Genomic DNA, 56,835 nt, shown 5'->3' with positions numbered 1-56,835 from the left:
AAAGCTTTCGGCCAACCGTCTTAGGGCTAGGGCCTCACTATAGATAGGTTGGGATGATTTAAACGAATCAAAGCCAACGTTGTTGATGATTATGGCCATATCTCCCATCGACAGCTCTTCCAAACGTTTTAACAATCCGATCGGGCCTTCTTTATCATATTTATTCATTTCCAGTAACTTCCCGAAATGTTGCTTTTTTGGCCAGCCCAGTGCATTCCACAGCACCAGCCTGCCCATCAGTTCCGTTGCTTTGCAATAATTATGCCTCCCGGGAGCGGTCAGCTCTTCGGTTTCTGCCATGGCCTCTATGATCCTCTTATGGACTTTTTCTGCATCGAGCTCCAGCATCCGCTCTGCCCTGGTATTGATCTTTTCGATTTGGACAGCAACGCCTTCCTTGCTCTTTGGATCCAATGCCCTGACATCTTTTTTCGTGGACAGCATAATGGGCACGTATTGTCCCTTTTGGTATCCACTAACCCAAAATCCCATGATCTTGTTCTTGCGCTTATCCCTGCGACGGACGGTATCGAAATCATCGTACTCGGTCAAAGCCCTTATCTTCAATTTTTTCAGCTTGTCCGCAAGGCTATCTTCAATATCCTGATGTTTGGGCTTGATAAGGTATACGTTTTCTGCACCACTAATGATCCCATCTATTTCGTTTTGGATATACTTCTGGGTCTTTATATTGAAGCAGCTCTTGTCAAAGCACCTGTCATTTTCCTTTACGTCCGGGAACAAGGAACAGTTCGCTCCCGAACGTTTCGGGCAATTGGGGCATGCGCCTGCTTTCATTATCAGGTTTTCATCCTTGGGGTCAAACAGCGCTTTTGACAGTTGTGCCGTAATGTTGGAATCTATATAGGCCTGCAATTGCTTGGTGGACTTTATCCCGCCTTGCCAATCCTTGGCTACCTGTGCCACCTCCTTTTGGTACTTCTTTTCCAACCGGGCTATGATGAGTGCCTTGGATAGGTTCACCACTCCTTTTAGGAAGAGTTTCTTCCATTCGGCATTCAGGTTGTTCAAGCTCAGGCGTTGGAGGATGAAGGTTTCCGATCTGGCAATCTTTGTGGCGATATCCCCAATATTGTAATTGCCCTGCTCCAACATCAGTTTGAAAGTTTCGGCTTCGTCAATTGGGTGCACATCCTCCCTTTCAAGGTTCTCCACGATCTGGGCCTCTAGGGCTTCTTGGTCGTTCAGTTCCTTGACCTGTGCGGGGACGGATTCCAAATTGATGAGCCTACATGCCCTTAGTCGTCTTTCGCCACATACCAGTTCATAGCCCTTGGCCGTAGGCCGTACCAGTATTGGTTGCAGCAGCCCATTTTTCCTGATACTCTCCGATAGCTCCCCTATGGATGCATCATTGAACTCCCTCCTTGGATTGGTCTTGCCGATGGATATTTCGACCAATCCCACTTCTTTTAAATGTCCGGTAATTGTTTCCATAATTATTGATTTTGATTAAACAATATTTATGGGCAGTCCAAACAGAAGACAAAATTTTGGAGTGGAAAGGAAACGGAATAAATAGGCACGGCTAAGGCAATGGCTTTATGCCGTCCCTTTTCCGATAAATATTTTGCGACGTTTAACTTTCGAGAATATTGTGTGTATATTTATACTGAATATATAAATGAGAAGACATACATAATCTAGAAAACCAAAACCTTATATTTTACTTGAACGAAAACGAAATCATTTAAGGTTCGCTAAAATTAAGTCAGAAAATCAGTTAATCTCATTTGATTTAATTTTCAAATCACGGTCTTTTATCACACTCCTTAGTTTATTCATGTCTTCACTCACTTTTCGCTCAATAACCCGTGCATAAATCTGGGTAGTAGCAATTCTGGTATGCCCCAAAAGCTTAGACACGGTTTCAATAGGCACACCATTACTAAGTGTTACCGTTGTGGCGAAAGTATGTCTTGCCATATGAAAGGTGAGATTCTTCTTTAAACCGCAAGAATCAGCAATTTCTTTTAAATAACTATTTAACTTTTGATTTGATATCTTAGGCATCAATTTTCCAGAATTTTGGGTTCTAGCATGACTTTTATATTTCTTTATAAGGTCATTTGCTTTAGGCAGTAAAGGAATTTTTACAGGAATCTTTGTTTTAGTTCTTGCTGTCATGATCCATTGATTTCCATCAATTCCTATTACAATATTATCACTTGAAAGTTCTATAATGTCTATATAAGACAATCCTGTATAACAACTGAATATAAATAAATCTTTAACCACTATTAATCGTCCAATAGTAGAATTAAAACCCAAAACTCGTTGGAGTTCATCTTTAGAAAGAAACTCTCGTTCCTTTTTTTCAAACTTAAGTTTAAACTTAACAAATGGATTTCGATCAATCCATTCTAAATGATATGCAAGCGTTACCAATTTTTTTAATCTCTGAATATGCTTCATAGCTACATTATTGCTAATCTCACCTTGACTTGGCCTTGACCGATATGAACCAAGAAGGCTTTCAAATCCTATAATAAATTTGTAGTCCAAGTTTTTAAGATACATATCAGAAGTTTTATACTTTTCAGTAACGTAAACGAAAACATATTTTTGGGTAGTTTCAAATTTACCCATTGTACCTTTAGATAATTTATGGGCCATTGTTTGGTTATGGTACTCAAAAATATCCCTAAGGGTATATATTCTTTTATCCTCTCCTAAATACCTTGCCTTAACAAGTTCGGCTGAAGGAAGTCTTAATTCCTGCTTTAAGTCTTGATAGCATCGATGGATATCTGACTTAATCCTTGCTAACTCTAAGTTCAACTTTCTGGAAGCTGCACCTGAACCTTTCATTTTTTGGTTTTTGGCATCCCAAGCATTTACATCTACGATTTGCTTTAAACTAATGTTGCTTTTTTTGCCATTTACTGTAATTCGAACATAAATATTGGTCTGATTGCTTTTGGCTCGTTTAGCATATATCCAAAAAAGTACTGAAAATGTTGTTGAGGCACGCATAGCTGTCGTTGTTAGATTGTTAAACATTCTTTTAAACGAAAGTCAAATCAACTATGTGGGAAATCAATTATTGGGTTAAATAGAAAACTGTTGACGATTAAAAAATGACTGTTGACGATTTGTGAACTTTTAAAGTTAAAAAATATTCTTTTAACTATTTGTTCAAAAAAGACAAAACCCCACTAAATCATATATTTAGTGAGGTTTTGCTTCTTTTTGTGCTTTTACTAAGCGGTCTGGACGGGACTCGAACCCGCGACCTTCGCCGTGACAGGGCGACATTCTAACCAACTGAACTACCAGACCGTTGCATTATTGCGGTTGCAAATATACATGGCTTTTTGAATATCTCAAACGTTTTTTTGATTTTTTTTTGATTTTTTTCGTTTTACAATTTTTAAACAAACTTTCTACGCTCTATCATATAGGTCGTGAGGATGTTATCAAATTTTTGGTTTATATCTGCTTCAACATATTTTATTTTATATTGTGCGCATTTTAAACGCAAAGCTGTAAAATAATCGCTAACCGCTTCATTGTAGGCTCCCTTAATTGTATCGGCATACAAATTAATGTATGCGCTGGTCTCCACATCAACAAAACGTTTTGGCCGGTTGTCAAAATTAAAGTTCAACTCTTTAGACTTGTCAAAAACATGAAACAATATAACTTCATGCTTATTATATTTTAGATGCCTTAACGCTTCAAATAACTTACTGTCATCTATAGTAGTTTGAAACATATCCGTAAACAAAAAGACCATAGAGCGCCTATGCATTTTCTCTGCTATTTCGTGCAAATAAGTATATGTTTCCGTTTCTTTATTTACTGTCTTTTTGGTAACCATGTCACTTAGTTGTTGCAATAACATTTGATGGTGCCTTTCACTGCCTTTTTCTGGCGCATAAAAATCATATGCGTCACTATAAATACTTAAACCAACGGCATCGCGCTGCTTTTTAAGTATATACATTAAAGATGCAGCAGCCAATACTGAAAACCCTATCTTATTAAGACTATCGATAGAAAGTGAAGTTATTTCTGGATAATGCATCGAACTGCTATTATCGATAATGATATGACACCTCAGGTTTGTTTCATCATCATAACGTTTGGTATACAGCTTATCTGTTTTAGCAAATAATTTCCAGTCTATATGTCGTGTGCTTTCTCCTTTATTATATATTTTATGTTCAGCAAACTCGGCCGAAAAGCCATGAAACGGACTTTTATGCATACCTGCAATAAAACCTTCTACTACTTGTTTAGCAAGTAATTCTATGTTTTTAAACCCTCCAGCTTTATTAAGTTCGTATTGTATGTTCACAGTAAGTCAATTTACTAAAGAAAATTCATGTTGTTCACGACATCTAAAATAAAAAAAGGTTTGCCATTTACAGCAAACCTTTCAATTTTCTTATTTACATCTCTTCTATAAAAGCGAATCTATAGCATCGGTATAAGCATTCTTAGGAGCTACCCCTACTTGACGCCCTACAACTTCTCCATTTTGGAAAACTAAAACTGTAGGTATGTTACGTACACCATATTTAGCTGCAAACTCCTGATTTGCATCTACGTCTACCTTACCAACAACCGCTTTATCACCGTATTCCTCACTAATCTGTTCGATGATTGGCCCAACCATTCTACAAGGCCCACACCAAGCTGCCCAAAAATCAACTAATACGGGTTTGTCACTTTTTAATACGGTTTCTTCGAACGTTGCATCTGTTATCTCTAATGCCATAATATTTTATTTTAATATGTTGTACTTCTTTTTAATGCTACAAAATTAGTCAAAAAAAACTCTTGACCTTACAAGCTTACAATTTGTTTTGTTTATAGCCTTATTGTTAACAATTATTTATGTTTTCCACCTGCTTTCAAAGCTTTAAATATCAGTTAAGTTTGTAATTAACATCCTGTTCTTGCAAAGCATAAAGTAATTCTTGTGATATTTTTACTTTTTGCCTTCTACTAGACATGTTTAGTTTTATCTGTTCTTTGGTATCGTATATTACAAAACTAAGATGACGGTCCCCTTGATGCAAACCTATCAGGTCTTTTAATTGCATAATCTTTTCCTCTTTTAAATCCTCAATATTAAGCTGAACGGACAACTTTCTTGCATAGGCTTCCATAACATCGTGCAACAACTGAAAACTATTAAATTGTAATCTAGGATCACTTTTTTTACCAGTATCCTTGTTAACCCAACCTTCTCTAATTAACACCTTAATAAACACAAAATTGTTTTTCATTAAAAAATGTCGGAATTTTAAATACTCTTCACCAAAAATTCTAAATTCATAACTATCGGTATAATCCTCTACGGTGAACAAAGCCCAGCCTTTCCCCTGTTTACTCACACGGTGCTGTACATCGGTAACCACCCCGCCAAAGACTAGTTCTCTATTGACATAAGCTTCCATATGTTTGAAAAATGCCAAAGTCGCGTTACAAAAGGTCGTCATTTCAATCTTAAAGTCATCTAATGGATGCCCTGAAATATAAATCCCCACGACCTCTCGCTCTTGAGCTAACTTTTCCATGGTACCCCACTCTTCACAAGGTGGCACAGTGGGCTCTTCTATTTGCACATCACTCGCTTCACCAAACAAACTCACTTGAGCTGAATTTTCATTCTCTTTATGTTTATGAGCATACTTTATGGCTTTTTCCAAGAAGGTAATGCCATCACCTTCATCATGGAAATACTGAGCACGATGTGTATCACCAAAACAGTCAAACCCTCCTGCCAACGCCAAATTTTCGAAAGCTTTTTTATTAGCTGCCCGTAAATCGATTCGCTTTGCCAGATCAAAAATAGACTTATACGGCCCACCTTCTTTCCTGTTATCCACAATAGTCATAACGGCACCATGCCCCACGCCTTTAATAGCTCCCATACCAAACCGAACTGCATTATCCTGATTTACAGAAAACTTGTAATACGATTCATTAACATCTGGCCCAAGCACGTTTAATTTCATTCGTTTACATTCTTCCATAAAAAAGGTAACTTGCTTAATATCGTTCATATTGTTAGACAATACTGCTGCCATGTACTCCGCCGGATAATGCGCTTTTAAATAAGCTGTTTGATAAGCGATCCATGCATAACATGTAGAGTGCGATTTATTGAAGGCATAACTTGCGAAGGCTTCCCAATCTTTCCACACTTTTTCTAAAATCTTAGCATCATGACCATTGGCACTGGCCTGCTCAATAAACTTAGGCTTCATTTTATCGAGTACGGCTATTTGCTTTTTACCCATTGCTTTACGCAATACATCGGCTTCACCCTTAGTAAACCCTGCAAGTTTTTGTGACAACAACATCACCTGCTCTTGATAAACGGTAATTCCATAAGTCTCCTTAAGGTACTCTTCCATGGCAGGTAAATCGTATTCAATTTCCTGATCGCCGTGCTTTCTCCTAACGAAACTCGGGATGTATTCCATAGGCCCAGGACGGTACAAGGCATTCATGGCAATTAAATCTTCGAAAACCGTAGGTTTTAAATCGCGAAGGTGCTTTTGCATCCCAGGCGATTCGTACTGAAACACGCCAACTGTTTCTCCACGTTGGAACAAGGCATAGGTTTCTTCGTCGTCTAACGGAAAGTTTTCAGGATCCAGTACAACACCATGCTTCGCTTTTACAATTTTAACGGTATCCTTTATTAGGGTTAATGTCTTTAAACCCAAGAAATCCATTTTCAACAAACCAGCCTCTTCAACTACCGAGTTATCGAACTGGGTAACGTACAAATCGGAATCTTTGGCAACCGATACCGGAACAAACTTTGTAATATCATCGGGCGTAATAATCACACCACAAGCATGAATACCGGTATTTCTAACAGAACCCTCTAAGGTTCTTGCCATGTTAAGAGTTTCGGCTTCCAACCCAGAACCATCCGATATGTTAAGTAGCTCGTTTACTTTTTCCAGCTCTTCTGCCTTGAATTTTTTAGCAAGTTCCTTTTCATCTAAGCCAAAGATTTTATGCAACTTAGACATGGCTGGAATTAGCTTGGCAATCCTATCGGCATCAAATAAAGGCAAGTCTAAAACACGTGCTGTATCCCGAATGGACGACTTCGCTGCCATGGTACCATATGTAATAATTTGCGCCACCTGATTGGCTCCGTACTTTTCGATTACATAATCCATAACGCGGCTTCGTCCTTCATCATCAAAATCAATATCGATATCGGGCATACTAATACGATCCGGATTTAAAAAACGCTCAAAAAGCAGGTCGTACTTCATCGGGTCTATGTTGGTAATCCACAAACAATAGGCTACTACCGACCCAGCTGCCGATCCACGACCGGGCCCTACCGATACATCCATATTCCGGGCTTCCCTTATAAAATCTTCTACAATCAAGAAGTACCCTGGATACCCTGTGTTTTCTATAACACCCAATTCAAAGTCAAGACGTTCCTTAACCTCATCACTTAAAGGTTCTCCGTATCGTTTTTTCGCGCCTTCGTATGTTAAATGTCGTAAATAAGCATTTTCACCTCTTTTACCTCCATCTACCAGATCCTCCTCATGCCTAAATTGTTCTGGGATATCGAAAGCTGGCAACAACACATCACGTGCTAACTGATAAGCTTCAACTTTATCTACAATCTCCTGTGTATTGATTATAGCTTCAGGGATGTCCTTAAATAAGGCTTTCATCTCATCTGAAGACTTAAAATAGTACTGTTGGTTGGGCAATCCATAACGGTATCCACGACCACGACCAATGGGTGTCGCTTGCTTTTCACCATCCTTTACACACAACAAGACATCATGCGCATTTGCATCTTCTTTATCACAATAGTAAGTATTGTTGGTCGCCACCAACTTTATATTGTGCTTTTTGGAAAACTCAACAAGTACCGGGTTAACACGATTTTCATCCTCTTGGTTATGGCGCATCAATTCAATATACAAATCGTCACCAAATTGTTCTTTCCACCAAAGCAAAGCTTCCTCTGCTTGGTTCTCACCTATATTCAGCACTTTACTAGGCACCTCTCCATAAAGGTTTCCAGTTAGCACAATTAAATCTTCTTTATATTGTTCGATAAGTTTTTTATCGATTCGTGGTAAATAATAAAAACCGTCAACAAAGGCATGCGATGATAATTTTGCCAGATTATGATAACCGTTTTTATTTTTAGCGATTAAAACAATTTGATAACCATTATCCTTTCTCGACTTATCGGTATGATCCTCACACACAAAGAACTCACAACCTATAATAGGCTTTATTTCTTTAGCCTTAGGCTCTTCACCCTTTTGAATTGCTGCTTCGTTTTTTGCCTGAACTGATTTATTATGATTATTAACTGCTTTTACAAAATGAAAGGCCCCCATCATATTGGCATGATCGGTTAAAGCTACGGCAGGCATACCATGCGTTGCAGCCGCATTGACCAAATCGGGAATACTAATAGTAGATTGTAATACAGAAAACTGTGAATGATTATGCAAATGCACAAAATCGACATCTGCTAAATCCGCCACATTTTGTTTTATTTCTTCTGAAGAAATAGTACTGGTTTCCTCCTTTTGAATACGCTCACGAATCTTAGCACTTTCTTTTTGTAAATTAATGTGCTTTAAACCTATGAGCTGAATGGTTTGCGGATTGGCTTCTTTAAAGTTTTGAAAATACTCAGGGGCAACATCCAATTGCTCCTTGGTATATTCTCCCAAGCGCACCAATTCAAAGAAACAACGTGTAGTAGCTTCCACATCGGCTGTTGCATTATGAGCTTCGGCAAAAGGGGTATTAAATAAAAATTCGTGGAGTTCGGTAAGTGTTGGAAGTTTAAACTTCCCCCCCCGACCACCAGGAATTTCACACAAACTTGCTGTGTGTTCGGTACAGGTATCTAAAACCGGTAGTTCTTGTAAGGCATTGGCAATATCTTCACGTACAAATTCGGCACCCATGATATTTAAGTCGAACTTTACGTTTTGCCCAACTACAAACTTCGTTTTATTTAAAGCACTATTAAACTTTTCCAGAACTTCAACCAATGGTACGCCTTGCTCTTGCGCCAATTCAGTTGAAATACCATGTACTTTCTCTGCATCATAGGGAATATTAAACCCATCGGGTTGCACCAAAAAGTCTTGATGTTCGATACAGTTTCCCATAGCATCGTGCAATTGCCAAGCTATCTGAATACAACGTGGCCAATTATCGACATCGGTAATTGGTGCATCCCAGCGTTTGGGTAATCCGGTAGTTTCTGTATCGAAAATTAAGTACATAAGTAACTGTCTATCTGTTGATTTATTTATTTGTTATACCCTAAAAACGAAGTGTATAAAAATACATAGATTTTGCGCTTTTCAACAATGAAGTTATAAAGAGTTTTAAACATAAGAAACGAGCATTAAGAAATTTTAAAAATTACTTCACAAAAGGAAATGTTTAAAATTTTTAATGAGAGAACGAGTGTAAGGAGTGGTTGCACACGTCCTTAATTTTATAATTACAATAAAATCAATTAATTACTAAAATTTAAACGTGTGAGAATACTTTGTTTAACAAAAATAAGCTTATTATACACACACCTGCCTACCACTAGTAATTAGACACAAAGGTTACGCAGCCAACAATTATTTCTTGCCAATCTCCCTTGTTCCTACTCCTGACTCTATCCCCACGTTAAGATCTCCCAATTCCTTACGGGCAGCCTGAACAACTTCCATGAGCTCTTCTACTTTTTCGGGGTAATATTCAATAACATTGTACTGTTCTCCCGGATCACGCATCATATTATATAGTTGTGATGTTTCAACTTTCATTTGCTCCCTTGGGCCGCCACGTCCATCCGTTCCCGGTTTCGTATTATACGATGCCCAGGTATGTGGCAAGACCAGTTTCCAATTGCCTTTACGTACTGCATTCAAATTATTCTTACCATAATAAAAAAGCACCTCCTTACGCGGTTTTAAATCGGTATCACCTTTCCATAAGTCGGTAATATCCACACCATCAATTTTCAGTTTAGGCTCTTCGGCACTTGCTATTTTAGCAAAACTTGGGAGAATGTCTATGGCACAAGCCAACTGGCTACAAATAGAGCCTGCCGGTGTAGATTTAGGCCATTTAACAATAAACGGCACACGTTGGCCTCCTTCCCAACTGGTCGTTTTACCTTCTCGCAAACCACCGGCTGACCCTGCATGATTACCATAGTTTAACCAAGGCCCATTATCGGTAGTAAAAATAAACACTGTATTCTCCGAAATACCATTTGTCTGTAAAGCCCTTTCAATTTCCCCAACACTCCAATCGATCTCCATCATTACATCTCCATAAAGCCCTTGCTCACTTTTTCCTCTAAATTTGTCTGATACTCCTAATGGAACATGTCCCATACTATGTGGCAAATACACAAAGAAAGGTTTATCGGCATTGCGATTAATAAAATCGACCGCCTTTTCAGTGTAAAGTGTAGTTAATTTATCCTGTCCTTCTAGGGTTGTTATATACTCAGCAACTTCATTGCCCTCAATTAAAGGCAAATCTGGATGTTTTCCAGCACCCTTTCCAACAGGATGCCGTTTCCCATCAACACCAATTGGCCACATATCGTTTGAATAAGGTAAGCCTACATATTCGTCAAAACCATGTTGTAAAGGCAAGAATTTTTTATGGTGTCCCAAGTGCCATTTTCCAAAAATACCAGTAGCATACCCCTTTTCTTTTAACATCTCTGCTATGGTTATCTCATTAGGATTTAATCCAGTATCACTATGAGGGAACAAGGCTCCCGAAATACCTATTCGGTTAGGGTAGCACCCTGTTAAAATACCTGCCCTTGACGCACTACAAACTGGTTGCGCGGCATAAAAATTAGTAAAACGCATTCCTTCAGCAGCCATTCTATCCAAATTGGGAGTTGTAAAACCCGTAGCCCCATAACAGCCTATGTCGCCGTATCCCATATCATCAACAAAAACAATCACAAAATTTGTTGGCTTATCGACTTCCTGCTTTTGCTTTGTCTTCGATGCACATGAAACAACAATAGTTGTATTTAAAATCAGTAAAACTTGGAATAGAAACTTCATATGGTATGGCTTTTTAGTTTAAAAAATCGTATAATCACTATTATGTTAGTATAAAAACCGTTGTTCAAGAATTATATCTCCCTTGAATAAAATCAAAAGTTTGACAAAATATCTCGACTTATTTAGCAAGGTATTTTAAAGGAAAATATAGTTTCCTTTCAACCAATGCTCGATGTGACAATTTTGAACCCCTACTAACACAATAGTGTTTAATCAATAAATATAGTTTTTTATTTAGAGACTGTTTAAATTCCACCTTTTGGTTTTGTTATGCCCCTTTTTTCACCACTTTTCGTTGTGAAAATCCTCATTTAGCGCTGCTAAACTCCGGTTTTAAAGCCTTAATTGGCAAAAAAATGACCTATAACAAATTTCAAAAACGAATTTTAAACAGTCTCTTAGAACCGAGATAGTTTTTGAAATACTAACAACTTCATCCTTCTATCGGCAATTCTAACAAAATCCATAACCCTTAGTTTTATAAAGATTATTATCGCTCCAAAATTATTTATACTTTTATGACCAATCAATCTGAACACTATGAAAATCAAATTAGTTTTTATATGCCTAGCAACTTTGTGTCTTACAAATTGCTCAATCCCTCATTCATCTTTATATGTCGGCACTTATACATCTGGTGAAAGCGAAGGTATTTACAAGTTTCAATTTAATACAGAAACGGGCGAACTTAGTGAATTGCAACTGGTCGCCAAAACAGAAAACCCATCGTTTTTATCGTATTCTCCCGATCGAAATTATATTTACGCAGTTAATGAAAATGAAAATGGTTCTGTTTCCGCTTTCAAAATTGACACGAACGGCATGCTTTCACATTTAAATACTGTGGACAGCAATGGAGCGCACCCCTGCCATATTGCCATCAATACTACTGGTAATCGTGCCGTGGTTTCTAACTATACAGGAGGCACCGTTTCATTATACGCTATACATAGCAATGGGCATCTGGATAAGGCTTATAAAGTTTTTAATCACAATGCACCTGATAGCATATCGCATGCACACTCTGCTCATTTTTACAAAGACAAACTTTATGTTTCGGACTTAGGAAGAAATGGCCTTTACAACTACCAATTATCTGAAAACCAAGAAGACTATAACTTAATAACACCTTCTATTGTTAACATGACCGAGAATGCCGGGCCAAGACATTTTACTATGACAAAAGACGGTCAATTTATATACATTATCAATGAATATGCTAACACCGTAACCTCAGCCAAAAAGTCTAATGGTGCTTTTGAGCTTTTAGAGCATGTCTCTACACTTAAAGACGATTTTAAAGGTGAAAGCTATTGTGCCGACATTCACCTTTCTAAAGACGAACATTTTTTATATGGTTCTAATCGCGGTGAAAATACAATTGTGGTCTTTAAAAGAGACAAGCAATCTGGCAAACTTGAAAAAATTCAAAATATGGATGTTCAAGGTAACTGGCCACGAAACTTCTCGTTGGATCCTTCTGGCAACTTCTTATTGGTTGCCAACCAGAAAAGCAATAATATTAGTGTTTTTAAAGTAGATAGCGATAGTGGCAAACTTTCCTTTTTGCACTCAGTAGATCTGCCATCTCCAGTTTGCTTGCTATTCTAATCTTTTTGCTAAACCCCGAGGTAGAGCGTTGAGGAATTCTTTTCGATTAACACTAGCTAATTAAAGTGTTGAAAATTAAAAAAATATAGTATCTTTGCACCCTCATTAATAACAGAGGTCGAGAACCTCATTAATTAATTATTATGCCTGTAAAAATTAGATTACAAAGACACGGTAAAAAAGGAAAGCCTTTTTACTGGATCGTAGCCGCAGATTCGCGCGCTAAAAGAGATGGTAAGTACTTAGAAAAATTGGGTACCTACAATCCAAACACTAATCCAGCAACAATCGATTTAAGTGTTGATGGTGCTGTAAAATGGCTGCAGAATGGTGCACAACCAACGGATACAGCTAAAGCAATTTTATCTTACAAAGGCGCTTTATTGAAAAATCACCTTACTGGTGGTGTTAAAAAAGGTGCTTTAACTGAAGAGCAAGCTGAAGCTAAATTCAATGCTTGGTTAGAAGAAAAAGAAGGCAAAGTTGGCGCTAAATCTGAAGACCTAGCGAAGGCTAAGGCTGACGAAAAAGCTAAAGCTTTAGAAGCTGAAAAGGCTATTAATGATGCTAGAATTGCTGCTGCCGCACCTGTTGTGGAAGAAGCTCCTGCTGAAGAAGTAACCGAAGCAAAAAATGAAGAGGAATAAAAAATAATATTTTTTATACTTTTAACCCCGACAAAATCGTCGGGGTTTTTTATTCCCACGAAAGTGGGAATCCCATACAACAGAAACCTAAAACACTTAAGATTCCCGCCTTCGCGGGAATGACAAAAATGACACTATCGATGAAAAAAGACGACTGTTTTTATTTAGGAAAAATTGTAAAGAAGTACAGTTTTAAAGGTGAAGTTCTGGCAAAACTCGACACCGATCAACCTGAAATCTATGAGCATTTAGATGCTATTTTTGTAGAGCTGCGAAACAACCTCGTTCCTTTTTTTGTTGAAGACTCCCAATTACATAAATCAGAATTACTTCGCATTAAATTTGAAGATGTCGACACCGAAGCTGATGCTGATGCCATCATGAAGAGTGACTTATATTTACCTTTGGATTTACTTCCTAAACTTGAAGGCAATAAATTCTACTTTCACGAAGTAATAGGTTTCTCTATTGAGGACACCACTTTCGGAAAAGTAGGCATCATAAAAGGAATAAACGACACGACCGCCCAAGCACTTTTTGAAATTGACAGGGAAGGCACCGAAATTCTAATTCCTATGAACGATGCGTTCATTATAAAGGTAGATAGGGATAAGAAAACTATTCTTGTTAACACACCAGAAGGACTGATTGATTTGTATCTGTAGAAATCACGAAACGTGAAACCATTTAAATTTAAACAATTCGAAGTAAAACAAGATCAATGTGCTATGAAAATTGGCACCGATGGTGTTTTACTAGGCGCCTGGACTTCAATAGGCCATAACCCATTTTCAATTTTAGATATTGGAGCGGGAACTGGTATTATTGCGCTTATGCTGGCGCAGCGTAGCTATGCCGAACTTATTGACGCCATAGAAATTGACGATGCTGCTTACGAACAATGTACTGAAAACTTCGAAAACTCGCCTTGGAACGATCGCCTATTTTGTTATCATGCTTCACTAGAAGAGTTTGCCGATGAAATTGAAGACAAATACGATCTTATTGTTTCCAATCCACCGTTTTATTCCGAAAACTACAAAACCGATAATACACAGCGCGACATAGCCAGGTTTAGTGATGCCATGCCTTTTGAGCACCTACTTGAAAGCACTTCTAAATTATTATCAGAACAGGGTAGGTTTTCTGTGATTGTCCCTTTTAAAGAAAGTGATTTTTTTATTACGCTGGCTTCAAAGTTTAAGCTTTTTCCATGCAGAATATTGCAGGTTAAAGGATCACCTACTTCCGAAATAAAGCGTAGCTTAATAGAGTTTTCATTCAGCAAAAGTGCATCTGTCCAACAAAAGGAGCTCATTATTGAGACTAACAGACATCAATATACCCAAGACTATATCGATCTCACCAAAGACTTCTACTTAAAAATGTAGCTTCTATAATCCGGAAACGATAGTTGCTCCCTCAAGATATGCTTTTAGGCTTTTCATCCCTTCATCTGAAACATTGGTTTTCCATAAATACAGTTTTTGGAGACCTTTTAGCTTTTGAAGGCTTTCTAAACTAGCATCACTTATAGGGTTTCCGTAAAGGTTTAGATATTCCAAATGCTTTAAGGATTCAAATGCTTTTATACCTGCATCGGTAAGGTTGGAATTACTCATTCTAAGGGCTACAAGATTTTCTAACTGCCCTAACTTGGGCACTACGTCTTCATTTAGGGGTACTCCTGAAAAATCCAACCATACAATGTTTGTCTTGGCTTTCAAAAGCATCTCCAACTTATTAGTCGTTATAGGTTCTTTATTATATGATGAATACGTTACTTCCAACAAGGCACTGTTTCCTGATACCGGCTTTATCTTAAAGCCTTCTGCTTGAATTGCCTCAATAACTTTACCATCAACCTTCTTTAAATCCAAGTTTTCTATAAACGTTTTTTTTAGACCAATACCAACATCCCTTAAATAAGCTTTAATGCGATCGGTAAGGTTTAACTCTACAACTTTTTTGTCAAAATGAGCACCCTCATCAATCCACCATTGCACAAGCATTGTTTCTTCATTTGTAAGTGGAGTTCTCCCTTCCGTCGGCATAAACTCTTTATGAGTCGGGTTTAAAGTAACGCGCCTATAAAGTTCACTTTCGTTAGCATTTCCAGCTACAATAACGTTTCCATTTTTACCTCCTTTTAAAATGCTTTCTGCATCCGTTAGCAACAAATCGCCTTTAGCCTTGTCGTTGTTATGGCACACATTGCATTTAGACTCAAAAATAGGATGTATCACGTCTTCATAAACCAAGGCCTCATCTAAATCTGTTACACGCTCCCGAATAGGCTCCATTCCTGCCAAGGCTCTAATAGGATTTGGAGCATGCTCTAATAAATAATCCGATCCATGCGTTAAATTACCTCCATTATGCCCAGCTACAAACAACAGGGCTACAAGTATAATCACCAAAACAGGATAGCTCTTTTGAGTCCATAGGCGGGTTTTCTGTTTTCGCTTCATGAAAAAGAGCAGGAATGCTATCATGGTCATGGTAATCCCCGTCCACTTATGAATATTCAAAGTCGCCTCGTTATACCCTCCATCGGAAGCCAACATTAAACCTAAAACAATGGAAAGAACACCAGATAAAGCCCCTGCTAAAAATGCATAGGAAATTGCCCTGTTTAAATCTATTTTTTTCTTTAGCGCAAGCATCTCAAACACGACGGCCAATATGATGAAGCCAATAGGCAAATGCACAAGCATAGCGTGAAACCTGCCAAAAAACTGATAGATATTAGTTTCTAAAAAAAATGTCATGTATCGTTACTATATTAACCTGGTTCCTACAAATATCTTTTACGCCATTCTTGCATCATATGCACATTAATAGCCCATTGATCGGCTAATGGTTGCCTTGTATATGGCATGGTCCACATATAGTTTGCAGGCCCAAACTCTGTAGTCATAGTTAATGGTTCTCCTGCTTCTTTTTTATAATTTACAACCTTATCCCACCAAGCATAATGTGCGTTGACTGCTCCTTGCCATTCTGGCGCCCTTGGCTCACTTACTTGTGCGCCTTCCTCATGCCCTATTCTCGAATGGATATGAGAAGTACGCCTTAATGCTTTGTTTACAGTTTCTTTTTGATTTCCCAACAAGCTTTCGGATACAACACACCAATGTGAAATGTCTAGAGTTAACCGAAGATCCGGAATGGCATCTATAAAATGACTACAAATATGAGGCGCAAACAACATGCGCCCCCGATGTGTTTCCTGGTAAACCGGTACCCCCGAAGCTTTTGATTCTTGAACAGCAAATTCCATTAACTCTTTACTTTCTTCAAATGTAAAGTAATCTTTTCCGGCATGACAATTAATAAAATCTGGTTCTCTTGAGATTACCTTTCTTAAATTGTCCCTGTAACTTTCTTTATGAGCGTTAAAATCAGCGCCTCCACTACCTGTTAGCGCTCCAAATCGTAAATTGTGTTTTTCCAAAGCTTCGTACAAAGCTTCTTCGTCTGCTTTATTATGTGGAAACCAATCCTCAATACCGTCATAACCTTCTTGTTTTGCTTGTTTGCAAAACGCATCCATAGAACCTTTAAAGCCCCATCGCGTTGCATATATGTTGAGGGAGAATCCTTTTTTTGGCACTACTTTTTCTGGTAAATTCATACTACTTAAAACCAGGCCTGCACTGGCTGCGCTTGCTGTTGTTATAAATTGACGTCTTGTTTGCTTCATCTATGTCGATTCTTTAATTATACAAGCAGGTCTTTAACGACACGACCATGCACATCGGTAAGTCTAAAATCCCTTCCTTGGAAATGATAGGTAAACTTCTCATGGTTTATGCCTAACTGATTCAATATAGTAGCTTGTAAATCATGAATATGTACCCTGTCCTTTACACCGTAATACCCTATTTCGTCTGTTTCTCCGTAAGAAATACCACCTTTAATACCGCCACCGGCCATCCATATACTATAAGCTTCAGTATGATGATCTCTCCCATAATACGGCATAATGCGGCCACCTCTATTCTCACGCATTGGCGTTCTCCCAAATTCACCTCCCCATACCACTAAAGTATCATCTAAAAGTCCGCGTTGCTTTAAATCCTTTACGAGAGCCGCCATGGGTTGATCCACCTCTCCACACTTCGTTTTTAATCCTTCATTTAAAGATGTCGCTTTGCTATCGCCATGCATGTCCCATCCCCAGTGGTATAACTGAACAAAACGCACACCTTGCTCCACTAAACGTCTTGCTAACAAACAATTGTTTGCAAATGACGCCTCTCCTTGTTTAGCTCCGTACATATCGCGAATATATTCAGGTTCTTTAGAGACATCCATAACATCTGGTACAGACACTTGCATTTTAAAAGCCATCTCATACTGAGAAATACGCGACAAGGTTTCGTCATCGTTAAACTCCTTGTATTGCGATCTGTTAATTTCATTAATAGCATCTAGTGACTTTTTACGAATATCGCGACTCATCCCATTGGGATTTGACACATAAAGGATAGGATCGCCTGAGTTACGACATTGCACCCCTTGATATTCTGAAGGTAAAAAACCACTACCCCACGCATTCTTTCCTGCACTTGGGTTTTTCCCTCCCGATACCAGCACCATATATCCTGGTAAATTTTCGTTTTCCGATCCTAGTCCATAGGTAACCCAAGCACCAATACTCGGCCTTCCAGAACGTGGGCTTCCTGTTTGTAGTAACAACTGTGCCGGTGCATGATTGAACTCATCGGTATGCATTGATTTCACAATGGCTACATCGTCAACAATTTCACTAAAATGTGGTAAGGCATCCGACACATAGGTTCCGGATTGACCGTACTTTTTGAAATTGAATTGCGGCCCCAACATTTTAGGTACGCCTTGTATAAACGCAAAGCGTTTGCCTTCTAATAACGATTGCGGACAATCTAATCCGTGAAGCTTTTGTAATGCTGGTTTATAGTCAAACAGCTCTAGTTGTGAGGGGGCTCCAGCCATATGTAAATAGATAACGCGTTTTGCTTTTGGCAAAAAATGAGGAAGACTCCCCGGGTCTAAACTATTAACCGTATTATTACCTCCAAACATATATTGTGGCCCCATTAAGGAAGCCAATGCTATACCTCCTAAACCGGTGCTACACTTCTTAAGGAAGTGTCTTCTTGTAGTATACTCTAACTTTCTCTTTTGCGCTTCGTTGTATAAATCCATAGTTACCCGTTTAGCTTTTTACAATAAATTCGTCCATATTCATCAAAACATTCATCATTATGGTAAGTGATGCCAGCTCTAAATTATCTGTTTTAACCAATTGATATGCTTCTTCTTTATGTGTTTGATAATATGCCTTGGTATCTTCAAGCAATTTTACCAATATCTCCATTTTATCGGGTGAAATCTTTTTACCAATTACCCTTGTATAAGCGGTTTCAACTTTAAGTTTATTATTTCCTTCTAAGGCTTCTATTTGCTGTGCTAAGTGCATGGCTGCTTCAAAATACACTGGGTCATTTAAGGTTACTAGTGCCTGAATGGGGGTATTCGTGTTAATCCGTCGTGATAAACACGATTCTCTTTCGGAAGCATCAAAACTTATAAATGAAGGGTAAGGACTCGATCTTCTTAAATACGTGTAAAGCCCCCTACGGTAAGCATCTTCACCCGGACTTGTTTGCCAGGTATCATTACTATAAACAACTGTCCAAACTCCCTCTGGCTGATGTGGCATAACACTTGGGCCGTACATTTTATCACTTAACAGCCCAGATACGGCCAATGCTTGATCTCGTATTTGTTCTGCCGACAATCGTACACGTGAACTTCTTGCCAACCATCGGTTATTAGGATCTATTTGCTTCGCTTCCTCAGTAATTACAGAGCTTTGTTTATAGGTTGCTGATAGTACAATATTTCGAACCAAGGTTTTCATGCTCCAATTCCAGTCTTTAGAAAATCGCAAAGCCAGCCAATCCAACAACTCAGGATGTGTTGGTTTTTCTCCGAGAGTCCCAAAATCTTCCGAAGTAAGGACTATTCCTTTCCCAAATAATTTAGCCCAAAAACGATTCACCATAACCCGTCCTGTAAGGTAATTATCTTCACTTACCAACCATTCGGCAAGATCCAGCCTATTTTTAAATTCCCTGTTGTTAACATTAAATAGTTTTGGAATATCGGTTTTCACTGTATCTCCTAACACCAACCAGTTTCCACGGTCGAATACTTGGGTTAATCGGCTAAAGTCATTAGGCTTTTCTACCATTACCGGTGTTGAATGTTTAAACCTGGTATTTAACAGTGCATCTATTTTGTTGTAAATCTTCGGAGATATGTCATCATCTGCAACAGGCAACTTTTCTGCAAACAAAAAGCCGTCCAGAAAACATAAATAATCCTTTGCATTACTTTTAAATTGAAAATACAGATCAGCTGTTTTTGCATCTGTTTTGATAGCAATAGGCACATTAGTAAAGTTATTGGACTTATTCAGCGTAGCTTTCCCCACTATAGCCCCATTGATACTGTCCTTTTTTATTAGCAGTCTACCTTTGTCCTTAGTGTATTGCCTATAATTCACATAGATTCTATCAATATTGCTTAAGTTAACGTTCTTAAGCTTTACGAATGCCTCATTATAGACTTCCATATAATCTTGATTCGACCTATTATAATGTATTGTATTGGTCGTTTCATCAAAATCCTCTGGACGAATTTTAGGTTCTTGAATACGAATAAAAGCTTCCCACTTATTTGCTTCATCATTGGAAGCTACCTGAGCAACCCATTTTTTTACATCTTTCAGCTGAGCAGAACTCAAGCTGTCAAACTCCCTATAAATTGGATGTTCCGTAGGCACGTCCCAATCGGCTGCATTATTAAAAAAGGCATAGGATGTATAATACTCTTTATGTTTTATAGGGTCGTAAGGATGGCTATGGCATTGTACACAACTCATTGTTGTGGATTGCCACACTTCCCATGTGGTATTAACACGATCGATTACGGACGATATTCTATATTCTTCATTATCCGTACCACCTTCACCGTTATTTAATGTATTTCTATGGAAAGCGGTTGCTATATATTGCTCCTCTGTAGGGTTAGGCAACAAATCGCCTGCCAATTGCTCTATAGTGAATCGATTGAACGGCATGTCCTCATTAAACGCTTTTATGACCCAATCCCGATACTTCCATATTTCTCTTGGCCTGTCGGCTTCATATCCTTTTGAATCTGCATATCTAGCCAAATCCAACCACATACTAGCCCAATGTTCACCGTATTTAGGGGACTGCAAAAGGGTATCTACCAAATCTTCATAGGCTTTTTCGGAAGGGTTTTCAACAAATGCTTTTACTTGTTCGGCAGTTGGAGGCACCCCAATTACATCTAAATAAAGACGGCGTACCAAGTCATGGGCTTGGGCTTCATCGCTAGGGGACAAATCATGCGCTTTCATTTTGTTAAGCACAAAATAATCTATTTCGTTCACGCCCCAATCTAAATCGTCCACAGCTACTTCAGGTTCTTGGGGTTTTAAATAGGCCCAATGCTCTTGCCATTCTGCTCCTTGTTCAATCCATTTGGTTAGGGTTTCTATCTCCTCTTCACTTAAGGGATCGGCTTCAAGAGGCATGCGCATTTCAGGGTTTTTATGCGTAATCCTCGCAATCATTTCACTCTTGTCCGGATGTCCTGGTACAATCCCTATCTTACCATTAATGGTTTCAGCCAAGGCGTTTTCCCTAAACACTAAACCAAACCCGCCAGATTGCTTAACCCCACCATGGCAGCTAATACATTTCTTATTAAGTATAGGTCTTACTTGCGCATTGAAATCTATTTTATCATCCTTGCAAGAGGTAATAAAAATGAAAACTAATGCATAGCAAAGGCCTATCGATTTTAAAACAAACGTCTTCAAAAACTATTAGATTTTTAAATTATAAAATGATTTCGCAATGTACAGAACTCTTCAATTTTAAAAATACTCTAAATTACCTAATAATGACACTTTTTTTGCCATTGTTTAACTTGCATTAATTAAATTTGAATCCCATTGCGAATTTAATAAAAAATACGCATCAATTATAAGGAATACACATTGCATATAAACTAAAGAGCATGAAATGAGCCATAACAAATCTTGATAATCACCGGGATGATTGTTGGCGAATTGCATCTGACCAATTAAAAACAAATAAAATAACAGATGAAACCAGACTTATTCGAAGCACCGGATTATTACAAGCTTGACGATCTACTTACTGATGAACATAAGTTAGTTCGAGACGCTGCCCGGGAATGGGTAAAAAGAGATATTACCCCAATTATTGAAGATTATGCCCAAAAAGCTGAATTCCCTATGCAAACTATTAATGGTTTGGCAGAGATTGGAGCTTTTGGCCCTTATATCCCATTAGAATATGGCGGCGCAGGGCTAGACCAAATTTCGTATGGCTTAATTATGCAGGAAATTGAGCGTGGCGATTCTGGAATACGTTCTACAGCCTCGGTACAATCCTCTTTGGTGATGTATCCCATTTGGAAATATGGCAATGAAGCACAACGTAAAAAATACCTTCCAAAATTAGCTAGTGGTGAATGGATTGGTTGTTTTGGTTTAACGGAACCTGACCATGGAAGCAATCCCGGGGATATGGTAACTAATTTTAAGGACAAGGGCGACCATTATTTATTAAATGGTGCCAAAATGTGGATTAGTAACGCACCGTTTGCGCAAATAGCCATTGTTTGGGCAAAAGACGAGAATAACCGCATTCATGGGTTAATTGTTGAGCGAGGCATGGAAGGTTTTTCAACTCCTGAAACACATAACAAATGGTCGCTTCGTGCCTCTGCAACCGGTGAGCTTATTTTTGACAACGTTAAAATACCAAAAGAAAATTTATTACCTAATAAATCTGGGTTAGGCGCGCCTCTAGGCTGTTTGGATTCTGCCCGTTACGGCATCGCTTGGGGCGCCATAGGCGCAGCAATGGACTGCTACGACACTGCATTACGCTATAGCAAGGAGCGTATACAGTTTGGAAAACCTATCGGGCAATTTCAATTACAACAGAAGAAACTGGCTGAAATGATAACGGAAATCACCAAAGCACAATTGCTTACGTGGAGATTAGGTGTATTACGCAATGAAGACAAGGCTACTTCTGCCCAGATATCGATGGCAAAACGCAACAATGTAGATATGGCCATTAGCATAGCCCGAGAAGCCAGACAAATATTAGGAGGCATGGGTATTACTGGCGAGTACAGTATTATGAGACATGCCATGAACCTTGAAAGTGTTATTACCTACGAAGGCACTCATGACATCCATTTACTAATCACTGGCCTGGACATTACCGGACTTAATGCTTTTAAATAGTAAAATTCCAGAACTTTAAAAAGGCTGTTTCTAAAAGAGGCAGCCTCTTTAATTACCAGTTACCCATAATTATTAGTAAATTAGGCTAATGAAATATTTAAAACACTTTTTCATCGCAGTTGTTATACTAACATTGGTGCATTGCAGCAAAACCGGTTCTCATCAAAATCGTACTACTGCAATTATGGCTTACTATGTTCCCAATAACGATAGCCACCCAGAAGACCTTCCCTTAGACAAACTAACCCATATCATATTCTCGTTTACTAAAATAGTTGACAATGAAATGGTCTTTACAAATGATGCTTATGACCAAAAGCTTCGTCAGCTTGTTTCCGAGAGGGAAAAACACCCTAATTTAAAAATAATGATTGCTTGTGGAGGCTGGGGATCTAAAGGATTCTCAGATATGGCATATACTTATGTGAACAGACAAAAATTCATAAAAAGTGTTATTAATTTTAACACGAAATACCAATTGGATGGTATTGATATAGATTGGGAATACCCAACCATCCCTGCAGCAAACACCAAAGCACGACCAGAAGACAAACAAAATTTCTCACTTTTAACAAAAGAGTTAAGAGAAGCCCTAAACACATTAAACAGAAAACAAACCTTAACATTTGCTTCTGCTGGATGGAAAAACTACTATAAGAACATAGAGCTCCAAGAAGTAATGAAATATGTAAATTACATGAATATTATGACTTACGACCTCGTTGGATCATCGTCTCCATATACAGGTCATCATACTGCATTAGGGCAAATTAAGGCTGAACATATAAAAGGAACACCTGCAGATTCTATTATAAAAAGTAAAACTCAAAAATCGACTTATGAGTTAAATTCTGCCGAGATGATTGTAGACTACTGTATAAATAAAGGTGTTAAACCTGAACAAATTGTATTGGGCTCTGCATTTTACAGCCGTACCTGGAAAGGCGTTCCCAATAAAAACAACGGCCTTTACCAAACTAATAAAGGCTCCTATGTTGACGCTATAACCTATAGTGAAATAAGAGCAAAATATGAGAAGAACAAAAATTTCGAAAGATACTGGGACACTATAGCTAAGGCACCATACTTATTTAATAAAAAAGATAGTATTTTTATAAGCTACGATGATACTGTATCTGTGAGATTAAAAACATCTTATGTTAAAAAACACAGACTAGGAGGCATTATGTTTTGGCAGCTTAGTCAAGACACTAAAGATAGTAATAGTCTTTTGGATGCGATCTACCAAACCTCCTTAAAAGAGCACTAAGTTCTTTTAAGCAAGTCTTTTACTCCAATATCCCAAATAATTTTAACTTTCAGGAGCCAATTCAACTTCTAAGCCTTCCATTTCTGGCGTAATTGGTATTTGGCAACCCAATCTACTATTTTCTTTAACATCAAAGGCTTCAGACAGCATAGCTTCTTCATCGTCGCTCATTTCAGGCAATTCTGTATCACTCAACACATAACACTGACAAGAGGCACACATAGCCATACCGCCACAAACACCTATTGTTCCCTCAGGAGCTAATTCGTAGGACCTAACTACCTCCATAAGATTCATTGCCATATCGGTTGGAGCAACAATATCGTGTGCTACACCATCTCTGTCTATAATTTTAATATTAACGTCCTGATCCATTATTTAATTTCTTTTCGTAAACTTAATTTAATATTTATTGCCATAAAATTAATTCATGGGAATATAATGTGTTTTATAAGGTATAATTTATGGGAATTTCCAAGGAGTTTAAAAAGCTAGAATTATTAAACTTCAATATTAATAACCTGTTCTATTTGCGGTGCGTATTTTTTGATGGTCATTTCGACCCCTGATTTAAGTGTCATTTGATTTACACTACATCCCACGCACGCCCCTTGAAGCTGAACTTTTACCAATGAACCGTTTTCAATGGATAACAACGAAATATCGCCACCATCACTTTGTAGAAACGGACGAATCTCATCTAAGGCTTTTTCAACATTTAGTCTTAATTCTTCTGAAGTCATCTGCTATTTTTTAACTGCTGAGCAACCAGCCATTGTTGTAATTTTTATTGCTTCGGTTGGAGGCAAACTATCATTTCGTCTTACAACCTCCTGCACCACATTTTGAGTCAACACTTCAAAAGCACGCTCCAAAGGTGTTGCCGTTTGTAAAGCGGCTGGACGACCTACATCTCCTGCCTCACGAATACTCTGCACCAACGGAATCTCTCCCAAAAAAGGAACTTTAAGATCTTCGGCTAAATTTCTTGCTCCTTCTTTACCAAAGATATAGTATTTATTATCCGGTAATTCATCTGGCGTAAAATAAGCCATATTTTCTATAAGCCCTAAAACTGGCACATTAATACTTTCCTGCTGAAACATAGCCACACCCTTTTTTGCATCGGCTAAAGCTACATTTTGAGGTGTACTAACAATTACCGCACCCGTAATAGGAAGGGATTGCATAATACTTAAGTGTATGTCTCCTGTTCCTGGTGGCAAATCGATCAACATAAAATCAAGTTCCCCCCAATGCGCATCAAAAATCATCTGATTTAAGGCTTTTGCTGCCATAGGCCCTCTCCAAACAACAGCTTGATTAGGCTTAGTGAAAAAACCAATAGAAAGCACTTTAACACCATGGTTTTCAACTGGCTTCATTTTAGACTTCCCATCTATATTAACAGCTAGAGGTCTTTCTGCTTCTACATCGAACATAATAGGAATGGAAGGCCCATAAATATCGGCGTCTAACACACCTACTTTAAATCCCATTTTAGCAAGACTTACTGCTAAATTTGCAGTAACAGTAGATTTTCCAACGCCACCTTTTCCTGAAGCTACAGCCACAATATTTTGTATACCGGGTACTGGTTTCCCCTTTATTACATTTTTTGCTGGCTGGGCTGGTGCATCGACTTTTACATTAACTGTAATTTTAGCCTTTTCATAAACCTGTTCGTGTATTGTTTTTAAAACATCTACTTCAGTTCGCTTTTTTGCTTGCAAACTAGGATTTTTTATAGTTAAATCTACAATAACCTCGTCGCCAAAAGTCACAACATTTTTCACAGCACCACTCTCTACCATATTTTGGCCTTCTCCTGGCACCGTAATGGATTCAAGTGCTTTTAATATATCTTTTTTATTGAGCTTCATTTTATGAGATAATGGAAACCAAATTAAAAGGTTTATACTCTAATCGGTTCCTTTTCAATTATTAAGAATCATTCTAAGATGCAAATATATGTAATAAAGCTGGAAGACAGAAGACAGGAGTTAAAAGTTTTATTGATGTAAATATTTGTAAAATTTATCGAACTAAAGAAGTGTTTAATCTTTTTCACAAAGAAGAAAACCAATTACATTTAATTCTGAATTGTTAGAGACTGTTTAAATTCCACCTTTTGGTTTTGTTATGCCCCTTTTTTCACCACTTTTCGTTATGAAAATCCTCATTTAGCGTTGCTAAACTCTGGTTTTAAAGCCTTAATTGGCAAAAAAATGACCTATAACAAATTTCAAAAACGAATTTTAAACAGTCTCTTAAAGTTCCTTTGCCGGATCCCAAAACACCTGATTAAAGTCTTGAATTTGATTATCTATTACCACCACTCCTTCATTCTCCAAAAGTTGTTGCATGAGATTAGTGCCTTCAAAATGATGCTTCCCTGTAAGTAAACCTTTTCTATTAACCACACGATGAGCTGGCACGTCTTTTCCGGCAGATCCGTTCATAGCATAACCAACCATTCGGGCACTCCTAGCAGCACCAAGGTAATTCGCTATGGCGCCGTAGCTCGTAACCCGACCATATGGGATTTGCCTAGCTACTTCATAAACTTTATCAAAAAAATTTAACGTTTCTGGTTTCACCTTATAATTCCTTAATAATATTGATTAAAGTAACTATCGAGATAACACCTGTAATGCCTCCTATAAGGTAATTCATGCTCTTTTGCGACGTTATGGATTTATCTTTAATTTTATCGAAGAAAAAAATATAAACATACAGCATCACAAAGGTTCCCATAGCGGCTCCAGCTACATAAGATATAATGCTTGTTTGGTCAAACTTCAACCAACCAAAAGAAGCCAAAGTAACGGTCATATAAGCTTGATATGGAATAGGAAACACATTAATACTGGACAGAAACAAACCTTGAAAAAAACGACTATGTTTACTTCGTACACGAGGCTCAATTTGTTGCTTAGGTTGCTTTTTGGCAATAAGTAAAAAATATACCGTTATTAAAACAAAAATCACAAAAGCTACACGCTGAAGAATATCTACAATCTCTAAATGACTACTTAAATACCGAGCAAAAATAGCAGCAACATACGTTTGAACTATTACAATTAAGCATACTCCAACCGAAAACATAATACCCCTAACATGCCCTTCTTTTAAACTTATTTTAGCCGCAGTCATATTAAGCAGTCCTGGAGGAATAACACCAATAAGCGCAATAACCAATCCCAAGAAAAAAACTAATGTTAAATTCACTAAGCTTTAATTTTGAATCTAATATACGTAATTGGTTTTTCTTGCTCTAGGTATTGCGTTTCGTAAAAGGTTTGCACGCTCGTAACGTCTTCGGGACTTCCTTCTAGCTTATACACATTATGATTGGCATACAACACTTCATGCCCCGCCCCATGTAACAGGCCTAAGGTATAACCGTGCATAAACTCACTATCGGTTTTTAAATTAACAACGCCCTCAGGTTTTAATATCTTTTTATATCGCTCCAAAAACGCAGCATTGGTCATACGGTGTTTTGTGCGCTTATATTTTATTTGGGGATCTGGAAAAGTAATCCAAATTTCATCTACTTCATTTTCGGCAAAAGCATATTGTATTAGCTCTATCTGCGTTCTCAAAAACGCTACGTTAGGAATTTCATCTTCTACAGCAGTCTTAGCACCTCTCCAAAAACGAGCTCCTTTTATATCTATACCTATAAAGTTTTTATTTGGATACTTCTTAGCCAATGCAATAGAATATTCTCCTTTACCACAGCCCAACTCCAAAACCAAAGGGTTTTCATTCCTAAAAACTGTTGCATTCCAATTACCTTTTAATGCAAACTTTTCGTCAACCAACTCATCTCTTGTTGGTTGATAAACATTTCCAAAGGTTTCATTTTCCCTAAATCGCTTGAGCTTGTTCTTACTTCCCACTTTTATTTAAAATTTTGGTAAAATTAAGGAAATATATGAGAGTGTATATATGCTTATCTTTGAATTCGGTAAAAAGTTAAATAAAGTGTTATCAAAAGATGCTTTCCCCTTTTTTACAAATCGAAAAGGGTTAAAAGGGACAATAAAAGACAGCCATGGGTAAACGAATTTTAGTAGCTCCGTTACATTGGGGGTTAGGACATGCGACGCGCTGTATCCCAATTATCAAAGCGCTATCCGATTACGGCTACACACCAATACTTGCCAGCGATGGCAATGCACTATCCCTCCTTAAAAAGGAATTCCCTAAACTTATAGCAATTGAGTTACCTGCATATAATATTACATATCCCAAAAACGGAAAACACTTTAAATTAAAAATTCTTAAAACAACGCCTCGACTACTAAAAGCGATTAACACAGAGAAACAAATTATAGATAGAATTGTTAACACTTACCATGTAAAGGGCATTATTTCGGACAACAGGCTGGGCGTTTACGGCAGAAAAGTCCCTTCTGTTTTCATAACACACCAACTAAATGTTTTGAGTGGTTACACAACATGGTTTAGCACAAAAATCCACCTGCATTTTATTAAACAGTTTGATGCTTGCTGGGTACCGGACTCCAAAGGTGATATTAACTTAAGCGGAAAGTTGGGACATCCTAAAACATATGAGATACCTACATACCACATAGGCCCTTTAAGTCGATTTGAAACAAAAAACACCCCAATGGTCAACGACATCTTAGTGCTTCTCTCAGGACCGGAACCACAGCGCTCCCTTTTAGAAACAATACTCTTTAAAGCTTTAAACAATTACAATGGTAGAGTGGTTTTTGTAAAAGGTATCATGGAAAAAGAACAGACTATAGAAACGGTGGGAAACATGACCATTTATAATTTTATGACTTCTGATTTGTTAGAAAAAACTATAAATGAAAGTGAATTGGTTATTGCCCGGTCTGGTTATACTACTATTATGGATTTGGCAAAACTGAATAAGCAAGCTTTTTTTATACCTACCCCTGGGCAATCGGAACAGGAATATTTAGCAAAACGTCTAAGCGATCAAGGCTTAGTTGCAAGTTGCAGTCAAAAATCGTTTACATTGGATAAAATTAAACATGCTTCTTCCTATAAAGGCTTAAGCACTATGGAATATAAACCCGATTTTAAGAACCTATTTAGCCTTTTCGAGTGTAAATGAAAATTCACTACCTACACCAAACTCACTTTCTACATATATCTTCTCGCCATGCGCTTCTATTATATGTTTTACTATAGAGAGCCCCAATCCAGAACCGCCTTCTTTTCTAGAACCGCTTTTATCGACCCTATAAAACCGTTCAAATAAACGTGGCAAATGTTTTTCTTCAATGCCTTCTCCATTATCGGTTACCCGTATAATTACCTTATTTTTTATAAGGTTTTCAATACTTACCTCGGTAGTTCCTTTTTCCCTACCATATTTTAAAGAGTTTACAATAAGGTTGACCAACACCTGCTGAATGCGTTCTTTATCTGCTTTAATCAATATAGGCTTAGGATAATCGGTATCAAAAGTTAATGTAATCTTCTTTTTGTTAGCTTTCATCTCTAACATTTCAAAAACACTTTTCACCAATTCAACAATATCAAACGTTACCATGTTTAGACTTAAATCACCTGTTTCCAGCTTAGTGATCATATCTAAATCTTTAATTATATAACTTAATCGTTCAACACCTTTACTGGCACGTTCCAAATATTTTTCCCGAATGTTCTTATCGTTCATGGCACCATCTAACAGGGTTAATATATAACCTTGAACCGTAAACAATGGTGTTTTTAATTCGTGCGAAACATTCCCTAGAAACTCTTTTCTGTATTTCTCTCGTATTTTAAGTGCTTCTATTTCCAACTTTTTATCACGCGCAAACTTATCAATTTCATGAGTAAGGGTTTGCATGTCTGTAGTTATAGGACCTTTGCTAAAGCTCGTGGATTCCAATAGCGTTAAATCATCGTATATTTTCTTTACACGTTTGTAAATAAATCGCTCGACCCTAAACTGAATTACAAAAAATGAGAATAGATATGTCGTAATGGCAAAAACAATTATAGCTCCCCATTTAAACTCAAAGAAATAGTATAAAAAAACACTCGTTAAGAGCGTTATAAAGAGTGTAATATAAAACGATGTTTTAATTGCAAATTTATATGACCTTTTAAATTTTGTCCGCATCAATCAACAAACTTATAACCAACACCTTTAACTGTTTTAAAACTATCGTCACCAATTTTTTCACGTAGCTTACGAATATGCACATCGATAGTCCGTCCACCAACAACTACTTCGTTACCCCATACCGTATCAAGAATATCTTCACGCTTAAACACTTTTCCCGGCTTTGATGCCAATAAAGATAATAATTCAAATTCTTTTCTTGGTAGGACAATCTCTTTTCCTTTTAAAATGATCTTATATTCATCTCTATCGATAACCAGATTACCTAATTTTACGGTTGTATCGTTTTCTTCTTGCTTAAAACGTCTTAACAAAGCTTTGACTTTACTCACCAACACTTTAGGCTTTATAGGTTTTGTTATATAGTCATCTGCACCCGCATCAAAACCAGCTACTTGCGAATAATCTTCTCCTCTTGCAGTTAAAAATGTAACGATGGAATGCTTTAATTCTGGATGTTTCCTAATAAGCTCACAAGCCTCGATACCATCCATTTCCGGCATCATTACATCAAGAATAATTAAATGTGGAAGTTCTTTCTTTGCCTTTTTTACACCTTCATGACCATTCTCTGCCGTAATTACCTGATAGCCCTCATTTGATAAGTTATAACCCACAATCTCTAAAATATCGGGCTCATCATCTACTAGCAGTATTTTAATATCTTTCTCAGTCATTTTATTGATAATTAATGTATGCTTTATTTTTTGAAGTAAAGATAAAACTAATAACACAATTTTGTTAAAATCAAACAATTAATAACATTACCATAACACACACCTTACACAAAGGTAATCTTTCGACGAACCGTATAAATCTTTAACACTTTTTTGGTACAACTTTTGTTAATATTTATTACATTTATATTGTTGAATAGAAACTATGCAAAAAAACTACTTTTTTATTTTATTAATAACCTTAGCATGCTTTACAACCCAAATCGGGTTTTCCCAAAGCAATGCTACAAACCCTTCTATTCATCAAAATATTGATGGTCTTTCAATATATCCTAACCCTGTTAGTAACGGAAAAACCTATATATATATTACATCTAAACGAAATTTGACTAAAAAGGTTCAGTTTTTTAATGTATTAGGAAAACAAATTTACGTAACGATGTTAACAGGCAAAGAATTAAATATATCCCAATTTAGCAAAGGGGTATACATTTTAAAAATAACAGAAGGAACTGTTAGTGAAACCAGAAAATTAGTTATAAAATAAATTTTCAAACATAAACCTTAAAGCGTTACCGATATGGTAGCGCTTTTTATTTTATATACTTTTGTATAACATTACAATACACCTATTTGTTTTTTAATGATAGACCTAAAAAACATTTTTAGCATAAAATCTGAAACTGATTTTGAAACGTGTGCTTTACAAGTTTTCAACTTTCAGTTTAACCATAACAAAGTATACCGTTCGTTTTGTGATTTGCTATTCAAACACCCAGCAGACATAAAGACAATTCAGGATATCCCATTTTTACCAATACATTTCTTTAAAACACATACCATAATAAGCAAACAAGCTGCCACCCAATCTATATTTACAAGCTCAGGGACAACCGGGAGTAAAGTAAGCAAGCACCATGTAACAGATTTAAGTGTTTATAAAGAGAGTTTTTCCAAAGGGTTTCAACAATTTTACGGAGGCATAGAGGAATATGTGACCCTAGCCTTACTCCCTTCTTATTTTGAACGCGAAGGCTCTTCTTTAATATATATGGTTAGCGACTTGATTACTAGATCAGGTCATAAAGAAAGCGGCTTTTATTTAAATAATATCCCAGAATTAATACAAACAATTAAGACACTAGAAGCACAAGGAAGGAAAACACTTCTCATTGGCGTTTCCTTTGCTCTTTTAGACTTGATTGAAGCCCATCAGTTCAACCTTAAACATACAATCGTTATGGAAACTGGAGGCATGAAAGGGCGCAGAAAAGAATTAATTCGAGAAGAACTACACGATATTCTTAAATCAGGTTTTGGTGTTAATACAATACATAGCGAATATGGCATGACCGAACTGTTAAGCCAAGGATATTCTAAAGGTAATGGTTTATTTAATTGTCCGCCCTGGATGCGTATTTTAACACGTGAAACTGAAGACCCATTGAGCATTCAAGATTTTGGTAAGACCGGTGGCATAAATGTTATTGATCTTGCCAATATTAACTCCTGCTCTTTTATTGCAACCCAAGATTTGGGGCGTAGTTACGAAGATGGAAGTTTCGAAGTAATAGGCCGTTTTGACAACTCAGACATTCGTGGTTGTAATTTGATGGTGCTTTAAACAACTTGACCAAAAAATAAATCAACTCTTTTGTTAGGTTTTCAAAACATTTACGACCAACCTTATGCTATAAAAAGAAAAATTTGATTTTTATTTTTAGTTGGTTGGTTAAGCTATAGGCCTGATTTTTTTGATCAGGCCTATTTCTTTTATACCAATTCGACTTTAAAGTTGAATTGGTATTATATGGTTCGTAATACGAAATAATTTTTCTTACCGCGCTGTAGCAACACAAACTTGTTATTGATTAGATCGTTAACAGTTATACTATAACCTTCTTTTACCTTTTCTTTGTTTACAGAAATAGAATTTTCCTTTAAAGCGCGTCGTGCTTCACCATTAGATTTCAAAAAACCACCCTTTTCGGCCAAAGCCCCAATAATATCTAAACCAGATTCTACTTCGGACTTTGCAATCTCCGTTTGGGGCACACCCTCAAACACGTCTAGAAAGGTTTTTTCGTCTAGTAGTCTTAAATCTTCACTAGTCGATTTTCCAAAAAGAATTTCACTTGCCCTTATGGCATTCTCTAAATCTTCCTTAGAGTGTACCATTGTTGTTATTTCTTCAGCCAATCGCTTTTGTAAAGCTCGTAAATGTGGTGCTTCTCGATGCTCTAAAACTAAGGCTTCTATTTCCGACCTTGTTAAAAAGGTAAATATTTTAATATACTTCTCGGCATCGATATCGCTTGTATTCAACCAATACTGGTAGAATTTGTAAGGAGATGTCCTTTCGGCATCCAACCATATATTTCCTCCTTCGGTCTTACCAAACTTTGTTCCATCGGCCTTTGTTATTAATGGCCAAGTTAAAGCATAGCCTTTTCCGGCATCAATACGGCGAATGAGCTCTGTGCCAGTGGTTATATTCCCCCATTGGTCACTACCTCCCATTTGAAGCGTACACTGCTTATCTCTATATAAATGCAAAAAATCGTAACCTTGCACCAACTGATAGGTAAATTCTGTAAAACTCATACCCACTGAAGACTCGGAAGACAGACGTTTTTTAACGGAATCTTTTGCCATCATATAGTTTACCGTAATATGTTTTCCGACATCACGGATAAACTCCAAAAATGAAAATGCTTTCATCCAGTCGTAGTTGTTCACTATAACGGCTGCATTTTCGGCATCACTATCAAAGTCTAAAAAACGTGCCAATTGTGCTTTAATAGCATTTTGATTATGTAATAGCGTTTCTTCATTAAGTAAATTGCGTTCTGCCGATTTCCCCGAAGGATCACCAATCATACCGGTAGCCCCCCCTACAAGTGCCACTGGCTTATGCCCTGATAATTGAAAATGTTTAAGCCCCATAACGCCTACCAAATGCCCAATATGCAACGAGTCGGCCGTAGGATCAATACCAACATAAGCCATACGCATCGTTTCCAGCAAATGCTCTTCGGTACCAGGCATACTATCTTGTATCATGCCCCTCCATGTTAATTCTTCAACAAAATTCTTCATCAGCTATATAATTTTAAGTAAACTACCCTAGGTAATCCCACAAGGTATTTATAGAAAAACATTTTAATTTTGAGGCAAGCCTCAGAACGTTTAAATCTCGATTATCGAGTAAACTTTGGCAAAGATAAAAATCAATGTATAATTACTCATGCATTATGAATAATTCTTTACTTTAGTTGCATGATTTTAGTAACAGGAAGTACTGGTTTAGTAGGTTCGCATTTGCTTTATAAACTTGTAAGTAACAACGAAAAAGTACGAGCCATTTATAGAAATGAACAAAAACTAACCAATGTAAAACATATTTTTTCTACGTATACCCAAAATCACCATGCTCTTTTTGATGCTATTGATTGGGTAAAAGCGGATATTTTGGATATCGACCGACTATCTGATGCTATGATTGGTATTACTTATGTATATCATTGTGCTGCTTTTGTTTCTTTTGAACCTGACAAATACCAATTGTTAAGAAAAATAAATATTGAAGGCACCGCTAATGTTGTGAATCTTTGTATATCATATAATATCAAGAAACTTTGTTATGTTAGCTCCATTGCGACCATAGGCAACTCGACTAACAACACCCCTATTACTGAAGATACGAATTGGAACCCTGAAGCAGACAATAGTGTATATGCCATAACAAAATACGGAGCCGAAATGGAAGTTTGGCGTGCAACGCAGGAAGGCTTAAATGCCATTATTGTTAATCCAGGCGTTATTTTAGGGGCTGGTATTTGGCACTATGGCAGTGGTAGTTTGTTTAAAAAGGCAAGTAAAGGTTTTAAATATTACACTTCTGGGGATATTGGACTTATCGCCATTGAAGATGTTGTTTCCATTATGACAACACTTCTAAACAGTCCCATAGTAAACGAACGCTTCATCCTAATAGCTGAGACGTGGGCCTACAAAGATTTCTTGCAATCCTTGGCACAATCTGTCAATGCCAAAAAACCACTAAGACAAGCATCACCCCTGCTATTAAGTTTGATATGGCGTTTAGATTGGTTAAAAAACAAGCTGACTGGAAAACGAAGATTACTAACCAAACAGTTGGCTACATCCTTACAATCGGAAAAACACTATAGCAGTGAAAAAATCAAAACTGCCTTAAATTATAATTTCAAACCTATAAATGAGTGCATTTTTGAAGTTGGCGACAAATTCCTTAAACGGGATCAATAAGTACGCCTTCTTCTTCTTTTTCAATTAGCTTCTTCTTAGTATCATTTCCAGTAGAATCCTTTAATTTTTTCTTTGCCCGCTCAATAGAATCCTTCGCTTTTTTCTCCTTAAGTTCGCGCTCTGTTTCTTCTTTTAATAGTGTCTCGTATGCTTTCTTTAGTATGTCTAAACTGTCTTCTAATTTTTTATAAATCTCATCATAGTCTTCAATGTGAAACGTGTAATATTCGTTGCTTAATGCAAACTGTAAGCTATCAATATTGTATTTTGAAAACACATAGGTCTCTGCGTCAACTCCTTTCTCGTCTAATATTCTTTTATTCTTACCGGTTGTTGAAGACAATAATTTAAGATCTAAAAGAATATTGACCATTTTATCTTTAGAAATTAAATGTTTAGGCTTTTTAGGAGCCTTATATTTGTAGCATGCCGTTACAAACAACACAATTCCCAGATATAATATTACACGCTTAAAAATCATCTATTAAAAGTTAATCGCTTAGCAGCCTTTACATTTGTAAATTTAGCATTTTGATATACCAAACCACCATTAACAAAAGTATGTGTTATTCTTGATTTGAACGTGGTACCTTCAAACGGCGACCACCCACATTTATACAAAATATTATCTTTTTTAACAGTCCAAGGATTGTTTAAGTCGACCATTACCAAATCGGCAAAGTAACCTTCTTTGATATATCCTCGCTTTTCAATTTCAAACAACATTGCAGGATTATGACACATCTTCTCAACAATTTTTTCTATTGAAATTTTACCTTTATGGTACATTTCCAAAATTGCGGGCAGCGCATGCTGAACCAAAGGCCCTCCAGAAGGTGCTTTGGTATAAACATTATTTTTTTCATCAATGGTATGTGGTGCATGATCGGTAGCTATAACATCTATTTTATCATCCAGCAAAGCTTTCCACAAGGCATCTCGGTCGTTTTTAGTTTTTACTGCCGGATTCCATTTTATTAGTGTTCCCTTATTGTCATAGTCATCGTTTGTAAACCATAAATGGTGCACACAAACCTCAGCAGTGATCTTTTTATCTTTTAACGGGATCTTATTGGAGAACAATCCGGTTTCTTTCCCTGTAGACAAATGAAAAACGTGCAGTCTGGCACCCGTTTTCTTGGCCAATTCAATCGCTTTTGAAGATGACAAATAACAAGCTTCTTCACTCCTGATATTAGGATGGTATTTAATGGGGATGTCGTCTCCAAACTTTTCTTTATAGGCTTCAAAATTTACCTTGATGGTCGCTTCATCTTCACAGTGTACAGCAATCAGCAAATTGGTTTTAGAAAAAATGTTTTCCAAAACCTCAGGATTATCAACTAACATATTCCCAGTAGACGACCCCAAAAACAGCTTTAAAGCAGCAACATTCTTGGCATCTACCTTTAAAATTTCATCTAGATTATCATTAGTTCCTCCAAACATAAAGGAATAATTAGCCCATGATGTTTGTGCTGCTATTTCAAACTTCTCTTCTAATTTATCTATGGTTGTTGTTTGTGGATTGGTGTTAGGCATTTCTATAAACGATGTAATACCGCCAGCGATGGCTGCTTTCGATTCGGTTTCAATAGTCGCCTTATGGGTCAATCCCGGTTCTCTAAAATGCACCTGATCGTCTATAACACCCGGCAAAATATACTTGCCTTCGGCATCTATTACATGTACATCTGCCGATTTGGCACTTATAGATTCACTTACTTCCTTTATATAGGTATCTTCTATTAATACATCCCCCTTAAAAACGGAACCTTCATTTACAATGTGTGCGTTTTTAATCAATGTTGTTTTTAGTTTCATCTTCTTCTTTAATAATTACCTTGTTCCTTTCAACCAATTACCATACCGTTTTATAGGCTAACTTTTAAATAAACTTTTTAATTTCATAGAAATAACACCAAAAATAGCTTCAGAAATAATACCGGAACTCAACTTGGACTCTCCTTTTGTCCGATCTGTAAAAATAACCGGCACTTCCACAATATTAAACTTTTTTAAATAAGCTTTAAACTTCATTTCTATTTGAAACGCATAGCCTACAAACTTCACTTTATTTAAATTTATGGCTTCCAACACATGCCGTTTATAACATACAAAACCAGCTGTTGTGTCATGAATACTCATTCCTGTAATAAGTCTCACATATTTTGAGGCCATATAGGACATTAAAACCCGGCTCATAGGCCAGTTAACCACGTTAACTCCAGTTATATACCTTGAACCAATAGACAAATCGGCACCATCAACACAAGCCTTATGCAAGCGAACCAAGTCTTTGGGGTCATGCGAGAAATCGGCGTCCATTTCAAAAACATAAGCGTAATTTTTGTTGAGACTCCATTTAAATCCATGAATGTAAGCTGTTCCTAATCCCGACTTTTCTTTACGGCTTTCTAAAAACAACCTGCTTGAAAACTCTTTTTGTAGTTCCTTAACCTTTAAACCCGTAAGGTCGGGAGAATTATCATCAACAATCAGGATATGCACATCATTCGATTGAAAGAACACGGCTCTAATGATAGCTTCTATATTCTCTATTTCATTGTATGTTGGAATGATAACAACCGTATCTTGCATCCGCTAATCTAATTGAAATGGTATAATTTTAGGCAAATGTACATTTTTTTATAATCCACATTGGCAAATAAATTACAATACCTATCAACGAAAAACAAAAGACCCCTATAAATTCGATCATGGACTTGCAACAAAAATTTAAAGAACAAGGATGGGTAAAAAACTTAATTTCCTGGCAACTTTGAATGATCTCTTGATTAATTATAGGGCATTTTTAAATTTTTACGATAATTTTGCCACATGTTACGTGATACCACATCAAACGAATTGTTTACCATTTTAATCGTTACAGGGTTAATATTTGTTACCCTGGCTAAGCTCATAGCCTCTAAACGTTTTAATGATCTCATATCCATTGCAGGCAACTTTAAGTACCTTAAAATTTATGGCAGGGAACAAAAATTCCTGGATACTTTTGACGCCCTGCTGTTTGTTAACTTAATACTGTCGGTTTCTGTTTTTGGTTCAATTATTTATCAAAACACAATGGAAACAAAAATTCTCTCGATAAATATTATCATCAAATTAATTATTGGGATTGGTTCCCTAATTTTAATAAAAGTACTTATAGAGCGTTTAATAGCCAGTCTTTTTGATATCGATAAAATAATAGACGCCTATTTGTTTCAAAAGATTAGTTACAAAAACTTTATGGGGCTACTTCTAATTCCGATGAACGCCCTACTGCTTTATTCCATTCCCCCATCATTAACCAATATTTATATAATGGTTATAATACTATTAATTATAAATTTGTTAGGGGTAATGACATCGTTTAAATCGTATCAAAGTTTAATAAAACACAACTTTTTTTATTTTATTTTGTATCTTTGCGCACTTGAAATTGCACCTTATATTATTTTATACAAGGTGTTTATTGCCTAACAAAGAACAAACTACTTGCACTCATGAAAGTAAAAACAATTTTAGTATCTCAACCAGAACCTAAAATAGAGAACTCACCTTACTTCGATTTACAAGAAAAACAAAAAGTAAAAATAGATTTCAGACCTTTTATTCATGTTGAAGGCGTTTCTGCAAAAGACATTAGGCAACAAAAAGTTGACTTAACTAAATACACTGCTATTATACTAACAAGCCGAAATGCTGTAGACCACTTTTTTAGAGTAGCAGAAGAAATGCGATTTAAAGTGCCGGATACCATGAAATATTTTTGCCAGTCGGAAGCTGTTGCTTATTACTTACAAAAATATGTGGTTTATAGAAAACGTAAAATCTATGTGGGCAAACGTACCTTTTCCGAATTGTCTCCATTAATCAAAAAATACAAAGACGAAAAATTCTTATTACCAAATACCGATAAAGTAAAACCTGAAGTTCCAGAAACCTTAAACGCATTAGGCATTGATTGGAAGCAAGCTACATTTTATAAAACGGTTATTAGTGACCTTTCTGACTTAGCAGACGTATATTACGATGTTTTGGTATTTTTTAGCCCTTCCGGAATAGAATCTTTATTCCATAATTTTCCAGATTTTAAACAAAATAATACGCGCATTGCTGTATTTGGAAATACAACCATTAAAGCCGTTGAAGAAAAAGGATTGCGTGTTGACATTGCAGCACCAACGCCTGAAACACCATCGATGACCATGGCTCTGGAAAAATATATTGAAAAAGCTAACAAAGGGAGGTAACAATCCCACAAACTCATATAAAAAGCGCGATTTAATTTTTTAAATCGCGCTTTTACATTTAAAAGGCATAACGTTGCGGGCCACCACGACGGATTTCTTCACTGCAATAGGCTTCAAACTTTTTAAAGTTTTCACGAAAAGCATTGGTTAATTTAAAGGCCATTTTATAATAAGCTTCATCATCATTCCAAGTGGCACGAGGACTTAAAACTCGTGTCGGCACCCCTGGGCATGTTCTGGGCTGTGCAACGCCAAACACAGAGTGTATATGGTAATCATCGTAATTGTACAAACCCAAGTCACCATTCAATACCGCATTGATCATAGCGCGGGTATATTTTAATTCCATGCGCTTCCCAACACCGTAAGGCCCTCCGGTCCAACCTGTATTAACCAGCCATACGTTTACACCGGCCTCAATCATTTTATTGCTTAACATTTCGGCATATTTTGCTGGATGCAACGGCATAAAAGGCGCTCCAAAACAGGCCGAAAATGAAGGTACCGGTTCAACCACACCTGCTTCTGTTCCTGCTACTTTTGCAGTGTAACCTGAAATAAAATGGTAGGCTGCCTGACTTGGCGTTAATTTAGATATTGGTGGTATAACCCCAAAAGCATCAGCCGTTAAAAAGAAGATGTGCTTTGGATTCTTACCTATGGATGGTTGTTGGATATTCTCAATATGATGGATAGGATAACTTACCCGCGTATTTTGGGTAATGGAAGTATCTTTAAAATCAACATGCCCATTAGCGTCCAAAACAACGTTCTCAAGAATTGCGCCTTGCTTAATAGCATCATAGATTTCTGGTTCGTTGTCTCGCGATAGGTTTATAACCTTAGCATAACAACCGCCTTCAAAATTAAACACGGTATTTTCATTAGTCCACCCATGTTCGTCGTCTCCTATTAAACTTCTGTTAGGATCGGTAGATAAAGTTGTTTTTCCTGTACCGGATAAACCAAAAAAAATAGCGGTATCACCTTCGGCTCCCACATTGGCACTACAATGCATGGGTAAGGTGTTTTTAAATACAGGCAATATAAAATTGAGTGCCGAAAAAATACCTTTCTTAATTTCTCCTGTATAGCCAGTTCCGCCAATCAAAGCTATCTTTTTGGTGAAATTCAAAATCGCAAAGTTATGCTGGCGCGTGCCATCTTCATCTGGATTAGCCATAAACCCAGGCGCATTAACAACAGTCCATTCTGGCGTAAAGTCCTCTAATTCGGCTTCCGTTGGTCGCAAAAACATGTTATAGGCAAACAAGTTACTCCAAGGATATTCATTAATAACACGAATATTCAATTTGTAATTGGGGTCTGCACAGGCATAACTGTCCCTAACAAAAACCTCTTTATCCGATAAATACGCCACAACTTTATTATACAAAGCGTCAAACGTATCGGCATCAAAAGGAATATTAATATCACCCCACCAAACACGATCTTTAGTAATATCGTCTTTAACTATAAATCGATCTTTGGGAGATCGCCCCGTAAACTCACCGGTATTAACTGCTAACGCTCCGGAAGAGGCTTCAACACCCTGTCCTTTTTCGATCGTGATCTCATGAAGTTGTTCAGGAGACAGCTGATAGTTTATTTTTGCGTTTTTAATACCATATCCATCCAACGAAATCGTTTTCGTAGTTTGATTGTAATTCACCATATTTTGCTATAAAATTATTTATATCGCAAAATTAAAACATTATTTTAAGTTATGTGTAATTATTACTTGTTTTTGGAATTCATTTTTAAAAAATTCACAAACATAAAGCTCCATGCTAAAATTAACAACAAGCCTCCTATAGGCGTTATAAAAGCAATGTGCTTAAAGTCAAAACCTGTTAAGGAATTTGTAGCCAACCCATAAATGGATCCTGAAAAAAACAACAGCCCAAAAACTGTACAATAGAAGATACGTTTTTGCAACCTTTGCCCAATAGCAGCAGTACTCCCAACAAACAATAATAACAAAGCATGATACATCTGATACCTTACGCCTGTTTCAAATGTTTGCTGTGCTTCCACTGTAATTAATGCTTTGAGCCCATGAGCGCCAAAGGCTCCAAAAGCAACACTTGTTAAACCTAAAAGTGCTGCGGTAATTAATATTGTCTTATTCATGTTCAAATATTTAAAAACGCCTAGTATTTATTACATTCGTAAAACAAACTTACTTAACTAATCTCATTATGCGAAAGATTTTAGTCATTGGTTCAGGGAAATCCACCTCTTATCTATTAAAATACTTATTAGATAAATCGGATTCAGAGAACCTTTACATTACCATTGGCGATCTTAATACCGACCATGCCAAAAAGCTTATTGGAAACCATGAGCGAGCAACGGTTGTTCCTCTTGATATTTTTAACGAAACATTGCGTGTTAAGGCTATTAAAAAAGCCGACATAGTTATTTCTATGCTTCCTGCTCGTTTTCATATAGAAGTCGCAAAAGACTGTGTACAGCTCGGCAAGCATTTGGTCACTGCTTCTTACGTAAGTCCAGAGATGCAAGCTCTGGATAAAGATGCTAAAAACAAAGGCATTATACTCATGAACGAAATAGGTGTCGACCCTGGTATTGACCATATGAGCGCTATGCAAGTGCTGGATAAAATACGTGACAATGGCGGCCACCCTATTTTATTTGAATCGTTTACTGGCGGTCTTGTTGCTCCCGAAAGCGACACAAACCTATGGAACTATAAATTTACTTGGAATCCACGTAATGTTGTTACAGCAGGTCAGGGAAGTGCTGCTAAATTTTTACAAGAGGGCACTTATAAATACATCCCTTACAACCGACTATTTAGACGTACTGAATTTTTAGATATTGATGGATACGGACGTTTTGAAGTATACGCCAACAGGGATTCACTTAAATACCAAAGTGCTTATGGTCTTGATACTGTAAAAACCCTATACCGTGGCACTATAAGACGTGTAGGCTTTTGCCGTGCTTGGAATATATTTGTCACACTAGGTATGACCGACGACAGTTACACTATTGACGACAGTGAAAATATGAGCTATCGCGATTTTGTCAATGCCTTTTTGCCTTATAGCCCATCAGACTCGGTAGAACTTAAACTGAGACACCAACTTAAAATAGACCAAGATGATATTGTTTGGGACAAACTAGTTGAACTGGACATCTTTAATCCCAACAAACGTGTTGCCTTGAAAAAAGCCACACCAGCACAAATTCTGCAGAAGATTTTAATGGATAGCTGGACTTTGGCCGAAGACGATAAAGACATGATCGTTATGTACCATAAGTTTGGTTACGAATTAAACGGTAAAAAACACCAAATTGACGCAAGCATGGTTGTTTTGGGAACAGACCAAACCTATACAGCCATGGCAAAAACGGTTGGCCTGCCGGTAGCGATGGCTACGCTCGCTATTTTAAATGGAAAAATTACCACACCGGGGGTACAGATCCCGATTAGTAAAGAAGTATACGAACCCATATTAGAAGAGCTTAAAACATTTGGCATTGGTTTTCATGAAAAAGAAGTCCCTTATCTGGGCTACAATCCTTTAAACAATTAGCACACAACCACAATAATGATTACAAATTAAAACCAAATAGTTACTTTTAAATTTTAAAATGAAGCCTCCATTAATATGAAGACCAAAAACAAAGTCATTACTATAGATGGCATTGACAAAAAAATACTGCGCGCATTAATGGCCGATGCCAGAACGCCTATTCTTGAAATTGCCCGTAATGTTGGCATTTCGGGTACCGCCATTCACCAGCGTTTACGAAAACTGGAAAAAGCCAAACTCCTATCGGGCTCAAGATTTGTTATCAACCCCAAAGTATTAGGGTATTCAACCATGGCTTTTATTGGTCTTTATTTAGACAATAATGTAAATAACGATTCCGTTTTTAGAGAACTAAAAAAAATCCCCGAAGTTGTAGAATGTCACTACACAACGGGACAATGGAATGTCTTTATAAAAATGCTCTGCTTTAGTAACGAGCATGTTATGCATTTGCTTAACAACAAAATACAATCTATCGTTGGGGTTTTAAGAACCGAGACCCTCATTTCTTTAGATCAGCAAATTGATAGGCAGATAAAAATTTAAAATTAAAGCTTTTTCTTACGTGATTTTTTGTATCATTGCATCCTTAAATCTTAGACATTAAGAAAATGAAAAAAATAACCTTCTTCTTATTAACTTTTCTTGTTTTTGCTCAATCTTTTTCCCAAGATAATGTTAATAGCACAAATACCGATTCACAAAATTTTAATGAATTAAAACTAAACGGACTCTTTTTAATTGCAGGAGCCATTGAAGTTTCTTACGAAAAAACCCTTAACGAAGAATCTGGTGTAGGTGTTTCTATATTTTTGCCTTTTGATGATGAAGTAAAAGATGATATTAACTATTATTTATCTCCATATTATCGATTTTATTTTGGAACAAAATATGCTTCTGGATTCTTTTTAGAAGGATTCGGAATGCTTAATTCTGTTAATGAGTATTACTTTTCTTCAAATAACAATGACATTATAACTGAAAAAAACTCTATTACAGATTTTGCTTTGGGCATTGGCTTAGGTGGCAAGTGGGTTACGAACAGTGGTTTTATAGGAGAATTAAATCTTGGCTTTGGAAGAAATCTATTTGGAGATTATAATGACGAATCTTTAGAATTTGTAGGTAAGGCAGGCATTACATTAGGCTATAGATTTTAAAAATATCCTTTTTAATTAAGAGACTGTTTAAATTCCACCTTTTGGTTTTGTTATGCCTCTTTTTTCACCACTTTTCGTTATGAAAATCCTCATTTAGCGCTGCTAAACTCCGATTTTAAAGCCTTAATTGGCAAAAGAATGACCTATAACAAATTTCAAAAACGAATTTTAAACGGTCTCTAAAAATCCCAAGCATAACACTTGGGATTTAATATACTATGAGAAATGCTGGAATTAATTTAGCATGACAAATAGTGTTTTATTACATCTTCATCAACCAAGAACGCACATCAACTTCTTGCTTGATGATGTTTCTTAAATCATCTATTTTAACACGTTTTTGCTCCATGGTATCCCTATAGCGAATGGTTACCGTATTATCTTCTAAGGTATCATGATCAACAGTAATACAAAATGGCGTTCCGTTAGCATCCTGACGTCTGTAACGGCGCCCTACTGCATCCTTTTCGTCATAACTTACATTGAAGTCCCATTTTAGATCATCTACAATTTTACGCGCTATGTCTGGCAATCCATCCTTTTTAACCAATGGCAATACAGCAGCTTTTATAGGAGCCAAAACGCTTGGTAATTTTAAAACCGTACGGGTAGTCCCATTTTCCAGTTCCTCTTCTTGTAACGAATTAGAGAACACCGCCAAGAACATGCGATCTAAACCAATAGATGTTTCCAACACATACGGCACATAACTTTTATTTTCTTCAGGATCGAAATATTGTAATTTCTTCCCTGAATATTTCTCATGCTGACTTAAATCGAAATCGGTTCTAGAGTGAATACCTTCCAACTCTTTAAAACCAAATGGGAACTTGAATTCTATATCGGCAGCAGCATCAGCATAATGTGCTAATTTCTCATGGTCATGGAAACGGTAATTATCTTCTCCCATACCCAAAGATAAATGCCACTTTAATCGGGTTTCCTTCCAATGCTCGTACCATTCTTGTTGCGTTCCAGGCTTAATAAAAAACTGCATTTCCATTTGCTCGAACTCACGCATTCTAAAAATAAATTGTCTGGCAACAATTTCATTTCGAAACGCTTTTCCTGTTTGTGCAATCCCAAACGGAATCTTCATCCGGCCGGTTTTCTGAACATTTAAAAAATTAACAAAAATACCCTGTGCCGTTTCGGGTCGCAAATACAAATCCATCGCATTTTCGGCAGAAGCACCCAACTTAGTACCAAACATTAAGTTAAACTGCTTAACATCTGTCCAGTTTTTACTTCCTGTTAACGGATCGGCAATTTCCAGTTCTTCAATAAGCGCTTTTACATCAGCCAAATCTTCGTTTTCCAAAGATTTTGCCATACGCGAAAGTGTAGTGTTAATCTTTTCCTGATAGCCAAGAACCCTTCCGTTAGTAGACAAAAATTCCTCTTTATTAAATGCCTCTCCAAAACGTTTAGCAGCCTTGGATACTTCTTTATCTATTTTAGCTTCAATCTTAGCACAGTAATCCTCAATTAAAACATCTGCCCTATAACGTTTTTTTGAATCCTTGTTGTCAATTAATGGATCATTAAATGCATCAACATGCCCAGATGCTTTCCAAGTGGTAGGATGCATAAATATAGCAGCATCGATCCCCACAATATTTTCATGCATCTGCACCATGGCTTTCCACCAATAGTCGCGAATGTTTTTCTTTAGCTCAGCACCATTTTGTGCATAGTCGTAAACTGCACTTAATCCATCGTAGATTTCACTACTCTGAAACACGTAACCATACTCCTTTGCGTGAGAGATTACTTTTTTAAATTGATCATCTTGATTTGCCATCCTGCAAAAATAAAAAACCGCTGAAAACAAATAGAGATGTTTGTTAAAAATTAAGTGCGAAATTGATTATTTTTTTACTTATGTTTACAAGACAGCTTATTTACAATCCATGTTTAAGTCCTTAGTTAATTTATTTTTCCCAAAAGTATGCTACGCATGCCTTAACTTATTACAGGACAATGAAGAAACCATTTGTGTAGATTGCAGACATGCTTTACCTGTTACCAACTTTCACCTTAACAATGACGATACTGTTTTAAAAGTGTTTTATGGTCGCGTAAAAGTAGCACAAGCAACAGCTTTACTACGCTTTGAAAAAAAAGGCATTGTCCAACAGCTTATCCACGGACTAAAATACAAAGGTTATGAGTCGGTTGGGGTTGTTTTAGGGCAATGGCTGGGGAACGAGCTAAAAACCATTCCGGCATACAACACTATCGACATGGTTATTCCTGTACCCCTTCATAAGAGCAAATTAAGAAAAAGAGGCTATAATCAGGTTGCTAAATTCGGAGCCTGTATTGCCGAAGCACTAGATAGCGGTTATTCCGACAATGTGCTGGTAAAGAAAACCAATATTACATCCCAAGTCACTAAAAAGCGATTTGCCCGCTGGCAAAACAACGAAGCGCATTTTACACTTCAAAACACTAAGACAATAGAAAATAAACACATTCTCTTAGTTGACGATATTATAACGACCGGAGCTACTTTAGAAGCCTGTATAACGGTATTAAACCAAGCCCAAAACGTAAAAATAAGTGTTGCTACCATGGCAATAGCTTAATGAGTTAGCCGTTATCTCTTTAAAATTATGTAGGTTTGTGAAAAATTTAAAACTGGTAATGCATAAAGTCCTTTCGAATTTTATTTTAGTTGTTTTTATAGGTTTAATTATTGTGAGTTGTGCCAACCGCGGTTCGCCTGATGGCGGGCCAAAAGATGAAACACCGCCAGTTATTGTTAAATCGGTTCCAGAAAACTACTCTACCCAATTTAAAGCAAAAGAAATTAAGGTTTATTTTGACGAGTTCGTAAAAATAAAGGATCTGCAAAAGCAGCTCATTATATCCCCTCCCATGAAAACGCAACCCGAGATAACACCGCTCGGTAGTGCCAGTAAATTTATTACCATAAAAATTTTCGACACTTTACAACCTAATACAACCTATGCCTTTAATTTTGGGAACAGTATTACAGACAACAATGAAGGCAACCCTTTCCCATATTATCGTTATGTGTTTTCTACTGGCGATTATATAGATTCTTTAACTGTTAAAGGCCAAATAGTAGATGCCCTAAAACGGAAACCCGAAACCTTTGTCTCTGTTGCCTTGTACGAAGTAGATTCTACGTTTAACGATTCTATTATTTACAAAGAAGTTCCTAAATATATTACCAATACGCTAGATAGTGTCACTACCTTTTCTATCGAAAATGTTAAAGCGGGGAAATACATGCTTATGGCTTTAAAGGATGGCAATGGCGATAATAAATTCCAGCAAAAAACCGATCAAATCGGTTTTCATAATACCTTTATTGAAGTACCTACCGATTCGCTTTACACCTTAAAGTTATTTAATGAAGATATTGATTTTAAGCCCGTACGTCCGCGTTTATTTTCTGGTGAAAAAATAGCCTTCGGTTATGAAGGTGATCATAGTGATGTGAAAATTACTATGACTTCTGAAGTCCCCGATGATTTTGACTACAGAATCACCAAAGACGAAAAAGCCGACACGTTATATTACTGGTATAAGCCCAGGCTGGAAGTAGATTCTTTACTGTTTACGGTATCCCACCCCACAGTTAAAAAAGATTTTACCGTGCGCATTAGTGAGCAACCCAGAGACTCTTTAACCTTAAAATCGTTCCCATCGGGAAATATTGGTTACGACGAACCCTTTAAGATCTTTGGAAGCGTTCCGTTCGTTAATTTCGACCCTTCAAAAGTGACCATTATAGATAAAGACTCTTTAAATGTCGATTTTACAACGACTTTTGATACCATTACAAACGCCTATGCCTTTAATTTTAAAAAGGTCGAAGATAATAACTATAAGATACAAGTCCTTCCGGAAGCATTCACTGACTTTTTTGACGACAAAAATGACACGTTAAATTATTCAGTTAAAACTAAAAGGGAATCGGATTACAGTAAATTACGTATTATTTTAAAAAATGCCGTATACCCTGTTATTGTTCAGTTAACAACAGAGAAAGGTGAGATAAAATACGAACAATATGCCTCCGAAAACAAGGTGTTTGATTTTCTAACCGTGGATCCCGGAAAATATTATGCAAGGGTTGTTTTTGATAGTAATGGGAATCAAAAACACGATACGGGGAACTATTTGAAAAAACAACAACCCGAACGTGTTAGTAATTTTGAATTGGATGACGACATGCGTTCTGACTGGGACACCCAACAAATATTAGAGCTCATACCACAGTAAAGGCATCTCTGTCGTTTAAAAACTTAAACTTACTTCTGTAGGCCGTAATGTGTCTCTTTTCCAACGAAACGAGAACCGTTTGCTCTTTACCCGGGCGTGTGTTTGCTATACACGCTCCTAACACATCGTAAACCGCCGAATGCCCCAGATACTCAATATTTACACCATCAACTCCTACCCTGTTTACCCCAATGCAATAACTCATGTTCTCAATGGCCCTTGCTTTTAACAAGGCATCCCATGCTTCAACTCTTGGCTTGGGCCAATTAGCAACATAGATTAAGACATCATAATCCTCGGTGTTTCTTGCCCAAACAGGAAAGCGCAAATCGTAACATATCAACGGACAAATTTTCCAGCCCTTGTAATCCACAATTATTTTTTCTGTGCCTGCCGTATATGTCTTTTCTTCGCCCACCAATGTAAAAGTGTGACGCTTATTGTAGGTTGCAATAGCGCCCGAAGGCTCCACAAAGAGCAGTCGGTTATAGTAATGTCCGCTATCTTCAATTACCAAGCTCCCCATCAAGGCTGCATTGGTTTTTAAGGCCGTTTCCTGCATCCATCTTACTGTTTCGCCATCCATAGTCTCGGCAACCGCTTTGGCATTCATAGTAAAACCTGTCGAAAACATTTCCGGGAGAATAATCATATCAACAGCTTCATGGATAGCTTGTATTTTCTCAGAAAAACGACTGCGATTCTGTTTGGGATCTTCCCATACCAAATCGGATTGTAGTAAAGCTATTTTTAATTGGTCTTGCATAGTTAAATCGTGTTTATGATGTCTGCTGCACGTTTTAAAGTATCATCGGTTTTTGCAAAACAAAAACGGAGTACTTTATTATTTATGTCCTTATTGTAAAATACCGATAGAGGTATGGAAGCCAACTGTTTTTCTTTTACTAATCGTTTTGCGAGGTCAACATCACCTTCTTGGGTGATAGCAGAATAGTCCAATAGCTGAAAATACGTTCCCTTGGAAGGCGTAAAACGGAATCGCGATGGCTTTATTAAATCCAAAAACAAATCCCGCTTTTTCTGATAGAAACCGGACAACTCCATATAATGACTTGGCTCTTCAAGATAATCGGCCAAGGCTTTTTGAGTAGGGTGGTTAATACAAAATACATTAAACTGGTGTACTTTTCTAAACGCATCCATTAAGACTTTAGGGGCACAGCAATAACCTACTTTCCATCCGGTATTATGAAAGGTCTTTCCAAAGGAAGCAGCCACGAAACTTCTTGCTTTTAGGTCGGGAAATAAACAGACACTCTGATGAATGGCGCCATCAAAAACAATATGTTCGTACACCTCATCGCTAAGCACAATAATATTTGTGTCTTTCGTCAAGGCCTGTAACTGCATCAGGTCCTTATCTGAAAAGATAGTCCCTATAGGGTTTTGAGGTGTATTTATGACAATCATTTTGGTGCGATCATTGATCGCTTCTTTTACAGAGTTCCAGTTAACCTGATACTCTGGACCATCGAGTGTTATAGATATGGCCTTACCCCCGTTTAAAGCTATAGCCGGCTCATAGCAATCGTAAGCAGGTCGGAAAATAATCACTTCATCTCCCGGTTTTACAAAAGCTGAAATGGCACAAAAAATAGCTTGGGTTGCACCAGCAGTAACCGTTATCTCGGTTTCGGGATGGTAGCTACTTTTATACAGTACATCATACTTTTTCGCAATGGCTTCACGTAATTCCATATTTCCTGCCATAGGAGCATATTGGTTGTACCCCGAATACATGGCTTTTGTAACCAGATCGATCAACTTCCTATCAGGGCTGAAATCAGGAAATCCCTGCGATAAATTGATAGCATCATACTTTTTTGCCAGATGATTCATGACGGTAAAAATAGTCGTGCCTATATGGGGTAGTTTTGACGGATGTAGCATAGCCGTAAAGATAACTTTAATTAATTCACTCAAACACAAATAAAAACGGACTCTAAAAAATACGAACTGATTTGCAATGTTGAAACAAAATGTAATTGAAACGTCTAAGTAGAAATACTATTCGCTTTTATAAAAATGTACATCGCATATTTCCGACAAAGGAACTTCTAAAGCCTGACTTATCTTGAATAAAGTATGAATCGTGGCGTTAGTTCTTCCCTTTTCAATTCTTGAAATGTTTGTTGTATCTATTCTTGCCTCGATTTTACCAACCAAATCCACCTGAGTTAAACCTTTTTCAAGTCGGATTCTTTTTATGTTCTGACCTACAATTTTTAAAACTTCTGACTTTTTCATATTTGCCATATTTGACAAGTCAAGAAAAGACTTATATTTGCATATATTAATGCCATATATGACAAGTTTTATGAGAAACCAAGAAATAGATTTTTCTAAACTAATTGACAATTGCTCCTTATCTCCAGAAGAATTTGCAAAATACTTAGATTTGGGAGTTGAGATGTTGTTTTACATTGAAGAAGACATTTTTGACAAAAAAGATATTCAGAATGTTGTTTTTACTATGAAAAGAATTGTCGACAACTTAAAAAAATAACAATGAACTTATCTTGACTTTTTTTATTGAAGCGAAAATTAGCTATTTTGAACTTGATATAATAAAATCATTTGATTTCGATACAAAATCCCTTCGGGATTCCACTCAACCTGACATGATTTTCATTCAAAGACTGTCCGTTAACCAAAGCAAAAAACGTCCTTAAACCCATTTAAATTTCTATTATAACCCTTAACCATTTTAATCCAGATTGAAATACACCCCTGCCTTTTCTATAATACTGTCTGCAATGGACAAACAGGCTGTGGCTGCGGGCGAAGGTGCGTTTAACACGTGAATGCTTTTGCCGTTGTAAGCAATCCGAAAATCATCTTCCATACGACCGTCTTTTTTGAGCAGCATGGCACGTACACCAGCCCTTCCGGGTTCAATATCGTCGATAGTCAAAGTTGGTATGAGTCGTTGTAAAGTTTTTAAAAACAGTTTTTTTGAAAAGGCCCTTCGGTATTCATTTACGGCAAACCGGGAGTTATTGAACAACAAGTTCCATGTCCCGGAATAAGTAAGGGCATCCAAAGTATCCTTTATATTAAAATCGGTCTTACCATAGCCTTCTCTTTTAAACGTCATAACAGCATTGGGGCCGCATTCTACATCGCCATTGACCATACGGGTAAAATGTACTCCTAAAAATGGAAATGCGGGATTGGGTATGGGGTAAATTAAATTCTTGACCTTGTCTTTAGCCTGTTCGGTTAAATTATAATAATCGCCACGAAAACCAACTACCTTTTCCCTGAGTTTTACATGGTCTCTTTTAGCCAAACGATCGGCTTGCAAGCCTCCACAAAATATGAGGTGCTTTGTTTGGTACTTATTTTTGTTGGTAATAACCAAACTTGTAGCACTGCCATGAATAAAAGATTCTACTTCCTCCCCAAGCACTATATTACTTTCGGATTGTTTTGCCAAGACCAATTCTGCCAGCTTTTCGGTAGCGCCCTTAAAATCGATAATACCGGTACAGGGCACCCATATACCGCCAATACTTTTTACATGAGGCTCAATATCTTTTAGCTGATTGGCATCTATTTTTTCGATACCCTCGGTATTATTAGCTAAACCATTGTTAAAAATCTTATCCATAAAGGGCAACTCCGATTCATTGACAGCAACAACCACTTTGCCACATACTTCATGTTTTATACCATAGGTTTTAGCAAACTGCACCAACTGCTTACGCCCATCGACACAATTTTTAGCTTTAGCCGAAACAGGCTTATAGTAGAGTCCCGAATGGATAACGCCGGAATTATTGCCAGTTTGATGCGCTGCCAGACGCTCTTCCTTTTCAATGAGCAAAAGCTTTAAATTGGGGTATTTAAGTTGTAATTTATAAGCCGATGCAGCCCCAACAATCCCACCGCCAACAATAGTAATATCATATATTTTTTGAGTTTCCAAAGCAGAGAACATTTACTGCTTGAAAATAGCGATAATTTTAATGTAATCAAGAGACCATTTAAGTTTCACCTACTCTATTCCTTTGTTTATTTCAAGAGATTTCTAATGTTTTACTAAACTTCACCTCCCATTTGTTATTTATTTTCTCTAAAATATATAGATTAACGCCACCACTAATTTTTCCGAAATAATCGCCAACAACTATCGCTGCTCTGGTAAGATTATCATTAAATGATACTTTGGAAAAACTGATGATTCCAGAAATATTAGTATCTGCCTTTTCTTGTCTGCTAATAGTCTGCTTATTCCAAAAAATTAAATCCTCATCGGCACTTTTAATAAGCTTCGCTTTGTCAATCTTCTGCTCTGATTTATCTCTAGACAAACCTTTTACTAATTCCATGTAAGAACTGTCTAAAGCTTTTTCTTCGAATAATTCCTTTGATTTTGCAGGATGAAATCGATTAAAAATACCACTTACATAATCAAAATTAAAATAAACAAAATGATCATGTATTGCGTAAGTGAATTTAAGGGGTTTGAGCTGAGCATAGTTTATGTTGTTTTCTTCCTTAACCTCACTATTAGTTAGTGGCGGCGGAGGTGGCATTAACATTTTAGGTATACGCTTGTAAACTACAGCAATTACATTTAATGCTTCATTTTTAGCTGTTTGGCTAGAAGAACAACTGATAACTAAAGCCAGTAATGTTATCAATAAGAGTTTCATAATTAATCGCATTATAGGCATTTTTTAATTTATTTACGGGTTGAACCAACCGAATTTTATGATATAGAAATCGTTTTTTCATTCTTTACTCTCCACTTCCCATCAACCTTTTCCAACATATAAAGTTTTTCCTTACCAGATAATTTTCCACCATACTTCAAACCTATAACAACCAATGCCTTATCTTTTGTTTTATTAAACCCAACATTGGACAAAAAAACCAATCTATAGTATTCTTTAAAAACGTGCTCTTTATCTAATTTGTTTAAATCGACTATTTTTATGGTATGTCCTAAATTCGTTTTTGTCCATTCTCGGTTAATCAATAAATGATTTTTATTTGCCAATAAATCTTCTCTTGCTGTTTTATAATGTTCAAAACCAAAAATATTAAATGATTTATCGTTATATAATTCCAGACGGTTTGACACAGCAACCTTAAATTTAATCGCTCTCAACGAATCTTTTACACGTTCTGACATTCCTGAATTATCTCCAAATTTTGGTGGGGGCATCAGAGGAACGATTTCCTTGTCTATTACTAAATTGTAAATATCTATTTGATCTTGAGAAACCTTACTGTAACTACATGACGTATTAACAATCAAGATGAGTACAATAATTATATGTTTTAATTTCTTCATAGGGGTATTTTCAAATTATAATTTTCTACATTATCCTATTTAAAGATGCGTTTGACACAACCGATTTCGACGCTATATTCCTTAGGAATCTCACCTAATATGACATGATTTTCAGAAACTTAGCAGGAGGCAATTAAAGTTTAAAACATTAAGGTAACTTCATGCCATCTTTTTTCTGGTCAAAAAGGATAAAGAGTGTATCTCTCTTATGCTGTTGTGACAAACAGCTATGAAAAGGCAAAAGCAGTATGGCAAATAACATAAATTTTTCCATGCGCTTCATCTGTTTAAATCTTATTATTCTTATCCGTTAGATGTAATTGTAATTCGCTATTAAACTCACTGTTGGCACCAAGAATTGTTATGGCTGATTTCATGTCTAATTGCAGTTAGGGCTTTTATTAGAATTTGCCCTGTCCGCCTCATAGCTTATACTGTAATTAGTCTAATTATCTAGATTACAAAAGTTCAAAATCATTATTCTGTTTCTTGCATAAAAACTACTTCAACCATATACAATTTGTTATCTGAAGCTTGCTTTTCTATAACATAATACTTTCTGTTTCCTTTTCTCAAAAAGATAGAATCTCTTTGAATACCATTATAGTTTTTAAGCCATTTTATAGTTTTTACGTTGAAGCCAAGGGTATCTTTTGATGCAATTTGTAATCTTTTAGGATTATCTCCTTTTTCCTTGGGTGTAAAAATTATATTGTCATTTTCAAGCAAATAAATGTATTTCAGACTACCTATACCCTTACTGGTTATTTTGTCATAACCGCTATATTTTTTTGACATCAAGCTATCTTGGGCATTAAAATAAAAATAAAGAGGCTGTTCAATTTGTGATCTTCTAACCATAAAGCTTAAGCTTAACATCACAAATAAAATACTAATTATTAAACAAATTGACTTTTTCATGTTTAGTTACAATTAGGAGTTTTTGTTGAATTAGATTTGGCTGCTTCATAACATATACTATAATTAGCCAAATTGTCTGGGTTACTTAAATACGTCGTTTGTGACTGTGTACCATTTAAGCCTATCCAAGCTAAATTGGTATAAAATGCCTCTAAGGTAAGATCTGGATAACTGTTTACCAAATCGTCAATAAAGATTTGATCGTTTAACCTGAGGTGCACTTCCTGTAAACCTTGGGCAATAAGTCCTATATAATGGTCTGCCATAAACTCGTGCTGCCAATTATTCAGCACCCTATACTCTTCATAAATAGCTGGAAAATCATCAACATCAGGAATGTTAGCTAAATTCCCATTTACATGATTGTAAATCGCTAAATACATATTAGCATGTATGGCTTCATGAATAATAGTTTGTGCTATAAATAAAGTTGGTGTTTGAACGTCATTGATATAATCTTGGTCTATTTTGATAGTAACCGCCCCCTCACTCTTTAAATTGTTTGACGTGCAACCTTCTGGATCACCACTATTTCCACAAGTTAAATTAGGAACAACCTCAAAATACAGATCATATGCTGCATCCTCACCAAAAAAGTCATTTAAAAGCCGTTTAAGTTGGGAATTTTCCAACAACTGCTCGAAAGTACAATTTGCCTTGTCATTATTCTGGAATGTTGTATCTAATATAACCCGTTTGGGAGCAACGGCTTCTGGAGCTGTATTAGTGTAATAGCCACCGCTACCACTCGCATAATAGTTATAGTAGCTATAAGCACTTTGGCTGTAATTACCACCATCGGGATTGCTCACATATACATACTCTGTAGTACTACCATTGTACTGTGTATAGGTATATTCGCTATCGCCATTAGAATATATTTTATACCAATCGGTATAGTAATAGGTTACTACGGGTACATAGCCCCCACCACCACCTCTACAGGGATCCAAGGGGTTACTGTCGCAATCGGGGTCCAGGGAATTACACTTGCTGGTAAGCTTAAGATCCCTAACCACCTTTTGGGCACACTTGGCAGTGGAAAAATGCAATTTGTTTTTAGGAATGAGCTCATTCTCAATACTCTCAACCATTTGTCCATCTTCCCAATATGCAATTAGCGGAAGTTCTCCTTCTAGGTTATAGAAATACAACATCCCACCAAAACTCTCTAAATTAAAAAAACTGTAATCCTGAACAGGACTTTCTTTGTGGGGCTTTATCTTTAATAACGAAACTTCAATTTCATTATTGTTGTTAACAAAGGCTATGACATTAAATATATCATCTTGTAGAATGGAAGACTCCACCTGCCATTTTTCGACAGTTTGTGCTTCAAATACATAGTAGGTAGTACTATCTTTTGTTTGCATGCTTAGGGATTGCCAATCTACAGTTAAATTTCCTTTAAAAATATTACTATCCTGCTTAAGTCGTTGTGCTTCGAACAAGGTTTTTACCTGCCTCACTATTCTTCTTGAACCCATTGTTTCACTTTCTACAAGAGCATCTTTATGGGGTTCAGAGTATTCACAGCTTAAGACTGCACATAGCATTGTAAAAAGGATAAAAAACCTTCTAAAAACAACAATATTGATTTTCATAGTAAATTGTATTATAATTCGCGCAATTTACAAAAAAATTCTATGTGGTAAGTTTTTTCTTCGGTTTAAGTATTTTAATAGTACACCTTGTTAATGGTTATAGTTGTTATCTAAATCAGTTATTATTGTACACAATTGCTACAAAGATCTAAATGAGAATCAAATATCAGGTAGCCTCTTGTTAATAAAGAGTTTCTTGAAACGAACTATCCCCGAGGCAGAGCGAGGAATTCTTTTCGATTAAACCATTTACGACCTAAAATTACTCAAAATAAATAGCGATAATTTTAGAGACTGTTTAAATTCCACCTTTTGGTTTTGTTATGCCCCTTTTTTCACCACTTTTCGTTATGAAAATCCTCATTTAGCGCTGCTAAACTCCGGTTTTAAAGCCTTAATTGGCAAAAAAATGACCTATAACAAATTTCAAAAACGAATTTTAAACAGTCTCTTAATGTAACGTCAAGAGATAAGACTTAAAAACAACACCATTTTCAAATTGAACTCATTATTGTCAATTAGTAGTGATGCGTTTATAATTCATTGTTATTGAATAAATTAGGTTGTTCTTTGAATTTTTGATTGATTTTATTTTCCATAAACAACTCATTTATAGGTGTTTTGTCAAAAGTG

51 protein-coding genes and 1 tRNA gene are annotated in these 56,835 nt (G+C 36.7%); 18 read left to right on the top strand and 34 right to left on the bottom strand.

Going from position 1 to position 56,835, the window contains the following annotated elements; genetic code table 11:
- The 7 genes from JF259_RS13710 to JF259_RS13680 all read right to left on the bottom strand — a co-directional run.
- On the bottom strand, positions 1 to 1,458 hold a 1,458-nt coding region (locus tag JF259_RS13710; protein ID WP_199115968.1), incomplete at its 3' end, for a ParB/RepB/Spo0J family partition protein.
- A gap of 282 nt (positions 1,459 to 1,740) precedes the next feature.
- Positions 1,741 to 3,024 (bottom strand): site-specific integrase, encoded by a 1,284-nt coding sequence (locus JF259_RS13705; RefSeq protein ID WP_233164280.1) that lies wholly within the window; start codon positions 3,022 to 3,024, stop codon positions 1,741 to 1,743.
- 205 nt (positions 3,025 to 3,229) lie between these two features.
- Positions 3,230 to 3,303: transfer RNA gene (locus JF259_RS13700), tRNA-Asp, on the bottom strand.
- Positions 3,304 to 3,394: 91 nt separating this feature from the next.
- Entirely contained in the window at positions 3,395 to 4,324 is a 930-nt protein-coding gene (locus JF259_RS13695; protein WP_199115967.1) for a DUF58 domain-containing protein, read from the bottom strand.
- A gap of 105 nt (positions 4,325 to 4,429) precedes the next feature.
- On the bottom strand, positions 4,430 to 4,747 hold the full coding sequence (gene trxA, locus JF259_RS13690; protein WP_199115965.1) for a thioredoxin: 318 nt from the start codon (positions 4,745 to 4,747) through the stop codon (positions 4,430 to 4,432).
- A gap of 151 nt (positions 4,748 to 4,898) precedes the next feature.
- Positions 4,899 to 9,287, bottom strand: coding sequence for a DNA polymerase III subunit alpha (dnaE, locus tag JF259_RS13685; RefSeq protein WP_199115963.1), 4,389 nt, complete (start codon positions 9,285 to 9,287; stop codon positions 4,899 to 4,901).
- Between the two features lie 351 nt (positions 9,288 to 9,638).
- Positions 9,639 to 11,099 carry a sulfatase family protein gene (locus JF259_RS13680; RefSeq protein WP_199115961.1) on the bottom strand — a complete coding sequence of 487 codons (1,461 nt, stop codon included), beginning with the start codon at positions 11,097 to 11,099 and terminating at the stop codon, positions 9,639 to 9,641.
- Between the two features lie 540 nt (positions 11,100 to 11,639).
- Here JF259_RS13680 and JF259_RS13675 point away from each other — a divergent pair.
- The 4 genes from JF259_RS13675 (at position 11,640) to JF259_RS13660 (ending at position 14,748) form a co-directional block, all read left to right on the top strand.
- The gene (locus JF259_RS13675; protein ID WP_199115959.1) at positions 11,640 to 12,710 is read left to right on the top strand and encodes a lactonase family protein; all 1,071 of its coding nucleotides are present in this window, start codon (positions 11,640 to 11,642) and stop codon (positions 12,708 to 12,710) included.
- A 143-nt stretch (positions 12,711 to 12,853) separates the two neighbouring features.
- Complete coding sequence (locus tag JF259_RS13670; RefSeq protein WP_199115957.1) at positions 12,854 to 13,357, top strand: 30S ribosomal protein S16; 504 nt, start codon at positions 12,854 to 12,856, stop codon at positions 13,355 to 13,357.
- A gap of 140 nt (positions 13,358 to 13,497) precedes the next feature.
- A complete protein-coding gene (rimM, locus tag JF259_RS13665) occupies positions 13,498 to 14,022 on the top strand; it encodes a ribosome maturation factor RimM (RefSeq protein WP_199115955.1) in 525 nt (174 codons plus the stop codon).
- A 63-nt stretch (positions 14,023 to 14,085) separates the two neighbouring features.
- Positions 14,086 to 14,748 carry a tRNA1(Val) (adenine(37)-N6)-methyltransferase gene (locus JF259_RS13660; protein ID WP_199116010.1) on the top strand — a complete coding sequence of 221 codons (663 nt, stop codon included), beginning with the start codon at positions 14,086 to 14,088 and terminating at the stop codon, positions 14,746 to 14,748.
- A gap of 3 nt (positions 14,749 to 14,751) precedes the next feature.
- Here the strand turns inward: JF259_RS13660 and JF259_RS13655 are convergent, their stop codons facing one another.
- From JF259_RS13655 to JF259_RS13640, 4 genes are read right to left on the bottom strand one after another with little or no spacing between them, the layout of a single operon-like run.
- Positions 14,752 to 16,128, bottom strand: a complete 1,377-nt coding sequence (locus JF259_RS13655) for a DUF2231 domain-containing protein (protein WP_199115953.1) — start codon at positions 16,126 to 16,128, stop codon at positions 14,752 to 14,754.
- 26 nt (positions 16,129 to 16,154) lie between these two features.
- Positions 16,155 to 17,063 carry a sugar phosphate isomerase/epimerase family protein gene (locus JF259_RS13650; protein WP_199115951.1) on the bottom strand — a complete coding sequence of 303 codons (909 nt, stop codon included), beginning with the start codon at positions 17,061 to 17,063 and terminating at the stop codon, positions 16,155 to 16,157.
- Between the two features lie 17 nt (positions 17,064 to 17,080).
- Entirely contained in the window at positions 17,081 to 18,550 is a 1,470-nt protein-coding gene (locus JF259_RS13645; protein WP_199115948.1) for a DUF1501 domain-containing protein, read from the bottom strand.
- Between the two features lie 10 nt (positions 18,551 to 18,560).
- Positions 18,561 to 21,263 carry a DUF1553 domain-containing protein gene (locus JF259_RS13640; RefSeq protein ID WP_199115947.1) on the bottom strand — a complete coding sequence of 901 codons (2,703 nt, stop codon included), beginning with the start codon at positions 21,261 to 21,263 and terminating at the stop codon, positions 18,561 to 18,563.
- Between the two features lie 288 nt (positions 21,264 to 21,551).
- Here JF259_RS13640 and JF259_RS13635 point away from each other — a divergent pair, with 288 nt between their 5' ends.
- The gene (locus JF259_RS13635; RefSeq protein ID WP_199115945.1) at positions 21,552 to 22,730 is read left to right on the top strand and encodes an acyl-CoA dehydrogenase family protein; all 1,179 of its coding nucleotides are present in this window, start codon (positions 21,552 to 21,554) and stop codon (positions 22,728 to 22,730) included.
- Positions 22,731 to 22,818: 88 nt separating this feature from the next.
- Positions 22,819 to 24,000, top strand: coding sequence for a glycoside hydrolase family 18 protein (locus JF259_RS13630; RefSeq protein ID WP_199115943.1), 1,182 nt, complete (start codon positions 22,819 to 22,821; stop codon positions 23,998 to 24,000).
- A 42-nt stretch (positions 24,001 to 24,042) separates the two neighbouring features.
- On the opposite strand, the gene JF259_RS13625 is transcribed toward JF259_RS13630, so the two are convergent.
- The 6 genes from JF259_RS13625 to trmB all read right to left on the bottom strand — a co-directional run bounded on the left by JF259_RS13625 (position 24,043) and on the right by trmB (position 27,908).
- A complete protein-coding gene (locus JF259_RS13625; protein ID WP_199115942.1) occupies positions 24,043 to 24,375 on the bottom strand; it encodes a 2Fe-2S iron-sulfur cluster-binding family protein in 333 nt (110 codons plus the stop codon).
- 125 nt (positions 24,376 to 24,500) lie between these two features.
- A complete protein-coding gene (locus tag JF259_RS13620) occupies positions 24,501 to 24,743 on the bottom strand; it encodes a NifU family protein (protein ID WP_199115940.1) in 243 nt (80 codons plus the stop codon).
- 3 nt (positions 24,744 to 24,746) lie between these two features.
- Positions 24,747 to 25,883, bottom strand: a complete 1,137-nt coding sequence (locus tag JF259_RS13615; protein WP_199115938.1) for an Mrp/NBP35 family ATP-binding protein — start codon at positions 25,881 to 25,883, stop codon at positions 24,747 to 24,749.
- Positions 25,884 to 26,270: 387 nt separating this feature from the next.
- On the bottom strand, positions 26,271 to 26,600 hold the full coding sequence (locus JF259_RS13610; protein WP_199115936.1) for an MGMT family protein: 330 nt from the start codon (positions 26,598 to 26,600) through the stop codon (positions 26,271 to 26,273).
- Position 26,601: 1 nt separating this feature from the next.
- The gene (locus JF259_RS13605; protein WP_199115934.1) at positions 26,602 to 27,231 is read right to left on the bottom strand and encodes a LysE family transporter; all 630 of its coding nucleotides are present in this window, start codon (positions 27,229 to 27,231) and stop codon (positions 26,602 to 26,604) included.
- Positions 27,231 to 27,908: a tRNA (guanosine(46)-N7)-methyltransferase TrmB gene (gene trmB / locus JF259_RS13600; RefSeq protein ID WP_199115933.1), complete on the bottom strand. Its 678-nt coding sequence runs from the start codon at positions 27,906 to 27,908 to the stop codon at positions 27,231 to 27,233. The genes JF259_RS13605 and trmB overlap by 1 nt, the downstream gene beginning before the upstream one ends.
- Before the next feature lie 155 nt (positions 27,909 to 28,063).
- On the opposite strand from trmB, the gene JF259_RS13595 reads away from it, so the two are divergent.
- A complete protein-coding gene (locus JF259_RS13595; RefSeq protein WP_199115931.1) occupies positions 28,064 to 29,119 on the top strand; it encodes a glycosyltransferase in 1,056 nt (351 codons plus the stop codon).
- Here the strand turns inward: JF259_RS13595 and JF259_RS13590 are convergent.
- Together JF259_RS13590 and JF259_RS13585 are read right to left on the bottom strand one after the other, a co-directional pair.
- Positions 29,093 to 30,136, bottom strand: a complete 1,044-nt coding sequence (locus JF259_RS13590) for a sensor histidine kinase (protein WP_199115929.1) — start codon at positions 30,134 to 30,136, stop codon at positions 29,093 to 29,095. The genes JF259_RS13595 and JF259_RS13590 overlap by 27 nt on opposite strands.
- Positions 30,136 to 30,816 (bottom strand): response regulator transcription factor, encoded by a 681-nt coding sequence (locus JF259_RS13585; protein ID WP_199115928.1) that lies wholly within the window; start codon positions 30,814 to 30,816, stop codon positions 30,136 to 30,138. Before JF259_RS13585 ends, JF259_RS13590 begins: the two co-directional genes overlap by 1 nt.
- A gap of 205 nt (positions 30,817 to 31,021) precedes the next feature.
- Between JF259_RS13585 and JF259_RS13580 the strand changes: the two genes are divergently transcribed.
- Complete coding sequence (locus tag JF259_RS13580) at positions 31,022 to 31,363, top strand: T9SS type A sorting domain-containing protein (RefSeq protein ID WP_199115926.1); 342 nt, start codon at positions 31,022 to 31,024, stop codon at positions 31,361 to 31,363.
- 96 nt (positions 31,364 to 31,459) lie between these two features.
- Positions 31,460 to 32,440: a LuxE/PaaK family acyltransferase gene (locus tag JF259_RS13575; protein WP_199115924.1), complete on the top strand. Its 981-nt coding sequence runs from the start codon at positions 31,460 to 31,462 to the stop codon at positions 32,438 to 32,440.
- 182 nt (positions 32,441 to 32,622) lie between these two features.
- Here JF259_RS13575 and tyrS read toward each other — a convergent pair whose 3' ends face one another.
- Positions 32,623 to 33,918: a tyrosine--tRNA ligase gene (tyrS, locus tag JF259_RS13570; protein WP_199116008.1), complete on the bottom strand. Its 1,296-nt coding sequence runs from the start codon at positions 33,916 to 33,918 to the stop codon at positions 32,623 to 32,625.
- A 177-nt stretch (positions 33,919 to 34,095) separates the two neighbouring features.
- Between tyrS and JF259_RS13565 the strand changes: the two genes are divergently transcribed.
- Complete coding sequence (locus tag JF259_RS13565) at positions 34,096 to 35,106, top strand: NAD-dependent epimerase/dehydratase family protein (protein WP_199115923.1); 1,011 nt, start codon at positions 34,096 to 34,098, stop codon at positions 35,104 to 35,106.
- Here the strand turns inward: JF259_RS13565 and JF259_RS13560 are convergent.
- Genes JF259_RS13560 through JF259_RS13550 form a run of 3 tightly spaced genes read right to left on the bottom strand, consistent with a single transcriptional unit; the run spans position 35,090 to position 37,707 of the window.
- Positions 35,090 to 35,587, bottom strand: coding sequence for a DUF4296 domain-containing protein (locus JF259_RS13560; RefSeq protein ID WP_199115922.1), 498 nt, complete (start codon positions 35,585 to 35,587; stop codon positions 35,090 to 35,092). The two genes, JF259_RS13565 and JF259_RS13560, sit on opposite strands and share 17 nt — an antisense overlap.
- Positions 35,584 to 36,930: a dihydroorotase gene (locus JF259_RS13555; RefSeq protein WP_199115921.1), complete on the bottom strand. Its 1,347-nt coding sequence runs from the start codon at positions 36,928 to 36,930 to the stop codon at positions 35,584 to 35,586. The genes JF259_RS13560 and JF259_RS13555 overlap by 4 nt, the downstream gene beginning before the upstream one ends.
- 57 nt (positions 36,931 to 36,987) lie before the next feature.
- A complete protein-coding gene (locus JF259_RS13550; protein WP_199115920.1) occupies positions 36,988 to 37,707 on the bottom strand; it encodes a polyprenol monophosphomannose synthase in 720 nt (239 codons plus the stop codon).
- Between the two features lie 240 nt (positions 37,708 to 37,947).
- Here JF259_RS13550 and JF259_RS13545 point away from each other — a divergent pair, with 240 nt between their 5' ends.
- Complete coding sequence (locus JF259_RS13545; RefSeq protein ID WP_199115919.1) at positions 37,948 to 38,592, top strand: DUF4271 domain-containing protein; 645 nt, start codon at positions 37,948 to 37,950, stop codon at positions 38,590 to 38,592.
- Between the two features lie 23 nt (positions 38,593 to 38,615).
- Positions 38,616 to 39,365 (top strand): uroporphyrinogen-III synthase, encoded by a 750-nt coding sequence (locus JF259_RS13540; RefSeq protein WP_199115918.1) that lies wholly within the window; start codon positions 38,616 to 38,618, stop codon positions 39,363 to 39,365.
- Between the two features lie 58 nt (positions 39,366 to 39,423).
- On the opposite strand, the gene pckA is transcribed toward JF259_RS13540, so the two are convergent.
- Complete coding sequence (pckA, locus tag JF259_RS13535) at positions 39,424 to 41,040, bottom strand: phosphoenolpyruvate carboxykinase (ATP) (RefSeq protein WP_199115917.1); 1,617 nt, start codon at positions 41,038 to 41,040, stop codon at positions 39,424 to 39,426.
- A gap of 62 nt (positions 41,041 to 41,102) precedes the next feature.
- Positions 41,103 to 41,498, bottom strand: a complete 396-nt coding sequence (locus tag JF259_RS13530; protein WP_199115915.1) for a DUF423 domain-containing protein — start codon at positions 41,496 to 41,498, stop codon at positions 41,103 to 41,105.
- Positions 41,499 to 41,566: 68 nt separating this feature from the next.
- Between JF259_RS13530 and JF259_RS13525 the strand changes: the two genes are divergently transcribed.
- The 3 genes from JF259_RS13525 to JF259_RS13515 all read left to right on the top strand — a co-directional run bounded on the left by JF259_RS13525 (position 41,567) and on the right by JF259_RS13515 (position 44,091).
- A complete protein-coding gene (locus JF259_RS13525; RefSeq protein WP_199115913.1) occupies positions 41,567 to 42,931 on the top strand; it encodes a saccharopine dehydrogenase family protein in 1,365 nt (454 codons plus the stop codon).
- A 75-nt stretch (positions 42,932 to 43,006) separates the two neighbouring features.
- On the top strand, positions 43,007 to 43,477 hold the full coding sequence (locus JF259_RS13520; RefSeq protein WP_199115904.1) for an Lrp/AsnC ligand binding domain-containing protein: 471 nt from the start codon (positions 43,007 to 43,009) through the stop codon (positions 43,475 to 43,477).
- A gap of 65 nt (positions 43,478 to 43,542) precedes the next feature.
- On the top strand, positions 43,543 to 44,091 hold the full coding sequence (locus tag JF259_RS13515; protein ID WP_199115902.1) for a DUF3575 domain-containing protein: 549 nt from the start codon (positions 43,543 to 43,545) through the stop codon (positions 44,089 to 44,091).
- 262 nt (positions 44,092 to 44,353) lie between these two features.
- Here the strand turns inward: JF259_RS13515 and JF259_RS13510 are convergent, their stop codons facing one another.
- The gene (locus JF259_RS13510; RefSeq protein ID WP_199115901.1) at positions 44,354 to 45,895 is read right to left on the bottom strand and encodes a glycine--tRNA ligase; all 1,542 of its coding nucleotides are present in this window, start codon (positions 45,893 to 45,895) and stop codon (positions 44,354 to 44,356) included.
- 109 nt (positions 45,896 to 46,004) lie between these two features.
- Between JF259_RS13510 and JF259_RS13505 the strand changes: the two genes are divergently transcribed.
- Positions 46,005 to 46,682: a ComF family protein gene (locus JF259_RS13505; protein ID WP_199115900.1), complete on the top strand. Its 678-nt coding sequence runs from the start codon at positions 46,005 to 46,007 to the stop codon at positions 46,680 to 46,682.
- Between the two features lie 37 nt (positions 46,683 to 46,719).
- The gene (locus JF259_RS13500; RefSeq protein WP_317192089.1) at positions 46,720 to 48,351 is read left to right on the top strand and encodes an Ig-like domain-containing domain; all 1,632 of its coding nucleotides are present in this window, start codon (positions 46,720 to 46,722) and stop codon (positions 48,349 to 48,351) included.
- On the opposite strand, the gene JF259_RS13495 is transcribed toward JF259_RS13500, so the two are convergent.
- From JF259_RS13495 to JF259_RS13485, 3 genes are all read right to left on the bottom strand, one after another.
- On the bottom strand, positions 48,338 to 49,117 hold the full coding sequence (locus JF259_RS13495; RefSeq protein ID WP_199115899.1) for an amidohydrolase: 780 nt from the start codon (positions 49,115 to 49,117) through the stop codon (positions 48,338 to 48,340). The genes JF259_RS13500 and JF259_RS13495 overlap by 14 nt on opposite strands.
- 2 nt (positions 49,118 to 49,119) lie before the next feature.
- On the bottom strand, positions 49,120 to 50,262 hold the full coding sequence (locus tag JF259_RS13490) for a methionine aminotransferase (protein ID WP_199115898.1): 1,143 nt from the start codon (positions 50,260 to 50,262) through the stop codon (positions 49,120 to 49,122).
- A 117-nt stretch (positions 50,263 to 50,379) separates the two neighbouring features.
- A complete protein-coding gene (locus tag JF259_RS13485) occupies positions 50,380 to 50,619 on the bottom strand; it encodes a helix-turn-helix domain-containing protein (RefSeq protein ID WP_199115896.1) in 240 nt (79 codons plus the stop codon).
- A gap of 70 nt (positions 50,620 to 50,689) precedes the next feature.
- Here JF259_RS13485 and JF259_RS13480 point away from each other — a divergent pair, with 70 nt between their 5' ends.
- Complete coding sequence (locus JF259_RS13480; protein ID WP_199115895.1) at positions 50,690 to 50,878, top strand: hypothetical protein; 189 nt, start codon at positions 50,690 to 50,692, stop codon at positions 50,876 to 50,878.
- Between the two features lie 201 nt (positions 50,879 to 51,079).
- Here the strand turns inward: JF259_RS13480 and lhgO are convergent, their stop codons facing one another.
- From lhgO to JF259_RS13455, 5 genes are all read right to left on the bottom strand, one after another.
- The gene (lhgO, locus tag JF259_RS13475) at positions 51,080 to 52,303 is read right to left on the bottom strand and encodes an L-2-hydroxyglutarate oxidase (RefSeq protein WP_233164279.1); all 1,224 of its coding nucleotides are present in this window, start codon (positions 52,301 to 52,303) and stop codon (positions 51,080 to 51,082) included.
- 91 nt (positions 52,304 to 52,394) lie between these two features.
- On the bottom strand, positions 52,395 to 53,033 hold the full coding sequence (locus JF259_RS13470) for a hypothetical protein (RefSeq protein ID WP_199115891.1): 639 nt from the start codon (positions 53,031 to 53,033) through the stop codon (positions 52,395 to 52,397).
- Positions 53,034 to 53,089: 56 nt separating this feature from the next.
- Positions 53,090 to 53,677: a hypothetical protein gene (locus JF259_RS13465; protein WP_199115889.1), complete on the bottom strand. Its 588-nt coding sequence runs from the start codon at positions 53,675 to 53,677 to the stop codon at positions 53,090 to 53,092.
- 477 nt (positions 53,678 to 54,154) lie between these two features.
- Positions 54,155 to 54,598: a hypothetical protein gene (locus tag JF259_RS13460; protein WP_199115887.1), complete on the bottom strand. Its 444-nt coding sequence runs from the start codon at positions 54,596 to 54,598 to the stop codon at positions 54,155 to 54,157.
- Between the two features lie 2 nt (positions 54,599 to 54,600).
- Positions 54,601 to 56,202 carry a hypothetical protein gene (locus tag JF259_RS13455; protein ID WP_199115885.1) on the bottom strand — a complete coding sequence of 534 codons (1,602 nt, stop codon included), beginning with the start codon at positions 56,200 to 56,202 and terminating at the stop codon, positions 54,601 to 54,603.
- Positions 56,203 to 56,835: the final 633 nt, after the last annotated feature.

It is taken from the genome of Snuella sedimenti (genome assembly GCF_016428595.1).
GTDB classification, from domain to species: Bacteria; Bacteroidota; Bacteroidia; order Flavobacteriales; family Flavobacteriaceae; genus Snuella; species Snuella sedimenti.
The sequence above is the reverse complement of the archived record's forward strand: the minus strand, read 5'-3'. Positions and strand labels throughout refer to the sequence as shown.

Bases quoted from the DNA above. Each gene is read 5' to 3' on its own strand.
- JF259_RS13455 (WP_199115885.1), bottom strand. From the start codon at position 56,202: ATGAAAATCAATATTGTTGTTTTTAGAAGGTTTTTTATCCTTTTTACA.
- JF259_RS13595 (WP_199115931.1), top strand. From the start codon at position 28,064: ATGGGTAAACGAATTTTAGTAGCTCCGTTACATTGGGGGTTAGGACAT.
- JF259_RS13590 (WP_199115929.1), bottom strand. From the start codon at position 30,136: ATGCGGACAAAATTTAAAAGGTCATATAAATTTGCAATTAAAACATCG.
- JF259_RS13660 (WP_199116010.1), top strand. From the start codon at position 14,086: ATGAAAATTGGCACCGATGGTGTTTTACTAGGCGCCTGGACTTCAATA.
- JF259_RS13705 (WP_233164280.1), bottom strand. From the start codon at position 3,024: ATGTTTAACAATCTAACAACGACAGCTATGCGTGCCTCAACAACATTT.
- JF259_RS13490 (WP_199115898.1), bottom strand. From the start codon at position 50,262: ATGCTACATCCGTCAAAACTACCCCATATAGGCACGACTATTTTTACC.
- JF259_RS13550 (WP_199115920.1), bottom strand. From the start codon at position 37,707: ATGCAAGATACGGTTGTTATCATTCCAACATACAATGAAATAGAGAAT.
- JF259_RS13645 (WP_199115948.1), bottom strand. From the start codon at position 18,550: ATGGATTTATACAACGAAGCGCAAAAGAGAAAGTTAGAGTATACTACA.
- JF259_RS13515 (WP_199115902.1), top strand. From the start codon at position 43,543: ATGAAAAAAATAACCTTCTTCTTATTAACTTTTCTTGTTTTTGCTCAA.
- JF259_RS13585 (WP_199115928.1), bottom strand. From the start codon at position 30,816: ATGACTGAGAAAGATATTAAAATACTGCTAGTAGATGATGAGCCCGAT.
- JF259_RS13460 (WP_199115887.1), bottom strand. From the start codon at position 54,598: ATGAAAAAGTCAATTTGTTTAATAATTAGTATTTTATTTGTGATGTTA.
- trxA (WP_199115965.1), bottom strand. From the start codon at position 4,747: ATGGCATTAGAGATAACAGATGCAACGTTCGAAGAAACCGTATTAAAA.
- JF259_RS13650 (WP_199115951.1), bottom strand. From the start codon at position 17,063: ATGAAGCAAACAAGACGTCAATTTATAACAACAGCAAGCGCAGCCAGT.
- JF259_RS13560 (WP_199115922.1), bottom strand. From the start codon at position 35,587: ATGATTTTTAAGCGTGTAATATTATATCTGGGAATTGTGTTGTTTGTA.
- JF259_RS13485 (WP_199115896.1), bottom strand. From the start codon at position 50,619: ATGAAAAAGTCAGAAGTTTTAAAAATTGTAGGTCAGAACATAAAAAGA.
- JF259_RS13530 (WP_199115915.1), bottom strand. From the start codon at position 41,498: ATGAATAAGACAATATTAATTACCGCAGCACTTTTAGGTTTAACAAGT.
- JF259_RS13510 (WP_199115901.1), bottom strand. From the start codon at position 45,895: ATGGCAAATCAAGATGATCAATTTAAAAAAGTAATCTCTCACGCAAAG.
- JF259_RS13670 (WP_199115957.1), top strand. From the start codon at position 12,854: ATGCCTGTAAAAATTAGATTACAAAGACACGGTAAAAAAGGAAAGCCT.
- JF259_RS13630 (WP_199115943.1), top strand. From the start codon at position 22,819: ATGAAATATTTAAAACACTTTTTCATCGCAGTTGTTATACTAACATTG.
- pckA (WP_199115917.1), bottom strand. From the start codon at position 41,040: ATGGTGAATTACAATCAAACTACGAAAACGATTTCGTTGGATGGATAT.
- JF259_RS13505 (WP_199115900.1), top strand. From the start codon at position 46,005: ATGTTTAAGTCCTTAGTTAATTTATTTTTCCCAAAAGTATGCTACGCA.
- JF259_RS13480 (WP_199115895.1), top strand. From the start codon at position 50,690: ATGAGAAACCAAGAAATAGATTTTTCTAAACTAATTGACAATTGCTCC.
- JF259_RS13555 (WP_199115921.1), bottom strand. From the start codon at position 36,930: ATGAAACTAAAAACAACATTGATTAAAAACGCACACATTGTAAATGAA.
- JF259_RS13520 (WP_199115904.1), top strand. From the start codon at position 43,007: ATGAAGACCAAAAACAAAGTCATTACTATAGATGGCATTGACAAAAAA.
- JF259_RS13580 (WP_199115926.1), top strand. From the start codon at position 31,022: ATGCAAAAAAACTACTTTTTTATTTTATTAATAACCTTAGCATGCTTT.
- JF259_RS13675 (WP_199115959.1), top strand. From the start codon at position 11,640: ATGAAAATCAAATTAGTTTTTATATGCCTAGCAACTTTGTGTCTTACA.
- JF259_RS13635 (WP_199115945.1), top strand. From the start codon at position 21,552: ATGAAACCAGACTTATTCGAAGCACCGGATTATTACAAGCTTGACGAT.
- rimM (WP_199115955.1), top strand. From the start codon at position 13,498: ATGAAAAAAGACGACTGTTTTTATTTAGGAAAAATTGTAAAGAAGTAC.
- JF259_RS13655 (WP_199115953.1), bottom strand. From the start codon at position 16,128: ATGACATTTTTTTTAGAAACTAATATCTATCAGTTTTTTGGCAGGTTT.
- JF259_RS13545 (WP_199115919.1), top strand. From the start codon at position 37,948: ATGTTACGTGATACCACATCAAACGAATTGTTTACCATTTTAATCGTT.
- JF259_RS13625 (WP_199115942.1), bottom strand. From the start codon at position 24,375: ATGGATCAGGACGTTAATATTAAAATTATAGACAGAGATGGTGTAGCA.
- dnaE (WP_199115963.1), bottom strand. From the start codon at position 9,287: ATGTACTTAATTTTCGATACAGAAACTACCGGATTACCCAAACGCTGG.
- JF259_RS13680 (WP_199115961.1), bottom strand. From the start codon at position 11,099: ATGAAGTTTCTATTCCAAGTTTTACTGATTTTAAATACAACTATTGTT.
- JF259_RS13525 (WP_199115913.1), top strand. From the start codon at position 41,567: ATGCGAAAGATTTTAGTCATTGGTTCAGGGAAATCCACCTCTTATCTA.
- JF259_RS13495 (WP_199115899.1), bottom strand. From the start codon at position 49,117: ATGCAAGACCAATTAAAAATAGCTTTACTACAATCCGATTTGGTATGG.
- JF259_RS13470 (WP_199115891.1), bottom strand. From the start codon at position 53,033: ATGAAACTCTTATTGATAACATTACTGGCTTTAGTTATCAGTTGTTCT.
- JF259_RS13465 (WP_199115889.1), bottom strand. From the start codon at position 53,677: ATGAAGAAATTAAAACATATAATTATTGTACTCATCTTGATTGTTAAT.
- JF259_RS13565 (WP_199115923.1), top strand. From the start codon at position 34,096: ATGATTTTAGTAACAGGAAGTACTGGTTTAGTAGGTTCGCATTTGCTT.
- JF259_RS13540 (WP_199115918.1), top strand. From the start codon at position 38,616: ATGAAAGTAAAAACAATTTTAGTATCTCAACCAGAACCTAAAATAGAG.
- JF259_RS13615 (WP_199115938.1), bottom strand. From the start codon at position 25,883: ATGAAGCTCAATAAAAAAGATATATTAAAAGCACTTGAATCCATTACG.
- JF259_RS13620 (WP_199115940.1), bottom strand. From the start codon at position 24,743: ATGACTTCAGAAGAATTAAGACTAAATGTTGAAAAAGCCTTAGATGAG.
- JF259_RS13575 (WP_199115924.1), top strand. From the start codon at position 31,460: ATGATAGACCTAAAAAACATTTTTAGCATAAAATCTGAAACTGATTTT.